Raw genomic sequence first — 57,671 nt, forward strand, 5'->3', positions numbered from 1 at the left:
CGAGGAGGCATAGGTTCATCCTTCCAGGCCAGCAGAAACTAGCCATGTTGAATGTCACCTAAACGTGCATCAGACCCCACAGACCTGCTCCGCCAGGTGCGCGGCACCGATGCCCAGCTCGGGGCCGACCTTGAGAAGGAGTTCAGTGCGCTCACGAAACGACGCAGCTTCGGCCTCGTCTTCGAACGCCACCAACCCGAGGCCGTTGAGCTGCCCGGCCAGCCGATACGACGCGGCGTAAAGGTACGCGTTCTGCAGCCACGCGGCGAGACCACAAAAGGTGACTCTCGTATGTGGCGAGTCGATTCGATAGAGTCCAACTTCGCTGGAAAGCAAATCGCGCAACTCATCGAGCTTGTGCAGGAAGCTCCCGAGCGCATGACCGCTCCGACCGAAGACCTTGTGGTGGTTGCCGAATTCGACGACAAGATCTACCCAGGTCTAGTCGAGACGGGACGCGTCGAACGTGGCGGCGATAAGCCCTTCCACACCGTCATCAACGCCGAGAACTTCCACGCGCTGGAAATGCTCACCTACACACACCGCGGCAAGGTCGACGCGATCTACATCGACCCTCCCTATAACACTGGGTCGCGCGACTGGAAGTACAACAACGACTATGTCGAGGGCGACGACGACTACCGTCACTCCAAGTGGCTCGCATTCATGGAACGCCGTTTACTTGTCGCGCGCAAACTACTCAACCCGGATGACTCGGTACTCATCGTCACCATCGACGAGAAGGAGTATCTGCGGCTCGGAATGCTTCTGGAGCAGATATTTCCTGAAGGGCGGCAGCAGATGGTCTCAAGCGTCATCAATCCGGCTGGTAGTTCACGCCCCGGTTCATTCTCCAGAACTGACGAGTATGTCTTTGTCGTGCAGTTTGGGGATTCCTCGACAAGCCGGGTCCAGCTCTCAGATGATTGGAGAGTCAATCCAAACGACAAACGCACCACTAAAATGCTTTGGTCGATGCTTAAGCGTACTGGCACTGGCAAGAATCGAACTGACTCACCAAATCTCTTTTATCCGATATTTGTGAACGTCGCTGATGGCACATTCCACTCCGTAGGGGAAGTGATTCCTCTTGGAACCAGCAGGCGCTCGATAGAAGCACCTGAAGGAACTGTCGCCGCGTATCCGATCCATGACGATGGAGGCGAAGGCAGGTGGCAGGTTTCACGCGACTCGCTCTTTGAGCTTATTGAGAACGGTTACGTTCGTGTGGGCCGACCTTCTTCAACACAGGGCTACACAATCTCGTACTTAAAATCCGGTGAGCAAAAGAAAGTTCTTCAAGGCATCTATGAGATACATGGTAGGCGCGCTGATGGCTCGGTGATAAGTAATTCTGAGCTCCAGTCCTTCATCCCCGGGACAGCTTGGCGAGTGCCTTCGCATGATGCCAGCCGGCATGGGTCCAACATGATTAAGGCGCTCATGCCTGATCGCAAGTTCCCATTTCCTAAGTCATTGTTTGCGGTGGAGGATTCTCTTCGCTTTTTTGTCAAGGAGAAACCCAACGCGGTTATTCTCGACTTCTTCTCAGGTTCTGGAACTACAGCCCATGCCGTAATGCGACTCAACCGCCAGGACCAGGGCCGCCGCCAGTGCATCTCAATAACGAACAACGAAGTGAGCGCCGATGAGCAGGGCAAACTTCGTAAGCGAGGCCTGCGCCCTGGTGACGCAGAGTGGGAACGCTGGGGCATCTGTGATTACATCACGAAGCCACGCATCCGGGCAGCAATCACGGGAAAGACTTTTGATGGCGAGCCGATCAAGGGTGAGTACAAGTTCACCGATGAATTCCCGATGGCTGAGGGCTTCGAAGAGAACGCAGCGTTCTTTACACTGACTTACGAGGCGCCTCTCTCAGTGCGCCACAACCGAGCATTCGAGCGGATCGCCTCGATGCTGTGGCTGCGAGCCGGTGCTACCGGTCGCATTATTGACGACCTCGGCGATCGCGGCTGGGACATCTCGTCTGTGTACGCGGTCCTGGAAAACATCGATGACGCAGAAAGCTTCTTTGGCGCTATGCGCGGTGCCGAAGCTGTTCACACGGTTTTCGTAGTGACCGATGACGATGCGGCGTTCCAGATGGTGTGCCGAGAGTTGGTATCAAACCTCAACGTCGTTCGACTGTACGAGTCATACCTACAGAACTTCGAGATTAACCAGGGGCGAGGTTTCTGATGCGGTACACACTCAAGGACTACCAAGCTGAAGCCGTCGGGGACGTGCTAGGCAACCTTGTGCAAGCCAAAGATATGTACCATCGCTACGGATCATTGTCGCAGTTCTCGCTATCGGCCACGACCGGTGCGGGTAAGACAGTGATGGCAGCTGCGGTCATCGAGGCGCTTGTGATGGGCTCTGATGAGTTCGATTTCCCAGCGGACCCAGGTGCGGTGGTTCTGTGGTTCTCAGACGATCCTTCGTTGAATGAGCAGTCGCGTACGCGTATTCAGGCCGCGTCGAGCGAGCTGGATTGGCGGCTCAAGCTGATCACGAATGATTTCCGTGACACGTCGTTCCAGCCGGGTCACGTGTATTTCTTGAACACGCAGAAGCTGAGCAAGAGTTCAAACTTGGTGAAGGGGGCGGGTGCAAAACTTGATCCGACTGCCACGCTCGATGAGTTGACGCCTGCGCCGGATGAGATGCAGTCGAACATCTACGACACTCTCATCAACACGATCGAGAACAAAGACCTCACCCTGTACCTCGTGCTTGATGAAGCACACCGGGGCATGAAACCGCAGCGTGATCGGGCGACGATTGTGCAGCGGCTCATCAACGGGCAAGGTGTTGTTCCACCGATTCCGATCGTGTTCGGCATCTCGGCCACGGTCGACCGGTTCGAGCAGGCGATGAAAGCCGTCACTGGGCGTTCTGCATTGCCGAGCGTGCAGGTTGATTCCGCGCTCGTGCAGGCATCGGGCCTACTCAAAGATGACATCGTTCTTACCATTCCCGCTGAAACGGGTGCCTTTGAGGGCGTACTACTTCGTCGCGCCGTCGAGAAGATTCGTGAAGCTGGACGCGCGTGGGACGAGTACACACGCGAGCAGGAGGAAGCCGATTCGGTCGTCCCGTTGTTAGTCGTGCAGATGGCCGACAAACCCAGTGACGAGAAACTCGTCAGTACGATCGACACGATCCTCGAGGCGTGGCCTGGACTGGGCAACGAAGCGATTGCAAATGTGTTTGGTGAGCACCAAGATCTCAAGCTCGGTGGTTATACCGTGCCGTACATCGAACCGCAGCGCGTGCAGGATTCGAAGCACATTCGTGTGCTGATCGCGAAGTCCGCAATCTCAACGGGGTGGGATTGCCCGCGTGCCGAGGTGTTGGTGTCGTTCCGCCCCGCATCTGACCCAACGAACATCACCCAGCTGCTCGGCCGCATGATCCGCACACCCCTCGCGCGGCGCATCCCCGGCAACGAGGTGCTGAACTCGGTCGACTGCATGCTCCCATACTTCGATCGCGACACGGCGAAGCGCGTCGCAGAGATGCTGATGCACGGTGCCACATCGAAGGACGATGAAGGCGACAGCGGCGGCGGCGAAGGACGCCGCGTGCTGTTCGACCCGGTGCTGCTGCACCCCAACGAAGAGTTGCCAGTCGAAGTGTGGGAAAAGTTTGAGTCGCTGCCGACCGTGACTATTCCAAAGCATCGCAGCAAGCCGATCAAGCGGTTCACCGCGCTTGCCGCAGCCCTCACCAAAGACAAAGTCATTGACCAGGCCGTCCGCAAATCGAACGATGAGCTGGATCGCGTGGTCGAGTCGCGTGCAATGCAGTACAAAGCGCAGGTGGATCGGGCGCGCGACGACGTGCTGACCATGTCAGGTGAGGAGCTGCGGGCCCGACTGGGCGGTGGGCTCTGGGTGAACTCTTCCTTTGAGCTTGCGGCTGACCCGCGGGCGATCATGGAGGCTTACAAGGTGGCCGAGCGTCATCTCAGCCCAGCACTATGCTCGTCGTACGTCGACTACCTTGTACCCGAGGATGCAATCGAAGATGACCTGCTTGAGGCATACATCGAGGTAGCAGCTATCGGATTGGTGCCCGACATCGTCGCAAGTGTCGAAGCGGAAGCAGAACGACTTGCCCGCACGTGGCTGACCGACACACGAGTCGATCGGAAGAACCTCAGCGACGAGAAACAGGCAGAGTACGAACGGCTCGAAGGCATGTCGACCGAGCCTGAACGCATCAGTCTTGTGAGCCCGAAGACCGGGCAGACCGAGATGAAGATTCGACAGGCTGACGGTAGCGAAACGGACCTTCCGTCGTACCGGAATCACCTCATGGTCACCGACAGCGGTGAATTCCCGGTTGAACTCAACGGGTGGGAACAGCGTGTTCTCGCAGTCGAGTCTGGACGCAGCGGGTATGTCGGATGGTGGCGTAACCCTGACCGTGCCGTGAAGGAATCACTGGCGATCGCGTACAAGGACCCTTCACGAAATTGGAAGTCACTGCGTCCTGATTTCGTGTTCTTCGCGCAAGGACAAAACGGCATCGTCGTCGACCTCGTCGACCCGCACGGGCATCACCTCTCTGATGCGATGCCGAAGCTGCGCGGGCTCGCGGACTTCGTTGAAGAATGGGGTGACGAATTCCGACGGGTCGAGTCTGTCGCCGAAACGAATGGCGTCTACCGCGTGCTCGATTTGAAGCGGGACCAGGTACGGCAAGCCATCCGCGAGCATCATGACGCGAAGGCCTTGTACGAGTCTGACCTCGCAGGCGACTACCGGTAGGGCGGGGAAATGGCGACACCGCTGACCGCGCACCAAGCGAAGTTCTACGCGCACCAATTGGAACGTTCGTACGCGTCTGACCATGTGGGGCGTCTTGCCGGGTTGCTGTTTGATGCGCAAGTGGAGCCAAAACCGCACCAAATCGACGCGGCGCTGTTCGCTCTTCAAACATCGTCATCGCCCGGCGTCATCCTGGCCGATGAAGTCGGGTTGGGAAAGACCATTGAAGCCGGAATCGTGCTCTGCCAGTATTGGGCAGAGCGGAAGCGGCGGATCCTGATCGTTGCCCCATCCTCGTTGCGCCAGCAGTGGCAGCAGGAGCTTGATGAGAAGTTTGCGATCCCGGCGAAGCTGCTCGACGCGAAGAACAAGCGCGAACTGCTAAAACCAGGAACCGGCTTGGCGGGCAGCGTCTTGATCTGCTCGTATGAGTTCGTGCTGCGAAATGTCGACGACCTGGCACGCCATTGGGATCTGGTGATTGCCGACGAAGCACACCGACTGCGCTCGTTCTGGAAAGGCGACGCAAAGATCGCACAAGCTGTGTCGGAAGTGATCGGCTCTGCAAGCAAATCGCTGTTACTCACAGCCACGCCCTTGCAGAACCGACTGGAGGAACTCTTCGGCCTGGTGTCAGTGTTTGACCCTGAGTTTTTCCACTCGATCGAGGGGTTCAAGGAACGCTACGTCGATCACCCCGAGGAATACGGCAATGACGACCTTGCGATGAGAATCTCACACATCGCGAAACGTACCCTACGACGCGACGCGCAGAAGTACATCCGATTCACCGAGCGGATGCCACTCACCCTCGGCTTTATGCCATCGAAGGCGGAGCAAGATCTTTACAACAAAGTCAACGAGTACTTGCAGCGGCCGTTCCTCTACGCATTCGCCAAGTCGCAACGGCACCTATCCGCCCTCATCCTCCGTAAACGGCTGGGGTCATCGACCTATGCAGTTGCCTCGACGCTAGAAGGCATCGCGAACCGCCTCGAAGCTGAGATGCTGTCCGGTCGGCGGCGCGACAACCGTGGGGGGCTCGTCGACGAAGATATGACCGATGAGGAGATTGAAGACACTGAGTCGACACTCTTCAGCCTGACGCCGTCACCTGTTGCCGAGGACGCCCGCAAGGAGATGGCGGAGGAAGTCGATGAGCTTCGCGCGTACGCACAGCTTGCCCGGTCGATCACGGTCAACCAGAAGGCCGTAAAGCTGCTGGATGCGCTCGACCAGGGCTTCTCGAAGCTCGCAGAGATCGGTGCACCACAGAAAGCAATCATTTTCACCGACTCCACAAAGACCCAGGAGTATCTTGCCGCTTCGTTGCGAGAGTCGGGGCATGGTGACGGTCTGGTGCTCTTCAACGGTTCCAACAATTCCCCTGAAGCAACGGAGACCTACCGCGAATGGTTGAAGGCCAACGAGGGATCTGATCTCATTACGGGCATCCCCTCAGCGGATCGCCGCAAGGCACTCGTCGATGAATTCCGAGAGCGCGGCACGATCATGATCGCGACCGAAGCCGCCGCGGAGGGCATCAACCTGCAGTTCTGTTCGATGTTGGTCAACTACGACCTGCCGTGGAACCCGCAGCGCGTCGAACAGCGTATCGGCCGTGTGCACCGATACGGGCAGCAGCACAATGTCATCGTCGTGAATTTCTCGAATCAGGGAAACCTCGCCGAAGAACGCATCCTCGAACTGCTGGACGAGAAGTTCAATCTCTTCAAGTCAGTCTTCGGCGCTTCAGACGAAGTACTCGGGACGATCGAGGACGGTCTCGACTTTGAGAAGAGAATCGCTGAGATCCTCGAACGATGCAAAACGGCGGACGAGATCAACACGGCGTTCGACGCGCTGGAACGCGAATACCAGAGCGAGATCAGCCACGAGATGCAGTCGGCCCGCGCCCGCGTCTTCGACAATCTCGACCCGAACGTGCAGGACAAGCTCAAGAGTTACGACGCCCAGCAAGGTGCAGTGCTCAACACCTTTGAACGGTTGCTACTGCAGGTCACGCGGCATGAGCTGGATCCCTTCGCCACGTTCGATGCCGATGGCTACAACTTCACACTTGCTGAAGCACCAGCCAACGGGATCCCCGTTGGCCGCTACTTCTTCAAGTCGAAACCACAGCCTGGCGCGCACCAGTACCGTTACGGTAGCGATCTTGGTCAGTATGTGGTGCAGTCCGCTCTCACTGAGGAGACTCCGGAGCGGTCACTCGTCTTTTCGATCGATCAGTCTGAGCGCGTCGCATCCGCCGTGCGTGACCTCGTTGGGGAACACGGAACGCTAACTACCGAACTGCTCACGTTCACTACGCGAGCTGGCGACGACACCGTCACCGAGTCATACATTCTCGCCGCAGGCCGATCGGACAGCGGCCTGATGCTTGATGCCGAACAAATTGAGCAGATCCTCGATCTCTCCTGCATTCGAATCGAACGTACCGAAGACATCGAAGTCAGTGACCTTCAGCCCGCGCTCGTCCAGCAGGCGGAGGCGTTCACCGGCGAGGTACAGAACAGATCGGCACAATTTAGCATTGAGCAAGGCGACCTGATCGAATCACGGCTGAAAGACCATAAAGCGAAGTACGACGCCGATACGCGCAAGCTTGAGAAGGACCGGGCTGAGGCCCTCGCGCAAGAGCGCCGGACCGAGGATCTCACCGCGCGACTGAAATGTCGTAAAGAAGCACAGCGTCTCGCTCGTCGAGCGGACGACCTGTACGACGAATTCAAGATGGAGCGCGACCGACTCAGGAGCAAGGCCGACGAATATCTCGACATGATCGAACAGGCACTGAAAGGCACCGACGACCGGCAGCACATTTTTACCCTGAAGTGGGCAGTGGAAGCATGATGAACGTCCCTCTCCGTTCACGGATTTGTGAACGAGAGATTTGCTTGTGACGACTGGCAATCCACGGCTCCTAGCGGTGCTTCACAGCGAGCCCGCGGGAAGCGGGGCGCTCACATTGGGTCGCGTCGAACTCGCCTGCAATGCACTCAACTTTGCTTCGTTCACCGTGGCGAATCTCTATCCCGCACAACTTCCAAATACCAACACCTTTCCGAAGATCAAGGACGACCCAGTTTGGGCAAACGGCAGGGGCCAGATTCTGGATATCCTCGACGCAGAGGCGACAGGAGCAGTCCTCCTGGGCTACGGTGTTAGCCCGCCCAGCGGAGTTCAGAGAAGAAACTACCTCGATCAGGTGTCGTGGCTGTCCGACGAGTTACGTCGTCGGACCATAGATGTTTGGACGTTCGGCAACCGAACGTCGCACCCCTCACGATGGCATCGTCATGTACACAAACAGGCTCCAGGCAAATCAATCGAAGAAACTGCCCGGCAGTTTCTCACACGATACGAACCCTAATGAGCAGCGGTTGAGTATGGTTTGCGAGTCCCCCACGGAGCTTCAGGTGAGTGTCAGGCTGACACGTGATTCGAAAGCCAGCAGCTAACGGCAGTGCGCCACCGGTTCGGATCCGAATTCCACGACAGAGTGTGGCCTGCCCCGAAGCTTCTCAACTCCACGAGATCGGGACGTCGATCGTGAAGCGTTTCGGAGAGGGCTGCTGGAACCGAATCGTCGCGGTTGCCATGAAGAATCAGCGTTGGCACGGTGAGTTCATTTGCGCGCTGCGCCCAATCAAACTCCCGAAGCGGGATCCCGTTCGGAAGCCCGACCATCCGAGCAAGCGGGCCAAGCGTCAACCACGGAATCGCAAGATGGCCTGTTGCTGGGGGCAAACCGCTTCGCGCACAATTCGCTTTGATCACCTCGACCCAGTCGAGCACCGGCGAGTCAAGCACGAGACCGGCGACTAGCTGCGCGTAGTCCGACCTATGCGCGAGCTCTAATGCAATCGCGGCGCCCATCGACCAGCCAAACAACACGAACCGCTCAGCTCCACGACGAACCGCATAACTGATCGCTGCTTCGACATCGTCTACCTCGGTTGCTCCGAGTGTTGAGCCACCGCCCCCGCTAGTCGGGCCGTCACCGTCGTTACGGTAGCTCACGACGAGAGACGTGTACCCCAGATTCGTCGCAACTTGCACGCCGCGAAGCGTGCCTGCGCGGGAGCTGCCAAGACCGTGAATATGAATTGCCCACGTCGACGAGCTGCCATCGAATCGCCATGCGGGTGCGTACCCCGACGGGGTGTAGATCATGATGTCATGAGCTTCGAGCCCCGCATCCGCTGGAGTAGCAAAGTAGATGCCGCTCCACGAGACGTTGTCACCCACTTGAACGTTGAGGTAGTTAGAAGCCCCAGTGACCGCACGGGCGATTCGGTTTGGACCGCGAGCCTGCATCTCGCTACCGAGCTGCACCCAACCGCCTCGTTCAAACCAAAGATTGTAGACACCTTGTGCAGCGGTGTTTGGCGTGCGGTCGAGCACAATCCAGCGCACGCCACCGTCGTCTTCAATGCCGCGAACAACGAGGTTGAAGGTTCGCACGCCGTCGGGCGCGGTGAGCTTGCGGGCGATAGCCCAGCCAAGAGCGGCTGCACCTGCGCCCAGCAGCGCGACGCCAGCGCCGAGGGTAAGCCCCACTCTCACGACGACTCCGCTTTGACCTCAACGTCAGAGGCCTTGCGCCGGTTCGTCTTCGGCACCTTCACTCCCAACAAGTGGGCCTCAGCACGTTCGAGCAATGTGCGGTCGGCATCGTCGATGGCGAAGGTCACCCGTGGGTCGATCATGGCGTCACGTATCTCGACAATGTTGCGATGCAGTCGCGCTTCGGATTCTTCGAGAATTCCCGGAGTGAGGTGGCTCCCGCTGAGACCAGGCCTGAGGCTGGTTGCATCACGCCAGATCGGGTCGACCTGGGCGACGAGCACGTCGGTCTGCACATCACGCAGACGCTGCCGGAGCGAGCGCATCGCAGGCTGCGCAATGAAGCCAGCACAAAGAAACAGGAACGTCGCGATCATGAGCGGCCCGTATGCGAGATCAACCGCAAACATGACACTCAGTGCGCCGGTGCCGTGTGCGACGTCCATGATAATCACGGTGGCGCACAGTGCAATACCGCACCCAGCTCCGACCGCCAGCAGCATCGCGGGCACTCGAAGCACGCCTGAAGCAAGCCGAAACTGCCGCACGGCCAGCGCGAGCATGGCGGCGACAACAATGCCGCAGTACGCGAAGACGGTAATCGAGTAGATCGCAGCAGCGGGATGAGCGCCAAGATCACGCATGAACTCTGTGGTCGTCTCGCCGCGGTCGATGAAGAAGAACAGTACGGCGACGCAGGTAAGTGCAACGACGAGCGCCGGGAGCCCGACGGCGATCTTGACCAGTTGGGGCCGGTAGTCTCCTGCCTTCATCACGCCCCGGCCCAGAAAGAAGAGACCCGTCATGAGCAAAGCATCGCTCGCAACGGTGACGAGGTTCGTTCCACTCAGTGCGGGATCGATCGCGAGGTAGATGTCGTCGATATTGAGCGTCATCGCAAGCGCGATGGCAACCGCAGCGTAAGTAATACTGCGGTCGGCACGCCCTCGCCGCAGAATGAGCAGGCTTGCGACCAGCGTCCACATGACGCCTGCGACAAGCATTTGGATCAACCGAATATCTCCGTGTAGCTCGTCTCCGCAAACGCCGACCCGCGGATGCCCGCGGCCAGGCGATCAGCCAAGCTTTCAGCGGCGATCTCGTCTTCTGATTCCACGTCCTTCCGCGCCAGTACACGGGAGCGTAGAGAAGCAGGAATGTCGGGGAACAGTGTGTTGTGTACGACATCTTTGAGCGAGCAGCCCTCGCCATCACAGTGACCAAGAATGATGTGCGCGAATTCGTGCAGCACGAACTGCTGGCTATGAAGGGCCGAGTCTGTACGGGCGTGGAGGATCAAGTCTTGATCCTCGCCGTAGAACAGCAACGCGCAAAGCCCGTCGTTTTCGCCTAGCTCCGCGAGTTCAGTAACCCGGATCTCTCGCCCTCGTTGCCGCTGCACAGCATCGGTGAGCGCGGCGAACGTGAAGTTTTCGCCCAGCTGCAAGCTCGCGACTGCGGTCGTTACGGTCCGTTCGATATTCACTGCGTGCTCACTATCTGCTTCGGAAGCATCCTCGGCGCCAGCCTTGTGAGCGACACCGGTGGCGCTCGCCTACTGTGTCATCTCTTGATCCAAGAATTGGGTGATCGCCCGAAGCGTTTCCGGCGAAAGATCACCAAGCGTACGCGTCGCATACGATTTCACTTTTCCTGCCCGCATCGAGCGCACAAGATCAATCTGGGCCTTCACCTTCTCGGGCGTTGAGGCATCGCTATCACCGGTGATGAAGTCGACGTCAACGTCGAAGAACTCGGCGAGCCCCGCAAACACCTCAGCGTCATCGACCTTTCGGTGCCCGTTGATCATGTAGGTCCAGCGGGATCGCGACAGGTTCGTACCGCGCTCTCTCAAGAATGCGGCGATCTCCGAAAACGACGGTTCAGCGCCGGTCTCGGCAGCTTTGACGTCGAGCAGCAGACGCAGACGTTTCTCAAGAAGCTCGGCCGCGGCCTTGTTCTGATCTTCGGTCTGTTGCATAGTTCCCTTCCCTTCGGGATGGGTTTGTCGATTGTCAAACATCACCTCTTGAGGTGATTATGCATGATCAATGTACCTCTTGGTCATGCTCAAATCAAGGGTTGCGCATGCTCAAATGTGATGTTAGACAGTAGATCACATGATTTTGGGCATGCTCAACGACGGGTGTTGAGTGTGCACCCGTCTCTGCGCCGAGGAGGTGCACCATGCGCTTCAACCATGCCAAAAGCCGGTTACTCTGTCGCCGATCCGGACACCCACGCGCACCTCTCAGATGTACTGCCGCACGAGTTCGCCGCGCGGCACGTCAGAGAGGAGATCCAGTTATGGCCACGATCGAGGATCGCCAAGCCGCCAGAGACGCAAAGCTCGATGAGCTGCACGAAAAGCTCGCGGGGTCCGTCGAAGAACTCGTATCTGGTGACGATTGGAAGCGGGCCTTGGCGTTCGCGGCCAACTTTCGAAGCCGTTCTTTCAACAACACACTGCTGATCTGGGTGCAGCATCAGGCGGCCCACGAGCAGGGCCTTGTGCCTGATCCGATGCCGACCTACGTCGCCGGATACAAGCAATGGCAAGATCTCGGCCGCCAAGTGCAGAAGGGGCAACCCGGGTATCAGATCCTCGCGCCCGTCACCGGCCGCTTCGCTTCTGCCACGCCAGCAAATGCAGATTCGTGGAGGCGACTAAAGAAGTTCGAGAAACCTCGGCCAGGTGAGGCGGTGCGATCAAAGATGATCGGCGTTCGCCCGGCCTACGTGTGGGATGCCTCTCAGACCGCGGGCGGTCCACTTCCTGAGCTACCCGCCCCGACTCTGCTTGAGGGCGAAGCACCCGCCGGGCTTTGGGAAGGGCTCGCGAAACAGGTTGAAGCCGCGGGATTCTCGTTGGGCGATGTGCCCGATACACCGTCAATTCACGGGGCGAATGGCGTCACGAACTACACCGAGAAGAGCGTGCTCGTGCGCGCAGACATGGATGCTGCAGCAAGAGTGAAGACGCTCGCGCACGAGTTGGGACACGTGCTTATGCACGACCCTGAGAATGCCGATACTCGACTGCACCGCGGCATCGGCGAGGTCGAAGCAGAATCTGTCGCACTGATGATCGGCGCAGCGCATGGCATGGACACCTCGGAGTACACAATCCCCTACGTCGCCTCTTGGTCGGCACACGTCGATGGGAAGGAACCCGTCGACGTGATCAAATCCACCGGTGAGAGAGTACGTGCCACCGCCATCAAGATTCTCGATCAACTCGACACCCCCATGACCGGCAACGGTACCCCTCCGGGTATCGAGCGGGAATCGACGCATCGCAGCGTCGCGGCAGCTCAGCGTGCGAGCGCTTCACATACGCCTTCGGCTACAGCTGCCCCAAAACAGGTGGCGCTGGCAGACGTCCGGGGAATGCGATGAGTTCATCGAAAGCGTTCACCACGACGCTCGATCATGTTGGTCGCGGGATGCCGCTCGAACAGGGCGCACTCGCATTTGCCGACTCCGGCTTCCCCGTGTTCCCCTGTGCCGCAGGTGCGAAACGCCCCGTCGTTGCGGGCGGATTTAATTCGGCCCGCAGCGATCCCGAGCTGATTCGTCGCTGGTGGAGTGCGATTCCCTCCGCAAATATCGGGATGCCGACCGGTACAACCTCTGGACTCGTTGTCGTCGATGTAGACGTGCACGGTTCTGTCAACGGCTACGACGCTCTCGATGGTGCCTGGCGCGCGGGATTGCTGAGCGGCTGGGAGGCTGCGGTCAGGACTCCATCCGGTGGGCTACATCTCTATTTCCCCGCAGACCCGAACATCGAACAACGCTCGTGGCAATCTGCGCGGGCGGGGATCGATTTCCGTGGTGATGGCGGATACGTCATCGTCCCTCCCTCGCTACGCATGCTCGACGGGCAATCACGGCAATACGAGACACTCCGGTTGGCTCGTGAACCTGGTCGTGCGCTCGATTCGCAGCAACTCCGCGACTATCTTGATCCACCGCAACGTAACGAGGCGCATCAAAGTGGGCGATCAGCACAGCAGCCGGTCGATGTGCAGCGCCTCGCAGATTGGGTTGCGCGGCGCCACGAAGGCGAACGCAACCATGGACTCTTCTGGGCCGCTTGCAAAATGGCTGAACAGCGAGTGCCGACAGTCGAAGCGCTCGAAGCGCTGAGTCCCGCCGCTGAGCGGGCAGGCCTTAGCCACCGCGAAACTACGACGACAGTGCAGTCAGCTTACCGAGCGGTGCAGGGCGCCCTGCCGCAGCAGTCGACACGAGTCAGCGCACCAACTTCACACGACCGACCGCCGCCTTCATCGACCTTTCGGGCGCTGTCATGAGTGACTTCAACGGACGACGGTGGGCAGTTTCGACAGCTGTGGCAGGCACCGTCTTCATTGCCGCCGGAGCCTTCTGGCTGTCGTTCACCTCGCTCGCAGACCTTGCCGCACGGTCTGGAATTGGTGATGGCCAAGCATGGGCATGGCCACTGATTGTTGACGGAGCCATCGTCGTCTCGACCGTCGCCGTCGTCGCGCTGGCAGGAGCCCGCGCCGCCTGGTACCCCTGGACATTACTCGCTGGTGCGGCAGCCGTGTCGGTCACGGCGAATTCAATCCATGCCGTAGTCGCCGCGGATGCCGATGTGCCGCGCCTTCTTGCCGCTGCGGTCGCCGCAGTTCCACCCGTGGTCTTGCTGGCGATCACGCATCTCACCGTGCTCCTGATCCGGACTCCCGCGACTACTGAAAATTCCGAACGCACTGAGGCATCAACCGTTCATGCCTCACCCCAAGACTCTGCGATGACGTTGCGCGATGCCGGTTGGTCGAACAAGGCCATCGCACGCGAACTGAATGTGCACCCTTCCACCGTGGGGCGCTGGTTCGCCAGCATCCCGCTCACCGTTGAGGGCCTTAAGCCCTCCCCCGCAACAACATCCGAGGAGGAGCCGAAATGAACGAGATAGAGAAGGAAGCTTTGACTGTCAGTGCCGATCGTCATGTGGCAGACGATTATCTCTTGCCAGACGCTGTCGAGGCTGCGAGCGTTCAGCGTCGACGCACGCGTGCGGGGATTGATCCCACGGTCTACCGAGGCCGAGGAGTCGAATGGGTTCGACCAACAGACCTGATTGCACGCGGGAGTTCGCGCCTCGCTGGGGCGGGGATCAACTTCCAAACCGAACTCCGGCGCCGCACGTTTGAAGTGACTGCGGCGAGCGCCCGCGGCATCGCAGACCGGGCCCGGCACCTCCCACCGTTATCCGCGTTCGGCCATGGCAATTACCGTCATGGTGCTGAACGAGGCGCGATCGGGACGCACTGATCGTTGGTCTTGACCTCTCATGGGCACTTCACGGACACCTAAGAACCCGCTGGGGAGCGGGCGCGCACCTGCTTGTCAGGAGGTTCCCACACCATGACCAATTCAAGCCACTCTGCATCACAACCTCGCGAGGACTACACGACCAGCGAAGGGCTCCGCGCCCTCCTGCATCGGCTGCACCGCTCGGGTTCACATGCCTGGAAGCACGACCGCGTCGCCGCTGACCTCGCCGCATTTGCCGCAGAAAAGTACGCGGCGTTGGCTCGCAAGCATGGCCTCGATCCTTGGGAGGCAGCGTCGGCAGCCTTCGACGTTATGAGGACGCGATCCGCTCGTGAGGCGATTGATCCTTGGGCCGTGGTAACTCGCGGTGTTCAAGTCACCTGCATCGCTGAAGAGCGGGGACAGGGATTGCTCTGCGCGACCCATCAAGCACGTCGACCCCATATTTCAGCGTTTCATGACCCGGAGCGTTTTGCCGACCGAGAGAACCCACTGGCCGATTATCACCCGGCATTTCACGTGGTGGATCGGTACTCGGTCGCTGAAGACGATGACCCCGACGTTACCCGCGATGTTGACACTGCTCGCCGCGCAATCGACGCGTCGATCACCCTGTTTACAACGTTGGGCTGGCCCGAAAGCACTGCCCGTACCGCGATCGAACACGTTTGCAGCGCGGTGGCACGTGCCGGGTCTCGACAGAGTGCGTACGAACTGCTGCGTCGAGACAAGCACGCCCGGGCACTGCTCGATTTGCCCGCCGACTCTTGGTCGGCGCTATTGCAAGTGTTGCTCGGGCACCCCCATCCCGCGTATCGCGCGACGAGCACCGGACGGGGCATCCTTCTTCGAATACTCGTCGGTGAAGCGCTCGCAACACTCCTCAGCGACGATGACCTGGTCACGGCTATCGCGATGTCGGTCCCTACCCACGGGAGCAACCAATGAGTCGGGACGGCGGACACATCGAGTTGGACCGTGCCGTCGAATCGATCCGCGTTGGGCGCCGTCACCGCACTGGGCTCGGCGACCTCGACTCGCTCGCTGCCTCGATTGAGCGTGATGGTTTGCTCCAGCCGATCACGGTCACGCCCGACGGGATCCTGGTATGCGGTGCGCGACGATTGGCCGCGATCAAGCAGCTCGGCTGGCAGCACGTCAAGGTTTGGGTGCGTTCAGGTATCTCGGGAGATCTCGCGCACCTGCTTGCTGAACAAGATGACAACATGCTGCACAAGCCGCTCACCCAACTGGAGGGTGCAGCGCTCTATCGGGAGATCAAGGCGCTGATGACTGAAGATGCTGCTCGTCGGCAGGAAGCGTCGCGTTTCAGCAGCGAAAATCAGCCGGGAAGTGACGGTGCAGCAAATTTTGCGCCACCGTCAGAATCACCGGGACAATCTCGCGCCCAGGCCGCTGCGATGATCCCCGATGGTGCTTCACACACCACGCTCGAGAAGATCAACTACCTGCAGCAGATCGCTGAGGACCAAGACCAATCAGAGACAGTTCGTGTGGGAGTTGCCGCCGAGCTCGAACTCATCGGTTCAGGCGGACCGGTACACCCGAGTTATCTGCGGGCCCGCCAGCTTGTCGCGGAGGCGGACGACGATGCACCTGAGGAAGATGTCGCGAAGCTGGCGGAAGAAGCTCTGGCGCGTCTCAAGAGCACGCCGCGCACCAAGCGCCGCTCTTCGCCGAGTCCGCAGACGAATCGTGCGGACGACGACGAGCCGTGGCCAGTTCGCGCGTTCGTTGTTACCTGGACTGAGCTCGATGGGTGGTGGCGTCACTTTGATGTCGACGACCTCGCTCTCAAACTGAGTGCTGCTGAAGTCGAGTTGTTCTTGCGGGCAGTGGATGCAACCTCAGACTTCGCGGAGCGACTCCGAACAGCACTCGATACCAACGTTGATACCGCTGAGCAGCCAAAGGAGATAAGGAACCTCCGAGCGATCTAATGCGCGGCCGACGCTGCGCACCTTCCAGGCATGAAGCTTCTGACCGCGCCCCGTTCACGCCGCACCCTTGTGGCCCTCTTCGCCACCTCCGTGGTGGTGCTCCTCGTCTCGGGCATTGGTGTCTATGGGCTCATCGCAGGATCCCGCGTGCCCAGCGAGTCACCCGATCCAACTTTGTCGAGCGCTGAGCAAACCACAGAGCCCTGGCATGCACCAGAGACCACAGCTCGTCAGATCCCTGCCATCCCATCCAGCACCGATCCGGAAACCTTCGCGCGCAAGGTCGCGACGGCGCTCTTTACGTGGGACACCGGCAGCGGATTCCTGCCGCTGGACTACACCGACGTCGTCCTCGATGTCGGTGACCCCACCGGCACCGAACAGCCCGGGCTCGCAGCCGACATCGCGACGTACCTACCCACCCACGATGCGTGGGTGCAATTGCGACTGTACGCAACAAGGCAGAGCTTAGAAGTTTCGTCCGTATACGTGCCGGATGCTTGGGCCGATGCGCTCGCGCAAGCTCAACGAGGCCAGCTCCCCGAAGGTGCCACCGCGTTCACGATCGAGGGAACCCGCCATCGCTCCGGCGACTGGAATGGTGACCCGGTCAGTGCCGACCAACAGGTCGCTTTCACTATTTTCATCGCCTGCCCGCCCAAAGACACCTGCCATGTCTTGCGGCTTTCACAGCTGAATAATCCGCTGCGGTAGGAAGCCCGGCTCATGATGAAGAAACTCGCGATCGCAGTCGTCGCGCTCATGTTCCTCGCACCAACACTGGGGCTCGTCACCATCGGTCTCGTGATGAATCCCGCCGCTATTGCGTGCCTCTCATCGTCAAGTCTCACACTCGGTAACGTGCCGGACTCTCTCGTGGTGACAACTGCAAATGGGGAGACGTTCACGCTCAACAAGCAACAGCTGACGCATGCCGCAACGATCATCACCGTGGGCTCAGGCATCGAAGGTGTCACACGCGATGGCGTGCAGATCGCGCTCATGGCCGCCCTCACCGAGTCAACGCTGCGGCAACTCGCGAACACGGGAACCTACCCAGAATCCGGGGACTACCCAAACGATGGAAATGGATCCGATCACGACTCGCTCGGCCTCTTTCAGATGCGCCCGCAATCGGGGTGGGGATCTGTCGCTGGCCTGATGGACCCCGAATATCAGGCTGCCGCTTTCTTCGGAGGGCCGTCGGGGCCTAACTATCCGTCGCCTCGCGGCCTGCTCGATATCCCCGGCTGGCAGAGCATGGGCAAGGGCGAAGTAGCACAAGCTGTCGAGGTGTCTGCGTACCCGGATCGGTACAACAATTACGAACCCGTTGCCGAGAAGATTCTCGCAACGCTCACGATCGGCGCCTCAACGTCGACGACGACCGCACCCTCAACGACGACTCCGCCAACGACATCACCGTCATCACCTGACGCAGTAGCGAGATCCTCCCGTGTCGTATTTCCACTGCCGGAAGGGTCCTGGGTTCATACCGGCGACTTCGGGCCGCGTATTGACCCCATAACCGGCGAAAGCGCCTTCCATACCGGCACCGATCTTGCCGCGGCCGACGGGACACCCATTCTCGCCGCAGCGGATGGAGTGGTGACCGTCGCAGAGTTCTCCGGTGGTTGGGGCGGGCTGATCGTCATCGAACACCACATCGACAGCACTACCGTCGCCACCGCGTACGCGCACATGTGGCAAACCGGCATCCACGTCACCGTCGGAGACCGTGTCATCGCCGGTCAGCACATCGGTGATGTCGGTTCATCGGGGCGTTCAACCGGACCACATTTGCATTTTGAAGTCCGTCCAGGCGGCACCTATGCGGAGGCGATCGATGCGGCGAAATGGCTCAACGATCACGACGCCGCTGATCTCCCAGAGGCGACTGCTGGTGCTGGATGTTCTGCGATGACAGGAGGCACGTCATGAATGTATTTCCAGACTTCGGCAGCATGAGCGGCATCGGTGATCTCAAGGTTGTCATCGGAGCGATGCTCACGATCATCCTCATCGTTGCCGTCCTCATGATCATCGTCAGCGCAATCATCTGGGCAATCTCGACCTCCAACGGCAACCCCGCGGTCGCTACTAAGGCACGCGCGGGGGTCTTCGTAGCTCTGGGCGCCGCGATCCTCGCAGGTGGCGGCGTGACCTGGCTGAACTGGCTCATTCATTTGGGCGAGCAGTTGTAGCGCTCTGCCGCATTCCGGCGAACGGGAACGGGCTGTGCACCTGGCTCTCGACAATGTTTCGTCTGCCGCCGTCGGCGGTGTTCACGCAAAAGGAGCCATCGTGTTTGAACTCATCACGACCATCGCCGCAGTCCTGCCGATGGACATCGACATCACACCGAATGACTCCGGCCTGCCGGGGATCGCGCAGTTGCGGACCATCGTCGGAGCCGTCATGACCGTCGGGCTCATCCTTTCCGTACTCGCGCTGATCATCTCCGCGATCGTGTGGGGATTCGGATCGAACTCGTCGAACCCGCACCTCGCGGGTCGCGGCAAGCTCGGTGTACTCATCTCGTGTGGTGCGGCAGTCATCTGCGGCGCATCCGTGACCCTGATCAATTTCTTCTGGAACGTCGGACAGCAGGTCTGAGGCTCACCCATCCACTACTTCAGGGAAGCCTGCGATGAGTGTCTGCGATATCCCCGTCATATCCAACGTCTGCGATGCCGTCGGTGAAGGCGCCGCGACTCTGGTGTCGGCGCCTTTCGACTGGCTCGCCTCCACGATGGGTCAAGCCGCGGGCTGGCTCATCGAAGCCATGTGGACTGTCTTCGACAGCACGACTCTCGTGGACGTCCAATCAGAGGGTTACCTCGATGTCTACAACCTGCTCTTTGGCATCGGTGTCTTCATCGTCTTGTTGTTCTTCTGCTTCCAACTCGTCCTCGGCCTCATCAGACGCGAGCCCGCCGCGCTCTCCCGCGCAGCACTCGGCGCAGCCAAAGCCGTTCTCGGCTCCTTCGTCGTCATCACGTTGACGGCAACTGCTCTGGAGATTGTGGATCAGTTGTGCATCGGGGTCGTTCAGGCCGCAGGCGAGACCACTGAAACCATGGGTGACAAGATCGCCCTCCTCACCGCCGGGCTCACCACAATCAACATCGCGGCTCCAGGCGTCGGCGCGATCGTTACGATCTTCCTCGCCGGGCTGATGATCTGTGCGGTCGCGATTGTCTGGTTCTCGCTCCTGATCCGTAAAGCGTTGTTGCTCGTTGCGATCGTGCTCGCACCCATCGCATTCGCTGGAGCGGCCTGGGATGTCACCCGCGGATGGATCGGTAAATGGGCCGCGTTCGTTGTCGCGCTCATCATCTCCAAGCTCGTCCTCGTCGTCGTGTTCCTCATCGCGATCACTCAGGTCTCAACGCCGATTGAGGCCGATTTGTCTTCCGTGACTGAACCGATCTCAGGCATCGTGCTGCTATTCATTGCAGCCTTCGCGCCATACATGGTCTACCGGTTCATCTCGTTCCTCGGCTTCGATCTTTACCACGCGATGGGAAGCGAGCAAGAAGCAAAGAGCGCCGTGAACCGGCCCGTGCCGGTGCCGTCGAAACCGCAGAGCGACGGAGTCAAGAAGGTGCTCGATGGTGGCTCCGGCGGCGGTGCGACGCCGAACGCCAGTCCCGCAGCAACCGGTGCGCCCCGCACCTCTGCTTCAGCTGCCGGTGCGGGCACAGGATCTGGCGCGGGGGCCAGCGGTGCTGCCGCGGCGGCTGGCCCCGCGGCAGCGGTCGTCATCGGCGCGGAGGTCGTCAAAGGTGCCGCTACTGCCGGACCTCAGCTCGGAGGCGCTGTTGGCGGGACGGCCGAATCGGCGGCCGCTGGTGCGGATGGATCGGACGCAGCTCCAGCTGCACACCCTTCAACGCCTCAGCCTCCCACGCCTCGATCGGACCCTGCACCGCCCAGGCACCAGCCTCCGCAGCCGCACTCGACCGGGAAGGAATAACCCACCATGTCGAAGACATATAACGATCAGCGAGCCGGTGATCTCGTCCCGGTGAAGTTCTCTCGGCTGACGCGACGGGGCGTTCTGCTTGGCCTGTCGCTCTCGCAGCTGATCGCCCTCGGACTTGGCGTCGGATCACTGGTGTGGGCGTTCTACGCCGGAGGCGGCATGTTCATCGCGTTCTCGGCACCCGTGTGGCTCTCCGCCGCAGCGACGGCCTGGATCCGGATCTCTGGACGGGCGATCGTCGAATGGATTCCCGTCATTTTCTGGTGGCTCTGGAAGACCTCCGGTGGCCAGTTACTCTATCGGCGACGCGTTGTGAGGCCACGGCCTGAGGGTTCGCTCGCGCTGCCCGGCGACATGGCGCGGCTGCGTGAGTATGAGGATCCGATCACGGGCGCCGGGATGGTTCATGACCCGACCGCGAGCACTCTCACCGCCATCGTTGCGGTTTCACACCCAGCATTCGTGCTCCTCGATCCTGGCGAGCAGGAGCGGCGCGTCAGTTCTTGGGGGCGTGTGCTTGCGACCGTGTGCCGATCCGGTCGACTCTCGATGCTGCAAGTGCTTGAGCGCACACTGCCAGACTCCGGCACCGGACTCGCAGAATGGTGGGCGTCACACGGCAGTGCCGACGGTTCGTGGGCGTCAACAACGTATGCCGAACTGATTGAACGCGCCGGGCCCGCCGGAGAGCGCCACGCCACGACACTTTCCCTCTCGCTCGACATGCAAGGAGCGGCACGGCAGATCCGCACTGCCGGTGGCGGAATCCGCGGCGCTGCGGCTGTTCTCCGCCAAGAGATGTCCACGCTGGTTGCGGCGCTGCGATCAGCAGACCTCGCTCCGTCGGATTGGCTGTCGTGCGGCGAGATCGCTGTGATCCTACGTTCCGCGTATGACCCTGCGATCGCAGCGACACTCGAACGCCACGGTGAACTCGGCCAGTCGCTTGCCACCGCGGGGCCCGTCGCCGTGAACGAGTCGTGGTCAAGGCTGCGCACAGACTCGGCCTTCCACGCAGTGTTGTGGATCTCGGAATGGCCCCGCTCGGTGGTCTACCCCGGGTTCTTAGCACCGGTGCTCTTGTCGAGCGGGATCCAGCGGTCCTTCTCGCTGCTTTGCACCCCGATGCGCTCGGACCAGGCGGCGCGCGATATCCGCAAGAAGAAGACAGAGTACATCTCAGACGCGGCCCAGCGCCAGCGCATCGGTCAGATCGAGGATGCCTCGCAGACCGCCGAGTTTCAGGATGTGCTCCAGCAGGAAGCCGACCTCACCGCGGGACACGGAATCTTGCGTTACACAGGACTCATCTCGGTCTCAGCACGAACCGCTGACGAACTCGACGCGGCTGTCGCCGCGATCGAGCAGGCCGCGATTCAAGCTTCATGCGAGACGAGACTCCTCGTCGGCCAGCAGGCTCAGGCGTTCACTGCCGCGGCGCTACCGTTATGTCGAGTGGTGTGATGGCACCGCACGCGAAGGCATTTTCACCGGGGTTCGCTGGCTGTGTAGTCAGGCGTTTTCGGTCTGTTCATCATTGTGCTCAGGGGACTCGTCTTGCGCTACAACAAGCTCGTCCTGGGGTGAATCGTCAACGACTTCTAAATCGATCACCGTAGTGTCTTCGTTACGGTGGCCGGGCTTCGTCAATTCCAAACTTGCCAGATGCTTCTGAAGTCGCTTCGACATTGGAAGGAACGTGGCGAGGGTGAGGCCGCCCGAGAGAACGGCACCCACGATCGGGATGGCCTTAGCAACGCCACTCGCAAACAGCTTCTTTGTCATGCTGACGCCGATGTATCCCGCGACTTTCTTGACCACGGGATAGATGAGGCCCTTGGTGAGCGCCTGTTGAGGCAGCTTTTTAGCTACATTCGCGGCAATCATTCCGGCGACTTTTGCCACTCCTCCCTGAGCAATCTGGACACCGAACATGACACCAACGAAAAGGGTCAGAACACTCTCTGTCGCCTCATCGATTTCCTCACCCTCGGCAAAGAGATCAGGCCAGCTGTACAGGTACGCAAGCTTTTGTGCAATACGCAGCATATGGCCCATGTACTGAACAAGATCGGCTGGCACAGTGCCAATCATTGCGAGACCACCAGGTATCCCTGCAACTGTGGATAGCCCGGTCACCTTTGAAGTCTCGTACTTGATTGACGTGTTCGCGGCCTGTGTGACAATCGAAAGCGGTATCCCTGCGGCAGCTGGACTCTCGTTAACGGCAAGCTCGATTTGTTCGGCAGTGCAGTACCGCTTCAGTGAGGCACGCAGATACGCCGCTCGATTGATCCGAACACCGGGCAACTTTGCAGCCGCGTCCAGCACCTGGGTGAATTTGGTCCCCGGATTCTCAATTACTTTGGTGTCCGTCATGGGACCAATCGTACTGATGAGCACCGACATCGAGAGGAATAAGGCGTGCACTTCACCTGGCAACTGCATGCCCAGGTTGTGCAGCACCGCTTACGGCGGCAATCGGTTAGAGTCCGGCCGCAACCAGGTCCTGAAGCAGGGCGGAACATTTACGTACACGATCCTCGCTGTCGATAGCCTCTCCGGTGTGGCTATTCTGCTCAACACGCAAGAATGATTCGACTGCGCCGTGTCGCTCACACACCTGTTGCCAGAGTGCAGCAGCACGTTCGTCAAGAGGAGCGCTCAGCTCGAATCCTTCATTGATGCATCGAATCCCACCCTCGCTTTTGGTAAGTCGGAGCCACCTTGGTTCTGTTTCGTAGCCTCGGAACCACGGGTCGCGGACAGCGTCGCCGACGCCACTCTGGTTCCAGACTGCCAGTAGGAAGGGGTCGCGGTAGTACGCCGACCCGGTGAGACTGTCGGTCCTGAGCATGCACATCGAGTAGTTCCAAGTGCCGTTCGCCCGGAGGTGTTCACCGAAGTAGATGCCCGTCCTTCCCTCGCGCATCTCGTCATATGCGGCAAGGTAGTAGCGCCAGTCGAACCGTTGCGCTTCGCGGCATTGTGTCAAGAACTCGGTGATGATCGATAAGAGAGTTTCAGACGTACTCGCGGCGCCGCCCGCCACCGCATCAAGCACCCGGTTCAGCGCTAAACGGAGCGCGGCGCTTTTCTCACGTCCTCTTCGTGTGAACACGTCACGCCAACGGCTCTCTTGCTCGCTGGAACCGAATTGGTAGCCACGCTGTCCGAGCGGGAGCCCGTAGTTCGTTTCATTGGCGAGGAGCACAGCGGTCAGTTGCGGCCAAAGCTCCTTCGGAGTGATCCTCTCGAACGCCTCGACGCGTGACGCGAGTCTGTCGGGTTCCAGGTCGAAAGCAAAAACTCTGCCTCGTAATAGCGGATGATCTTCAAGTCGATGAAGCACGGCGACTTGGTCCGGATGTGCGACAAGATACTTTCGCTTTTCAATCTCGTCCATTACGCGGTCTTGATTGAAACCACGAAGGTCCTCGAGTTCACCAGTGCGGATAAGACGTTCAGTGCTCTGGAGCAGATCGGGCATGCGCTCCTCTCGGACCTCATCGTCTGCCCGGTCGGTCAGATTGCGCAGGACTCTGAGCCGCGCCTGGATTTCTGTGGTGTCGAATTGCCGATGGATCAGGGTCGCGAATAAGAAAAGGGTCTCGGATAGCGTGAACAGACGCGCGCGACCACGTTTCTGCCCGTAGCGGCGGCAGCAATCCTGGAAGAGGTTCGGATTCGCTGAATCGAAAAGCAGAACCTGGTCCCCAACCGATGCTCCAGTATCCGACGCGCTCGCCAGATGAACTCCGAAAACTTCACCAATATCGACCGGACGCCTCGACGTGGGTTCGACCCATGTGTCGAAGGCATGGAAAAGAAATGCCACGTTGGTCTCGTCGCCTGCGGCGAAGGCGCGTTCCGCGCGGTCAAGCAGTCGACCCTGTGACGGCACTCCTTGCCGCCACTCGCAGACCTCGATAATGAACTCGAGGTATCTGAGGAACTCATCGTCAACGATGTAGTCACCGTCGTGGTAAGGCCAAAGCACATCAGCCCAAGCGCCATCGATCTTATGGACAAGCTCCCTGAACCGATCCGGCGCCAGAGCATTCGCGAGGATCTTCTCGAACCGGGCCTTGAAGTTCTCGAACTCGGTCAGGGGCTTCCCGCGTGAGTTCATCTTGATGTAGAGCTCTTCACCAGACGGCATGTCATCAATCGGAAGAAAATGGAAGGAAATCGGCGGGCTAACGGTGTCGACAAGTCGATCCCAAACGAAGGAGAGGACGACATGCTCTCCACTCAGTCGTTCGTGAATGGCATCAAGCATCACAAGCATTGACTGAACCGTTGGATCGTGGCGCCAACTAAACAGGTACCATGGCTGGTCGGTGATCCAGCTTGACGGCCTGACGAAGCTATCGGTGAGCGGGTGCTTAGGGCTGACCAGCTGTCGGCAGAAATGCTCCGCTGTTTGACGGGTCGCGTAGGAGAATCTCAGCCAGGTACTCGCCTCTTCAAGTCGCCCAAGCCGCGCAGCGACATACCAGTGGATCAGGAAGAGCGTTGTGAGTCGTTGTTGCCCGTCGAGGGGACGGAGAACGTGCGTTTCGCGGCTGATTTCACCGTAGACGAAGTCGAGGTCGACCGGGTCTCCTCCAGTGACTGCTCCGACCAGCACGTCAAGGAAGTCCCGCCGAATCACTTCGACATCGGCGCCCTGGCGTCCTTGCGCATAGTCGCGCTGGATGAGCGGGATCTCGACAAGGTTCACCGTGGGCATGCCGTCATGTCGAGGTTGAAACATTCCGACAAAAGAAGTCTTGTAGCCCTTCATACGAGCTCCTCATCGGGTAGGAGATAGGGCGTGAGCGCCGTTTGGATCGCGGCCAAGTAGGACACTCGGTCCGCAACACTCCAGTAGTGAACCTGTTGCGCGTCGGCAACTGTGTAGTACTTCAAAAACACGTTCCGCGTGCAAGCTGGGATGTATGAACCGGCGCGATCCCGTCGCAGAATTTCTTGACGCTTGACTTCGAAAACCGAGTTGCTCAAAGCGCTGTTGTCTCCGCTGGCAAGCAACGCAAGATTTGAGATCGAGTGGATACTCTCATCGGCATCCGATGACGTGAGTGCCGACTCCACTTTCGCCTTCACAGAGTCGAAACGGGGACCAATCCCGTGCGAACGTTCGTCCTCGATTGCTTCTAACACTTCATCGATCTCAGCAATCAGTCTGGACTGCGTATTCGTGCCGAGATCAGGAACGCTGAGGAGTGCATGACGATGCAGCCGCAACCATTCAGCCCAGATCTTCTCGTCCCGTTTGAGCGGTTGAGTGTTCTGGGCGTGAATATGCTCCAGAGACCATGCTCCCCGCGCATGTGCTCGGAACGAGTACCGTTCGGATGATTCCGCACGGGTCCGCACGGTCTCGACATTCATGAGTAGAAGCGCTTCCTCGCACTTCCTACCTTTCGATTCATAGTCGAGCTCGGTCAGTTGCTCTGCCGTGAGGCTGAGCCGATCCCGAATCCTGCTGTCGAGTGCATAGTGGAGTGCGCTCTGTGTCAGCCCAGCTGTGGAGTCGAGGAGTGCCGCAAATGATTCACCGACCGCGACGAGGTAGCCAATCTTGTGGAAGATGTCGCGATCTTCATACCAACCCACGATAAGCGAGTGGAGCCTGACAACGTCATCCCAGAATGCTTGCGGGTCGCTCTCTATCTTCGGCCGAAGAGTCTCGAAGGTGTGGTACCTGGGCCGATGCCGCCCCTCGGTGTTACCTCCGATCCGGTCAGCGAGGGTGTCAAGAATGAGCCCGATGTGCGTGGCTTCGTCTTCATGCCTAGCTGTAATGAAGGACCAGACCTCAGGCGTACGCAATTCTCGTTCGAAGCCATCCCACTGGGCGGCAATCTGCTCACTCTTATCGGCGACACCAGGCATGCGCCGACTGCTGGAAAGGACGAGCGCCTTCACTAGCTCTGAATCTGTGAGTGGGATGCGTCCGACGTTGAGTCGAGTAAATAGCGAGACCGAATCGAATTCAGGCTCATCAGGAGCCTCATACCAAATGACTTTTACGCTCTCGAAGAGGTAGCCGTAGAGCTTGTTCGCAGCCCACTGTTGTCTGTGATCGTGTGCTTCAAACCACGCACGGATGTGTTCATAGGCGACATAGATGTGATGAAAGTCGATGTTGTGCTCACGCTCATCAGCATTTGGAGCCTGAAGGAACGCCTGACTCCCCTCACGCGTCTCGTACTCCATCGTGTATCCAGCACCCGCACTTTGCAGTCCGTGTGTCTGCATGAAATTGAAAATTAGATACAAGGTCGTAAGGCGTTGCTGGCCGTCGATGAGCTCTAAGCGGCCATCCGGCATCGCCTTCACGACAATGGGCTGAAGATAGTATGGTTTCCCTTCGCTGGCCCAAATATCTGAGAGAAGTCGATCTACTTCATCCGCACCCCAGCGATAGCCACGCTGGTATGCAGGGACGTAGAACGCACCAGTGATGTCACCCACGGTCTTGGGTTCCAGGAGCGCATCCATCGATCCCCTTTCGCTGTCCAGTTCGTCGTAACTGGTTGTTCTCTCGATCGGCCCCAGTCTACTGAGCCGGTGCGCTCTCACGCCGAGACTGTAGCCGTGCCGGGCAGGATAGAGGCGATGTGTCGCCCGATACGAATCTGCGATGTCGCCGATGCTGTGGCTGCGTGTAGCGAGTCTCCAGCGAGATGCGAATCGAGGTCCACGTCCTTCTGTGAAGTATCGGGCGCGTAGTGCATGAGCAGTACGTCACGCTTCGCTCTAGAGCGAAGCTGCTCGATCTCTTCAGGCGCGAGATGCGAGGCAGAGCCGCCGAGAACGAGAACAGTGTCGTACCTGCTTCCACACAGAACGCGTCGCCGCTCAGCCTCCGCGTAGGTCATAGGATGAACGCCCGCGAGGACGGGATGCTTCATAACGAGGGCGTTAAGCATCGCGTTGGACGGGTCGATGCCGACGTAGCGCACCGGCTCCACGAGCCCCAAGTCGAGCGGGAGTCCGGTTCCGCACCCTACATCGAGCGTGCGCCACAACTTCTCGCCGAACGTTGCGTGGACGAGACTCGCGGTTGCCTGTTTTTCACTCTCGGTCATCCCGTGAGCTCGATCCCATCTGGTGGCCAAGCCATCGTAACCGGACGTTATTTCAGAGGTAGTTCGAGGCATGTTCTGGATGCCGTAGACGTGCTCCACGCGGCCACGGTTGATGAGTGTCACGGTGTCGTCGTCGATGGTGCTGCCCTGCATGTCCCAGTGCTTCCACCCCATGGGTGTCACCAAGTAGATGCGAGTGTCCTTGTAGAACTTCATCGGCTCGCCATATGTCCGGATGACATGGGCTGCCCGAGCAACGTCATCATCGCTCAGCCCAGGGGTCTTGCCTGCTACGACGTACTCATGCGGCGCCCCAGCCGCATACGTCGTGGCAAACTGCCAATCGAGTTCGGCTTCAAGGTTTAGCCACCAGCTCAGGTCGGTTTTCGTGATCACGGTCATCTCCTCGTCTCACACGGCCCTCGAAGTCCGTGCTCACCAAGTATCGACGCGACCACTGACATTTCGTATCGGACTGCGGTCAGAGTGATTGGGGTTCAGCCGAGATCCGTCCGACCTCCACTTGAGAATCTCCGAGCGCACCTTTCCAATGTTCAAGTTCTTACTTCGATTGTTGGGAGGTCACCATGCCCACGTTCTATGATCCCGGCGCTGATGCCGGTGAAGCATCCGAGGCATTGCGCGGGCTCGCGCACGCCACACGCTCGTTCGAGAATCCGCAGGATCTGTATAGCGTGCTCGGTTACCTGCTGTCCGGTGTGCGATCTCTCAAACAGGTACTCGATCAGCTCGCTACCGCGCATGCCGAGAATCGTCCTCGCGCGCTTGATGACCACGGCGACCAAGCCATCGGTTCGAAGGACGCTCTTGTGGCCGCCGACGAACTCCACCAGGCCGCAACTCTGATCGACCAGGCAGAAGAGCGACTCGACGCAGCGGCAGCGGCTACGAGCCGCGTTGCTTGGCGCGACGATCCAGCCGCAAACGTACCCCAGGCTGCTCGATGGATCAGCGTCGTCTTCTTGCAAGGCCAAGAGGCAGGCGACGTGCTGGACATGATCGATGCCGACGGCGCTCTCGCCGGGCTCGACCATCTAAAGTCCTGGGACTTTGGTGACGAGACCACCAGCGCAGCGATGGAAAACGGCTACGTTTACAACGTTCCGCCGAGCGGCCCACTTGAGCGTGAGGTACGAGATGGCGATTACCATCTCGCTTACAGCCACAGCTTCGAGCACGTCGCCCTGTATCGACTCCATGGTGTTGCATCAGCTGACCAACTACCCGACGACAACAGAACACCTTGCATTCCATCGGCATCGAACCGGACCCGTGAGCAACAGCGAACGTCGTGGTTCGAGCCCGCCAGCATCACCGCGATCAAGCAGCAGCGGGGACTGGGACTATGAGCCACGATGATTCCGAGCGCCTGCACACCTCGGTCCTCGTCGCTCCAGCATCCGAGAAGCGACGCGTGCGTAAGCAGCGTAGTCAGGCGGCCGCGAAGTTACAGGCTGAGCAGCAGAGAGCTGAACATCAGGCGGCGCGCGCAAAGTACGCCGCCGAATTGGCAGAGCACCGGGCGACCACGTACCTCCCGGCAGCTGGAGAGCCAGGACCTGCCCAGCTGCGTTCGCCCGGAAAACTTCGCCTGCCGCGGCATCAAGATACTTCGGCGACCCTCGCTGGTGCCTACCCATTCCTGGCCGAAGGCGGCCTCGGGCCTGACGGGGTTTTCGTTGGGCAGGATCTGTACTCCGGTGGGTCTTTCGTATACGACCCATGGGTGCTCTATGCGCGCGGCTTGATCACTGCCCCAAATCTCGTGCTCGCGGGCATTGTCGGCTCTGGAAAGTCCAGCTTGGCAAAGAGCCTCTATACCCGGTCCCTTCCGTTCGGGCGCCGTGTCTACGTTCCTGGCGATCCGAAGGGCGAGCACACCGCGGTAGCCGAAGCCGTCGGCGGCAAAGCAATCGTTCTCGGTCATGGACTCTCTACCCGACTGAATCCTCTCGACGACGGCTATCGACCTGCAGGAATGAGTGAGGAAAGCTGGGCATCCACCGTCTCAGCACGACGGCGCGATCTCATCGGTGCACTCGCGGAAACAGTTCTGACGCGCCCGCTCACTCCACTGGAACACACGTCGATCGACACAGCACTGACCGAGGTCGTGCGCAGAAACGATGTACCGATCCTTCCGATGGTCGTCGATCACATCCTTGCCCCGACTCCTGAGGCGGATCTCGACGGACGTCTCGCCGAGGACGGACGTCTCGTAGGGCATGCGCTGCGGCGGTTGGTCTCCGGCGACCTCGCCGGGCTCTTCGATGGCCCGTCGACAGTCACATTCGATCCGACATTGCCGATGATCTCGCTTGACCTGTCACGGGTGACAGAGAACTCGACGCTAATGTCGGTGCTCATGACTTGCTCGTCGGCATGGATGGAGTCCGCACTCCTCGACCCGAACGGTGGCCAGCGCTGGTGTATCTACGACGAGGCATGGCGTCTCATGTCTCATCCGGCGTTGCTGCGACGCATGGATGCTCACTGGCGGCTGGCGCGCCACTACGGGATCGCAAACATGCTGATCTTTCACAAGCTAACTGATCTGGAGAACGTCGGGGATCAGGGATCCGCAATGCGAGCCCTCGCCAACAGCCTGCTCGCGAATGCCGAAACGCGGATCATCTACCGGCAGGAGTCCGATCAGCTTGGAGCAACTGCGAGAGCACTCGGACTGACCGGTACCGAGCAGAAGTTGCTGCCGGGGCTCGGCGTTGGCCAGGGGCTTTGGCGGATCAAAGATCGCTCATTCGTTTGCCAACACCAGCTGCACCCCGCCGAGCTGGAACTCTTCGACACGACGGGGCGGATGACGCCAAGTCAGCTCAACTAGGTCAAGATCCAAATCCGTAAGTAGGATCAATCCGCCTTGAGCCTGTCGGAAATTTTCAGGAGATAGATCACTAGCGTGGCAAGTCTCGAGAATAGATAGTCCTGCCCTTCCGGACGAGGCACCGGATGTTTGTCGGTCTCGTGATGCCTTATTCGAAACTCGTTTCCAATCTTGGTGAGGGCGACCATCTCATCATCAATCTTTTCGCGAAGTGGCTCCGAATCGACTCTCCGGAGCAATGCTGCAACCTGTGCCTTCTTGTCCTTTCCTGGCTCAATTGTCTTGAGCCGTTCGAAAGCATCCCATAACTTTTCGAGGCCGCTCTGGCGATCTTGTGATTTTGGAGAACGAAATAGTTCGCGAGCTTCAACGATGAGCGCATCAAGTTCTTCGTCGCCTGTATCCGGCTGAAGATCCACGAGCGCAGCTCGCACCTCCGGCGTACCTATGCGTTCGATTTTGCCCTGGTCTGTGATCTCAAATAGCGTCGCTCCAGCTCGAAGCATCTCGTTTATCTCGTCTCTGAATGCACTTCTGCCTTTTCGCTCATCAAATTCGAGCTCATAGTGGCGCATGAAATCATGCCAGCGCTGGTTCTTTGGAGTCGCGACACGGGACGCGAAGAACTCGATTAGGTCGAAGAGCACTCCATCGCTGACATCCTCGCCAGGGGGCCATTCGAGGTCTGAAACTAAGGCTTCCATCGTTCTTTTCGCATGACGGAGGTCGGTTCCGCAGATAGTGTTGCCGTCTGAGCAATACTCCGGAAACTGATGAGCAAGCATATTTCGATTGAGCGAACCCGTAAGAACCGCGACAATTCCTCGTTTGGTTGGCAAAGGGAGGATCTCGAATACGCGTGGTCGAGACCCTTCAGTTCGTTCACGGTAAAGTTCCACGCTAATCGTCCCCTCCTGCAGTCGAGACTCCATTCTGTCGCAAGCACCACTTGTGGCGCTCATAAACGACCTCTACCAGCAGCGAGATTGCCATTCCTCGTCTCAACGTTGTTCACAGCTGCATAAAGATCACGGCCACTCTTAAAAGTTGAATCTAGCTGTGCACCTACACGGCATGAACAGTCAGAACGCGTCCTTCGACAATCCCACGCAAATTACTCTGCCGCTAGCCGTGGTCACCGTTGGAGAGATGGGCGCGGTGAGCGTCACAGTCGATGGTGATGAGTTCCGTCCACCAAACCAGGCCGAGCATTGGACTCGGACGCGGTTCGGCGAGCTGCTCGATGCGCTCACACTTGGCCGTAAACGCACGGTAAGGATTGAGGTGCACGAGATCGATGGCTCCATTTTCACCGACATCATCCACGCAGTGCGAAAAGAACGCGTCGCAGTCAATGTCGAGCAGCCTAATGCGATGCGGCGAGCGCGGCACCGCCCAGCGCATCAGCTGTTCGAGATTACCGGGTCCGGGTTCATTCCTGGCGAAGACGTCACCGTTGCGCTGGGAGTGTCCAGCGCCGAGGGATCCGCTGATGGAAAGGCTCGTGGGCTCGTCGACCTGAGCCAGTTGGCGGATCACCGTTCAGAGATCATGCTCATCGGACGCGTTTCGGGCGTTATCGTCTCGGAACGCTTACCGTCATGAGTGCTCCACACGCGCAGGGGCGTGGTCTCGGCGATGAGTTGACCAACGCCTTGATGATTGTCCTTGTCGCAGTCTTTGGTGTTGCCGTAGTCCTGCGAGCAGCAGGTTCGATTTCTGCCTTCCTCACTGGGACAACGCAACCAGATGTCGGAATTGCCGGTGGTGTCAACGTTCTCTTTGATCCGTTGGACCCGGCGGCGGCACTCCAGGCGCCCGCGCTCAATGCGATCATCTACTGGGCGGTGGCTATGACGTTGCTTCTCGGACTCGGTGGCGCGATCGGCTGGACCGGGATGAGGTGGCGTCGCCATTCTCGAGCCGCGGATGCCGATCCGCACAAGCTCGCGGGCACTGCCACGAGCCACGAGGTCGTAGCCAATGCGTCCGCGAAGTCGCTCTTGCACCGGGCTGCCACGCTTCGTCCTTCGCTGGAAAAGCCAATGCCTGAGGACGTGGGCTACTTGTTGGGCCGGTCACGTGGCAATCAGATTTGGGCCAGCGTCGAAGACTCGATCTTGCTGATCGGGCCACCGCGCTCAGGCAAAGGTCTGCACATCGTCATCCCGGCGATCCTTGATGCACCGGGCGCGGTCGTCACGACGTCGACGAGGCCCGACAACCTCACCGCAACGCTCAGAGCACGAGCGCGGCTCGGGCCGGTCGCCGTCTTCGATCCACAACGCCTCGCTGAAGGTATCCCTGCCGGGCTGCGGTGGTCTCCGATCCGCGGATGTGAGGATCCACTCACCGCAATGATCCGGGCAACCGGGCTGGCCGCGGCCACCGAGTTGTCTTCGGGCGGCGTCGAAGGCGGCGGGTTCTGGGAGGGAAAGACGCGCATTGCGTTGCAGGCACTCTTGCACGCTGCAGCTCTCGACCACCGCAGCCCGACTGAACTCTTCCGGTGGACGCTCGATCCTTCGGCGGCGGCCGAAGCAGTTGCAATCTTGATCGGGTCGCCACACGCCGCAACGGGTTGGGCCGAGTCGCTGGAGGCGATGCTCGATGCCGACCCGCGCACGCGTGACAGCATCTGGCAGGGTGTTTCCCTCGCGCTCTCGGCACTGGCAGATCCGCGGGTGCTCGATGCCGTCAGTCCGTCGGACGGTGAGCACTTCGACCCCGAGACGTTCATTCGCAGTCGCGGCACGCTCTATCTACTGGCAACCGGTGCGGGTGCTGGGAACAGTTCTGCTCTCGTCGCGGCATTCGTCGAAGACCTCGTCGAGACGGCCCGCCGCATGGCCGCACGATCACCGGGCGCCCGGCTTGATCCGCCGCTACTACTCGCACTCGATGAGATCGGAAACCTCGCACCGCTCCCCTCGCTCCCGACACTCATGGCAGAAGGTGGCGGCACGGGGATCACCACGATGCCCGTGCTCCAGTCACTCGCCCAAGCGCGAGACAAATGGTCCGAGAATCAAGCGGCGGCCATCTGGGATGCCAGCATCGCAAAGATCATCCTCGGCGGCGCATCCAACTCACGCGACCTCCAAGACCTCTCCACGCTGATCGGAGAACGAGACGAGTTCACTAACTCGATCACGTTGGGTGACTACGGTTCGCGCTCGAACCAGCGCTCCATTCGCCGCGTTCCGATCCTGCCACCCGACCGCATTCGAACCCTGCCATTTGGCACTGGGGTCATCTTGCTGCGATCGGCACCGCCGATCATCACCGACCTGCATCCGTGGCCGAAGCGGACCGACAGCCCACAGCTCAAAGCCGATCGCACGGTGGTTGAGGCATTGCTGGAACGCCCCGCAACGTAGCGATTCGCGCGGGAATCCAAGCGCACCTTCCTGTTGCAGTGACCGAACAAAGCCGGTCACCCGAGCAGACAGGAAGAGAACATGTCGATTCACACGCAAGAATCCGTCTCAGGCTTTGTCGCCACCGACCCCAAGCTGACGACCTCGACAAACGGAAACCAGCGTCTCTATTTCCGCTTTGGGCAGGAGCATTTTCGTCGCGAAGAGGACGGCAGCTTCACGCAGCTCGAGACGAGCTTCCATCATCTCGTCATGTTTGGGCGCTCAGCGGAACTGGCAAATGAACGGTTCACGAAAGGCGACAACTTCATCGCCGTGGGCTATCACCGCCCCGTGAGTTATGAACGTGAGGGCCAAGCTGTCGAAAGCGATGAATTCGTGGCGAAGCGCATCGGCCATGATGCTGTTCGCACCCGGTACGACGTGGATCGCTCACCTCGCAAAGTTGCAGGCCAAGACGCTCCCGCGCGGGATCAGAGTCGAGCGTTTGAATCCCCCGCACAGCGATCAGTATTCAGCCCACCGGCGCTCGGCCTCTAACGCACGAATGGAGATCGAAGCATGAACGCTCAGGAGGATCCTGATGAAAGCGATGACCGCACTCACGCACCGTGGGGCGATGGCAATCTGGCGGCTGAACCGCCACACCCAGTCAACTGGAACCTGCTCACCTCGCACGACCTTGAACAAGAGCTGCTTGAACTCAATCGCTGGGTGGACTGGCTCCGACTGGAGTACGGGCTCCCAGCGTCAGTGATCCCACCGCTCTGGCACCGACACCCCGAGCTGCTCTGGGAGCTGTCTGCGCTCAATCTGCACTGGCTCTGCGCCTATGACGCGAACCAAGACGGCTCTGCCCCACTGGGCTGGCATCGAGACTTCGCTGACGCGCGGCAGCGGCTCCGTGACTGGGTGGCTGCGAGTGGCACCCGTCTCGATCGAGACCGGCCCACACGGCTGACAATCTGGCCCGGTGAGGATCACACGGTCGAAAACGTCGAGCAGGTCATCACTGACCGCGATGCCGACTTCGTACAATTCGTCGTCGACCAGGTTCAAGTACGCGAAGCCGCCGAAGATGCCTTTTACGCGAGTATCGACGAGCACACGGGAGAAGTGCCCAACTAATCGCCGTCACCGGCTGAGCAAAGTGTTGGGCTCAGCCGGTGACTCGTGCATGGCTACCTCTCTGCGGGCGACTGCCTCAAAATGCTTCCACCGCAACAACAGCATCACGCTGACCGGGCCCATGACGATGAACTTTATTGCGTTCCAGATACAGATCATGATCACGAGGTGTAGCCACCCCGGCTGACCGTGATCGATCAGGTCTAAACACCACACGGCAGCCAGCGCGTAGGGCACGGCAAGCAACATCGCTGGCACACCCCACTTCAGCCCACGACGCCGCCGAATGAAAGCGATGAGGATGTTGGTCGGCATGCAGTGCTGCATGAACGAGCGAACGTAGATACTCAAGATCCAGATTGAGCGAATCATGGCGGGCCTCCCGATATACATACTTCCCCGAAGAGGAGGCGACATATGATCGAGTTCCCGTGAGGGCCACCCCGAAGGGCCTATTACTTGTGGACGTGCCTCACCTTCCAATGAACGCCCGCTTTTGCAGATGCGAAAGGGTCAGATGAGGCGCACCTTCTAGAAGAAGTCACTCTCGAAGGAGGCCACCATGCCCGCGCTCACCGCTCTTGCTAGGGATGATCGATCCGCCCGCGTATTGCTGTCGATGATCGACGCCCCCGGCAACGTCACCACGGGAAACCTGCTCGCCGAGGTAGGCGCAGCAGAGCTGATCTCAATCGCCGAGGGGGACGGCACGGTCCCGGGCATGGATCGCGTTGAGGCTGCGGTGTGGCGCGATCGGCTCCTTTCAGCTGCCACCCCGGATCTCCTTGCCGAGCGAATAGTTGAGGCCAGCAAGTTCCGTGTAATCATTCCCAGCGACCCCGACTGGCCAACGTCACTCAACGATCTCGGCGCTCGTGCCCCATACGCGCTCTGGGCAAAGGGACGCACGGAGTTGCTCGCTGAGCCGCTCCCGCAGCGCATCACCGTCACGGGCGCCCGCGCCGCCACCTCATACGGCGCACACGTCACCGACGAACTGTGCGGGGACCTCGCTCAAGACGGTAGAACGCTGGTAGCCGGGGCCGCGTACGGGATCGAGGCCTCCGCACACCGTGCCGCCCTCATTCGAGATGCGAACACGATCGCGGTGCTCGCTTCTGGCGTCGATCGCCCATACCCCGCGGGCCACGCTGACCTCATCGATCGCATTGCCCGAGAGGGCCTGGTGCTGTCCGAGGTGCCACCGTCGGTCGCGCCGACTCGCCAGCGGTTTATCGACCGATCGCGCATCCTCGCCGCTCTGTCGAGCGCGATAATCATCGTTGAAGCAGGATCCCGGTCAGGTTCGTTGCACACGGCCACCGAGGCGGCGCAGCTTGGACGCCTCGTCGGCGCAGTCCCCGGGCCGGTAACGAGTGCCGCCAGCACGGGCACCAACCTGCTGCTGCAAAGCGGTCACGCCCGTGTCATTACCGATGGAGCCGACATCGCACGAATACTAGAGGGCGAAGCAAACGCCCCCGCGCGGAGTGTGATCCGAGCGGGGGCGCCGCATACCTCACCCAAAAGTCGGGTGCTGTAGCTGCTACCTTGCCGTTGGCATCTCTACGACCAGACTCTGTCGAAGCTCGTCGAGGTCAACGCGAATGAGGCGCCCGACCCGATACCCGCGGATGGTGCCGTCAGCGATTCGACGTCTGATGGTCTTGACCGAAACTCCCAGGTTCTCGGCCGCGACCGCCAATGGAACCAGCGCGGATTCGTGTGCATCAGATGGAGTGCGAGCAGTCATGGTGTTACCTCCCTGTAAGCGAATGAGTGTCACTCCACAGGTGTCCGCGGCTGTCCTGTTAGGTCTCCTCTCCCCCAGCACCTTCTTTCTTCGCTCGGGCAATACTCGAGCTGACACGGTCACTCATACGGTCGGCCAGCTCCCGGTCTCGGTTCATCGTGGCGTGCTGGTAGCGCAGCACGATGTGGATGTCAGCGTGCCCGCCCCGCCGCATCAGCTCCGCGAGCGTCGCCCCCTCTTGTGCGAAGATCGTCAGCCCCGTGTGCCTCAGGTCATGAAACCTGAAGCGATGAGGCAGCCCCGCGACTCCATCTCGCACGTCGGCCCAGATGTATCCCCACCGGGTGTTCGACAGCGGGATGCTCCCCCGACGGTCGGCGGGGAGCACAGGCGCCTTCGCGTCGGACGAAACGTAGTCCTCCAAGTGCTGCTGCAGGCGACCGATCATGAGCTTCGGAATACTGAGGGATCGCCTGCCAGCCTCACTCTTCAGGTCGGTGTAGCCACCGGTGTTGGCGTTGAGCTGGCGCCGCACATGCAGCGTGGCACTTCCGTCGTCATGCCACTCGATATCACGACGCTGCAAGCCGAGGCACTCACCTCGGCGCAGCTGACACCATGCCGCGAGCAGCACCGCGATAGCCCACTGATCTGGAACCGCCTCGTACAGTGCTTCAACCTGTATGGGATTCGCAACGTCTTCACCCGCGTCGTGGTCTGCGTCGTGCCTCACCGACTCTTGCCGCGGTACCGAGACATTCGGTGCCGCCGGGATGATGCCGTCTCGTGCGGCCTGCCGAAGGATCATCATGAGCACGATGAGCACCGGTCTCGTAATGCCGTTGAACTTCGAGTTCGGGTTGAGCGGCGCGGGGATCTGATCAAGCCGGTCCGTCATCACCTTGATGCGGGCGGCGTCGATCTCGCGCACCGGAGTGCTTCCGAACTCTGGAACGAGGTAGCCGGTAACCTTCCCCTGGTACGAGCGCACCGTACCAACCGCCCGTTTCTTACCGCTGCGATTGGGTTCGGTACGGATCATTTCAAGCCAACGCTTGGAATACTCCTCGAAGCCCAACGACTGCGCCTGTTCGATCTCCAGCTCGGCTTGCAGCCGCGCTGCGATCTCCTCCGGTGGCTCCCAAAGGCCCCGTGCCATCTTCGATTGCACCCCGGCAAGCCAGGTTCGTGCATCCGTTTTGGTGAGAAAGGTGAGCGGCCGGTCTTGATCGGTTCTGGCCGTGTAGGTCGTTCCGTCGAGTCCTGGGTATCGAGCTTGCCAGCGGCCCGATGGGAGCTTGCGCAGGCTCCCCCAATTCTCGCGTTTGCTGTTGCTCATGATGCCCTCCCATGGACTCGAACGGACGCTGGCGGACCGTCGTGCCACTTCGTGCCACTCGACCTCACACCCCTCCTAGATCCGCATGATTCCGCGGATCTCCGGGGGTTGATTCGATCGTTCGTGGCACGAAGTGGCACGGCTTGGGCGGTGCAGCAACCGCAAATTCCGGTCGCTACCTCGCCCTCCTTCCGCATGGAAGGTGCGCGCGTGCCATCCCCGTGCCACTTCGGGTGGGTATTCCTGTTCATTTCTGTTCTCCTCTGTCTTTCGACTGGGAGACACGAAAACGCCCCTGATCTGCGAAAACTCGCGGATCAGGGGCGTGAACAGGTATTTACCTGGAGCCTCTAGAAAGAAATCTTAGAAGTCCCAGTCCTCGTCCTCGGTGGCCTCAGCCTTACCAATGACGTACGACGAGCCCGAGCCCGAGAAGAAGTCGTGGTTCTCGTCGGCGTTCGGCGAGAGCGCCGACAGGATCGCCGGGTTCACGTCGGTCATTTCCTTGGGGAACATCGGGTCGTAGCCGAGGTTCATGAGCGCCTTGTTCGCGTTGTAGTGCAGGAACTTCTTGACGTCCTCGGTGAGGCCCACCGGGTCGTAGAGATCCTGCGTGTACAGCACCTCGTTCTCGTAGAGATCGTAGAGCAGCGCGAGGGTGTACTCCTTAAGCTCTTCCTGACGTTCCGGAGTCTCCTTCTCGACCGCCTTCTGGTACTTGTACCCGATGTAGTAGCCGTGCACGGCCTCGTCGCGAATGATCAGGCGGATGAGGTCTGCCGTGTTCGTCAGCTTCGCCTTCGACGACCAGTAGATCGGCAGGTAGAAGCCCGAGTAGAACAGGAACGACTCGAGCAGCGTCGAGGCGATCTTGCGCTTCAGCGGGTCTTCACCCTCGTAGTAGTCGACGATGATCTGCGCCTTCTTCTGCAGCGCCACGTTCTCGTTCGACCAGCGGAACGCGTCATCGATCTCCTGCGTCGACGCGAGCGTCGAGAAGATCGACGAGTAGCTCTTCGCGTGCACCGACTCCATGAACGCGATGTTCGTGAGTACGGCTTCCTCGTGCGGGGTCGACGCGTCGGGAATCAGCGAGACGGCGCCGACGGTGCCCTGGATCGTGTCGAGCAGGGTGAGGCCGGTGAACACGCGCATGGTGAGCAGCTGCTCGTCAGGCGTGAGCGTCGCCCACGACTGTACGTCGTTCGAGAGCGGCACCTTCTCGGGGAGCCAGAAGTTGTTCACGAGGCGGTTCCACACCTCGAGATCCTTCTCGTCCTCGATCCGGTTCCAGTTAATCGCCTGCACCGGGTGTCCCAGTTTGAACGGCTTCGGGTTCATGCTGTTTACAGTCCTTCGTATGTCTGATCGTCGCGGCTGTGCTCGTTAGAGCATGCAGCTGACGCACTCTTCCATGTCGGTGCCCTCGAGCGCGAGCTGGCGCAGGCGGATGTAGTAGATCGTCTTGATCCCCTTGCGCCACGCGTAGATCTGCGCCTTGTTGATGTCGCGCGTCGTCGCAGTGTCCTTGAAGAACAGCGTGAGCGACAGGCCCTGATCGACGTGCTGCGTTGCCGCGGCGTAGGTGTCGATGATCTTCTCGGGGCCGATCTCGTAGGCATCCTCGTAGAACTCGAGGTTGTCGTTCGTCATGAACGGAGCCGGGTAGTAGACGCGGCCGAGCTTGCCTTCCTTGCGGATCTCCACCTTCGACGCGATCGGGTGGATCGAGCTCGTCGAGTTGTTGATGTAGGAGATCGAGCCGGTCGGCGGCACAGCCTGGAGGTTCTGGTTGTAGATACCGTGCTCCATGATGCTCGCCTTCAGCGCGCGCCAATCGTCCTGCGTCGGGATCTCGACGCCGGCCTGCGCGAAGAGCTCGGCACCCCGAACGGTCGCGGGCTCCCAGACCTCGTCGGTGTACTTGTCGAAGAACTCGCCCGACGCGTACTTCGAATCCTCGAAGCCGCCGAAGACCTGCTTCCGCTCCATCGCGATCTTGTTCGACGCGGTGAGCGCGTGGAACAGCACGGTGTAGAAGTAGATGTTCGTGAAGTCGATGCCCTCTTCGGAGCCGTAGTGCACGTGCTCACGAGCGAGGTAACCGTGGAGGTTCATCTGGCCGAGGCCGATGGCGTGCGACTGCGCGTTGCCGTCTTCGATCGACCGCACCGAACGGATGGCGCTCATGTCGCTGACCGCGGTGAGCGAGCGGATCGCGAGATCAACGGTGCCACCGAAGTCGCCGCCGTCCATCGCCATCGCGATGTTCATCGAGCCAAGGTTGCAGGAGATGTCCTTGCCGATCTCCTTGTAGCTGAGGTCCTCGTTGTACGTGGTCGGGGTGTTGACCTGGAGGATCTCGGAGCAGAGGTTCGACATGTTGATGCGGCCCTTGATCGGGTTCGCCTTGTTCACGGTGTCTTCGAACACGATGTACGGGTATCCCGACTCGAACTGCAGCTCTGCCACCGTCTGGAAGAAGTGGCGTGCGCTGATCTTCGTCTTCGAGATGCGCGAATCGTCGACCATCTCGTAATACTTCTCGGAGACCGAGATATCGCCGAACGGGATCCCGTAGACGCGCTCGACGTCGTACGGCGAGAACAGGTACATGTCCTCGTTCTTCTTCGCGAGTTCGAACGTGATGTCGGGCACGACAACGCCGAGCGAGAGCGTCTTGATGCGGATCTTCTCGTCCGCGTTCTCGCGCTTCGTGTCGAGGAACTTCATGATGTCGGGGTGGTGCGCCGAGAGGTACACCGCGCCGGCACCCTGGCGTGCGCCGAGCTGGTTCGCGTAGCTGAAGCTGTCTTCGAGAAGCTTCATCACGGGGATGATGCCCGAGGACTGGTTCTCGATCTTCTTGATCGGGGCACCGGCCTCGCGCACGTTCGAGAGTGACAGTGCGACGCCGCCGCCGCGCTTCGACAACTGCAGCGAGGAGTTGATGCCGCGCGAGATCGACTCCATGTTGTCCTCAACACGAAGCAGGAAGCAGGAGACGAGCTCGCCGCGCTGCGCCTTACCGAGGTTCAGGAAGGTCGGAGTTGCCGGCTGGAAGCGGCCCGAAATCATCTCGCGCATGAAGCCGCGCGCGAGCTCCTCGTTGCCCTGGGCGAGCCCGAGCGAGACCATGACCACGCGATCCTCGAAGCGCTCAAGGTAGCGCTTGCCGTCGAACGTCTTCAGCGCGTACGAGGTGAAGAACTTGAATGCGCCGAGGAAGGCTGGGAAGCGGAACTTCAGGGCGTATGCCTCGTCGGTGAGCTGCTCGACGAACTTCGTCGAGTACTGGTCGAGCAGCGCCTTCTCGTAGTAGTCGTTGTCGATGAGGTAGCGCAGGCGCTCCTCGAAGTTGTGGAAGAACACCATGTTCTGGTTGACGTGCTGCAGGAAGTACTGCCTGGCAGCCTCGCGATCCTTGTCGAACTGGATCTTGCCATTTGCATCGTACAGATTCAGCATCGCGTTCAGCGAGTGGTAGTCCATCTCGCTAATCTTCGATGACTCAAGCCCCGGCTCCATTACTGCTGTTTCCAAAACTTATCCAATCCTTTTTGGACGGCTGTGACGTCGTCCGGTGTTCCAAACACTTCAAATCGATACAGAAAGGGCACCTGGCATTTGCGGGAAATAATGTCGCCCGCAATACAGAAGCCCTCTCCAAAGTTGAGGTTGCCCGCGGCAATTACGCCCCGAATGAGTGATCTGTTCTGCTCGTCGTTGAGGAACTTGATCACCTGTTTCGGAACCGCTCGTAGCGCGGGCCCCCCGCCGTAGGTTGGCACAAGAAGCACGTAGGGTTCGGTGACCTCTAGCGGCTCTTCTCGCGCGTACAACGGAATGCGTTTTGCTGGCATACCGAGCTTCTCAACGAAGCGGTGCGTGTTCCCCGAAACGCTGGAAAAATACACCAAATTACTCACGGTAACCACACATCACAGAGCTAGAGCATCCGACCGGCGAGCTCCGCGATCTTGTCGGGACGGAAACCCGACCAGTGCTCATCATCGGTGACCACAACTGGCGCCTGCAGGTAGCCCAATTCCTTGACCGCCTGCAGTGCAGTTTCGTCCTCGGAAAGGTCGAGAACTTCGTACTCGATGCCCTTGCTGTCGAGAGCTCGGTAGGTTGCCGTGCACTGCACGCACGACGGCTTGGTGTAGACCGTAACTGCCATTTTTATGCCCTTCCCTCAAAAGTCTTTGCTCGTGTGAGCCACAACATCTAGTGAACCACACCGGGGGCGACCACAAGATGATGTAGTTACAGCGATGTAGTTTTCTCGAAGCTTTCCACCGATGATTGGTTGAACTTGGGGAGAACTTTTGGCGCAGTTCCGCCCCAAATCGGAGGTTATCCACAAGCTGGGGAGACAAAAAGAATTTTCATCCACTGCCCAGCCTCGGCGTGTCGCGAGAAGCTCCACACCCCTACATATTGCAACGCCTGAGAGGCGCCTTTTATGCCCGTATGAGCGCCTGCCTCAGCCCCAAGATTTCGCGTGTTTCGTGTCCCTGGCATCACCGCTCGCGGCCGCTACAGCGACCCGAGTGGGACACATCGCACACAACCCAAGAGAGCTCGCCTGTGTGGGCCGCCGCGGGGCTCACTCGACAGCAATCGGCCAGAGGAGTTCCGTTCCGTCGGGTTGGAACCAGCGGAGCACGAGCATCGCGTCGTGCGCCGCAGCGGCGGCATCCGCCCCACTGCCACGCACGACGACGCGCACCCGCTCGCCCGGCTCCACTGTCCTCGGAAGCGAGAGCCCGAGCATTCCGGCGCCGGACAGCGCGAACCGCACCGAGAGCGCGGTCTCGGTGCCGCGGTGCTCGATCTCGATCACCCCGAGCCCGCGGCGCACCACGCGCCAGGGCACCGGCACCGGCGCCGGGCCCGCGCGCACAGGCCGCACTGCTCCTGACGAGCGCGACGGAAGCGTTCGGGTGCTGAGTCGAAACGGGGCCATGCGGAGAGAGTAGCCGCAACCTCTGACACCGCTGCCACGCAGCTCCAACCGCTTACACGTGGTGGTACGGGCGCCCGCCCGCGATCTCCTGCGCACGGTACAGCTGTTCGGCAAGGATGAGTCGCACGAGCTGGTGGGGGAACACGAGCTTCGAGAGACTCCACTGAAAGTCTGCGCGCCCCCGCACCCGATCGTCGACGCCGTAGGCGCCGCCGATCACGATCACCATGGGCTTTCCGGCGTCGAAGGCGGACTGGAGTCTCGCGGCGAGCGCGGGCGAGTCAACGTTCGTGCCGCGCTCGTCGAGCAGCACGAGGAACGCATCGCGATCCACTTTCTGCAGGATTCGCTCCGACTCCTCCGCTCGCGCGCTGTCGCCCTCGCGTGCGGAGTGCGACAGCAGCTGCCAGGACACGTCGAAGGGTTTACGCAGCCGCTTTTCGTAGCGATCGATGCCATCGGTCACCCAGTTCTCGTGCTTCTTCCCGACCGCGAGAATCTTGATGCTCACCGTGTTTGCCCCGTTCTGGCCGCGCGGTGCGCGCCCACGACTACGCTACCCGCACGGTATCGAGGTGCTCGGCGATACGACCGATCGCCTCTGCAAGCACGGTGACCTCCGGGAGTGTGACGAAGCGCAGGTGGTCTGGCGTCGGGAGGTTGAACCCACGGCCGTTGGTCACGAGCACGCGGGTCGCACGGAGAAGATCGATAACGAAGGCCTGATCGTCAGCGATGGGGTACATGGTGGGGTCGAGCCGCGGGAACAGGTACATCGCGCCACCCGGCAGCTCGCAGCTCACGCCTGGGATCGCGGTGAGTAGCCGGTGCGCGGTGTTGCGTTGTTCGAGGAGCCTGCCGCCGGGGGCGCAGAGCGCATCGATCGACGACTCGATGCCGAGCGCCACCGGAATCGCGTACTGCGCTGGCGCGTTCGAGCACATCCGCATGTTCGCAAGCAGTGTGAGCCCTTCGAGGAAGTCCGCGGCGCGCGCCAGGTTCCCCGAGGCAACCAACCAGCCAGCCCGGTATCCGGCAACGCGCTGCGCCTTCGAGAGCCCGCTGAACGTCAGGCAGAGCGTTTCGGTGACGTGCAGTGCGGCGTGCTCGTGATTCACCCCGTCGTAGAGGATCCGATCGTAGATCTCGTCGGCCATGAGCACGAGCCCGTGCCGTTCGGCGATCGCCGCGAAGCCGCGCACGAGCTCTGGCGAGTACACCGCGCCCGTCGGGTTGTTCGGGTTGATGAGCACGATGCCACGGGTCTCCGGAGTGATGAGCGACTCGATCTCGGCGAGGTCTGGCATCCAGCCGTTCGATTCGTCGCACGGGTAGTGCACGGCTTTCCCACCCTGCAGCGTGACCTGCGCAGTCCACAGCGGGTAGTCGGGGGCCGGCACGAGGATCTCGTCGCCCCGGCTCACGAGCGCCTGCAGCACGAGCGAGATGAGCTCGCTCACCCCGTTACCGAGGAAGACGTTGTCCGGGGTGACACCCGCAACACCGATCCCGGTGTAGTGCTCGGCGACCGCCTCGCGGGCCGGGAGGATCCCGCGGGAGTCGGTGTAGCCCTGTGCGTGCGGGAGCGCGTCCCGCATCGCGTCGACGATCTCGGGTGGCGCTTCGAAGCCGAACGGCGCCGGATTGCCGATGTTGAGCTTCAGGATCTGCTCGCCCGCGCGTTCGAGCCGCTCCGCTTCCTGGAGGATCGGCCCGCGCACGTCGTAGCGCACGCCGGCGAGCTTATTGGACTGGGTTATCTGTCGCGTCGTCGAGCTCACGGGGCGAGTTTACTCCCGTGTGTCTGTGCGATGCTGCGCACGCAGCGCCGAAACGGGTGGGTGATGGCGCGAGGCAGGACGGCAGGCAGACCTTCTTCCCCACTGCCCCGAGTTATCTAGTCTGAGCCTTGTGCAGCCCAAACAAAGCTCATACAGGAAAAATCGGGGCAGTGGGGATGGAGCAGGGGCAGGGGCACAGGGGCAGGCCGGGGCCCACGGGGTGGCTTAGCGTGTCTCGGAGAGCGTGATGTCGCCGAGGTCCACCTTCGCGGAAATCCGGTTGGGGGCACCGGGAGCCGTGTTGAGCTCGTTGTCGAGGCTTCCCGATGCGCGCGCGGGGGTCACGTCATAGATGCCAGCCGGCACTGCGAGATCGATCGATCCAGCACTCACCTTGAGGGTCACATCGCGCGGCGGATCCCCCTTGAGGACGAGCGCGAGGTCTCCGAGCGAGACCTCGGCATTTACGGTGGCTGCGCCAGTAATCTCGCCCTCGAACGTGCCCATTCCGATGACGAGGTCAAGGTCCGTTGCCGTGCCGCTGATGAAGGCATCGCCCGCGTCAACCTGCACATCGAGCTCACCGAAGGTGCCGTCTGTCCTGACGCTGCCGACGCCGATCGTGATGTCTGCGTCGAGGGCTTGCGTCGCGAATGCGCGCGGCAGCGTGAGGGTTGCCGTCACCTGCTGCCCGCGCGTCGACGGGCAGACGCCGAAGAAGCAGAATCCTGAGTTGGCGTTTGGGGCGCGCACCACGAGTTCATCCCCGTCTCGGCCGAACTGCCACCGCTCGGCGGAGCCACCGGTCGCCGTCAGCGTCGCTTCAGTGACGCTGCCGTATTCGAGCCGGAGGTCGGCGACGCCAACGTTCAGGTCCAGGCCGGTGATTCCGGTGGCGTCAACGGGCGCCAGTGCGCTTGCCTGCGTGGTGAGGGCATCGGCCCGCTGCGAGGACGCTGCCATCGCAAACGCGGCAGAGGCGCCGAGCCCGAGCAGAACAACACCGCCAACGACGGCGGTCGCAATCGCGATGCCCCGCCGTCCGGAGGTGGGTGGGTTCGTAGTCATCGTGCGGTTCCTGTCTCTGGAAAGTTCGGTGTCTGGGGCGGCCGCGGCACGCCCCCGGTGCTCTGCAGGTGCGCGATCGCGGCGAGCACCCGGCGGTTACCGGACTCGGCCTGTTCAAGCTCAAGTTTTTGAAAGATTGCGGTGATGTGTTTCTCGATGCTGGCCTCCGAGAGGAAAAGCAGTGCGGCGATCGCCTGGTTCGACCGCCCCTCAGCAAGCGCCGCGAGCACCGTACGTTCGCGGGCAGTGAGCCGCTCCATCCGGGTGTCGCTACTGCGCCGGGTGAGCAGCTGCGCGACGACCTCCGGATCGAGGACAGTCGCCCCGCCCGCGACGCGCTCGAGGGTCTCCACGAAGTCGGTGACGTCGGCGACACGATCCTTCAGCAGGTACCCGAAGGCACCGCCCTGCCCGACGATGAGTTCGTTCGCGTACTGCTCCTCAACGTACTGCGACAGTACGAGCACCGGCAGCTGCGGGTGCGCCGCCCGGAGCTCGAGTGCGAGCTTGATACCCTCGTCGGTGAACGTCGGCGGCATCCGCACGTCGAGGATGCACAGATCGGGCGTCTCGCGCGCAACCGCTTCGCTGACGCCAACGGTATCGGCGAAGGCCCCCGCAATCTCGTGGCCCGAGTGTTCGAGCAGTCGCACGAGGCCCTCGCGCAGCAGCACAGAGTCCTCGCAGATCAGGATGCGCATGGGATGCCCACCTCCAGGGATGTCGGGCCGCCAAGCGGACTGTCGAGCCGGAATGTACCGCCGGCTGCGAGCACGCGGTTCGTGATGCCGTCGAGGCCGCCGCCTGGCAGCACACGTGCGCCACCGGCACCGTTGTCCTCGACCCGCGCCCACAGTGTCGTGCGGTCACGAAGCCGGACGGTGACGCGGAGTTCGCTCGCCCGTGAATGCTTCGCGGCGTTCGTGAGCGATTCGGCGATGACAAAGTACACGGCAGTCTCGGCCTCCCGGCTGCACCGTGCGGCGAGCTGCACATCGAGTGCGACCGGAATATGGGATCGGCCGGCGAGCGCCGAGAGCGCCGCGTCGAGGCCGCGATCCTCGAGCACTGACGGGTGGATGCCACGCGCGAGCTGTCGCAGCTCAGTAATGGCCGCCTTCGTCGAGGTGTGCGCCTCGGCGATGAGCGCCTTCGCGCCATCCGGATCGGACTCGATCTGCTGCTGGGCAAGCCCGAGCGTCATACCCACCGACACGAGCCGGGGTTGCACGCCGTCATGCAGGTCACGTTCGAGGCGGGTGCGCTCCACGTCCGCGGCTCGCACGGCGCCAGCGCGCTGCTGCTCGGCGATCCGCGCGGCGTCCTGCAACTGGGCGGCCTCGGCACCCGCGCCGGCGATCCAGATCGTGATGAGCCGATGGAGTAGCGCGATCCCCACCATGGCCGCCACGCTGAGCACCGCAATCCCGAGGTACACGAGCGGATGCAGCGCACTGTACTGCGCGATAAACAGTGGGCCCAGTGCGGGGTGGTACTCGACGGACCGCCCACCAGCGCTCAGCCCCGTAGCCGCCAACCCCCAGACCGCGTTCTGCGCACACGCAATGAGGACGAGGCCGAGGAGCCCCGCGACCGTGAAGCTCGCGATCCCCTGCCACATGCGCGCATCAATGACCTGCGCACCGAGCGTGCGGAGGAACCCGCCGAGCCCCGCACCGCGCTGGGGAGCCGTGCGCAGGCTTGGGCCGTCGAGGGCGTACAGCCCGTTCACCCGCTCGATCTCGAACCAGGCGATGCCGAATAAGACATAGACGAGTGCGACGAGGAAGAGCAAGCCGATCCCGAAGACGAGCGTGAGCCCGAGGCCCACACCGAGCAGCACCATGGTGAGCGCGAAAACGAGTGATCCGAAGAGCCCGAGGGTCACGAGATGCAGGATGGTCGTGCCGATGCGTAGAGGCGGGCGCGGGCGCGCGGGTGTGGCCGGTCCTGCGGTCACAGCTTGGGATCCCAGTGGGTTGCTCATGCTTCTACGTTAGAGCCCGCTGCGCACCCGCGGCACCAGGGTGACCCGAGACCCGTATTCGGGTTTTCCCTACCCGCGCGGGTGCGGCCGGGCCGGCAGCTCCGCGCGGGAGCGTCGCCCGCCCGCTCAGCTCTGCTGCGCGTACAACTCCGCGTAGGATCCGCCGAGCGCGAGCAGTTCTTGGTGCGTGCCCTGCTCGAGGATCTGCCCCGCGCCGAGCACGAAGATGCGGTCTGCGCCTTCGACGGTGGAGAGCCGGTGCGCGATCGCGATCGTCGTGCGCCCCGCACGGGCATCATCGAGAGCTCGCTGCACGATCCGCTCGTTCACGGTGTCGAGCGCGCTCGTCGCCTCATCGAGCACGAGCACGCGCGGGTTCTTCAGCAGGACGCGCGCGATCGCAATGCGCTGCTTCTCGCCGCCGGAGAGCCGGTAGCCGCGCTCGCCGACGATCGTGTCGTAGCCGCCAGCGAACGAGTCGATCGTGTCGTGGATGTTCGCGAGCTTCGCCGCAGTGACGAGCTCCTCGTCAGTCGCGTCGGGCTTTGCGTAGCGCAGGTTGTCGCCGATCGACGCGTGGAATAGGTACGGCTCCTGCGTGACGACGCCGATACGATCCATGAGCGCCTCTTGCTTGAGGTCGCGCACGTCGACGCCACCATAGCTCACCGAGCCGTCACGCACGTCGTACAACCGCGGGATGAGCGAACCGATGGTGGTCTTCCCCGAACCGGATGCACCGACGAACGCGACGAACTCGCCCGGCTCAATGGTGAACGAGACGTGGTCGATCGTCGGCCGGTCATCTGGCCCGGCGTCCGGGTACGCGAAGACGACGTCGTCGAAGACGATCCGGCCCGCTTCTCCCGCAGCTTCGGAAGGCTCGAGCGCGCCCGGTTTGTCGACGATCTGCGGCTTCAGGTCGATGTACTCGAAGATGCGCGCAAACAGCGCGCTCGAGGTCTGGAGGTCGAGCGCGACGCGCATGAGCGCCATGAGCGGGAACAGCAACCGCGATTGGATCGTGGTAAACGCCACGATGGTACCGGCGGTGATGCCCGCGTCGAGCCCCTGCCCTGTCGCCCGGACGATGAGCCAGCCGCTCACGAGGTAGACGATCGCTGGCACGGCGGAGAGGAAAACGTTCACGAGCGCGAAGAACACCTGCCCGCTCATCGCCTGCTTCACCTGCAGCGACACCTGCGTGGTGTTCTCGTTGGCGTAGCGTTCGGTCTCTGCGGTCTGCCGCGAGTAGGTTTTCGCGAGCAGCACGCCCGACACCGACAGCGCCTCCTGCGTGATCGCGCTCATCTCGGAGAGCGACTCCTGCGTCTTGCCCGCGATGCGGGCGCGCACCTGGCCGACCCGGCGCTGCGCGATGACGAGCACTGGCATGAGGATCACGGCGATGATGGTGAGCTTCCAGCTCAACAGGATCATCGCGACCGCCGCCGCAATCACGGTCACCGTGTTGCCGATCACGTTCGACACGGTGTTCGTGAGCACGTTCGCGACGCCGCCGACGTCGTTCTGCAGGCGAGACTGGATGATGCCGGTCTTCGTGCGAGTGAAGAAGCCAAGTTCCATCGACTGCAGGTGGGAGAAGAGCTTCACGCGCAGGTCACCCATGACGCGGTTACCGACACGGGCGGTGAAGTAGGTCTGCACGATCCCGAGCAGCGCGGAGATGATGAACACCGCGATCATCGCGCCGACGAGCCATGCAAGGACGGGCATGTTCGGCCCGCCGCCCGCGACGGGAAAGAGCCCCTCGTCAAAGACGCGCTGCGTGATGAGCGGCGGCATGATGCCGAGCGCGGCTGAGAACAGCACGAGCACGACGATAACGCCGAGTGGACCCTTGTAGGGCTTGAACAGCTCGGCGATGCGCGCGCCCAAGCGATCCACCTTTGGGGCGGCCTCGTTTAGTTTGCGCTGGGCGGCGAAGTCGCCGCCAGACACCCGTCCCCCGCGGCCACCGCCGCCTCCACCCATGCTCATGTCATGAGCGTACCGGGCGGCGGGGACAACCGGGCGGCTGTCCGCCACCCCCGCTCACCCGTGTCGGCCGTTAGGCGGCCTTGACCGGCGGTACCTCGACGCGCACGGGCCCCGTGCGGGGCGGCCGCGGAGCGAACGCGAGGGTCAGCGCCGCACCCACCGCGATCGCGGCGACCGGGAGGAGCAGCGACTGCCCCATCGCTGCGGCGAAGCCCTCCTGGACCGCTGCGGGAAGTTGCCCGCCGCCCATCCCCGCTGCGTCACCGTCGCCGAGTTCGGCGGCAAGGCGCGATGCCATCAGCGCCGTGATCGACGCGGAGCCGAGCACGGCACCCACCTGGCGGCTCGTGTTGTACACGCCAGAACCCGCGCCGGCGAGGTCCATTGGGAGGTTGAACGTCGTGATTGCTGACAGCGGACCCCACATGCAGGCGTTTGCGACGCCAAGCACCGCGCTCGGGATGAGCAGCAGCCAAATCGGAGTATCGGGCTGCAGCAGGACGAAGTAGAGGAGCATGCCAGCGGCGAGGAGCAGCAACCCAACGGTTGCGATCCGGCGGGGATCCCCGCGATCGATGAGGATCCCGATCGGGCGGGCCATCCCCGCCGAAATCACCGCCATCGGTACCAGCATGAGCGCGGACTGCGTCGGGGTGAGACCTCGCACCAACTGGAAGAAGAACATCAGCGGCATGCTCATGCTCGTGACCGCAAATCCGACGGTGACGATCGCTGAGGTTCCGACCGAGAAGTTGCGGTCACGGAAGATCCGCAGCGGCAGCAGTGGCTCGCCGCGCTGCACGTGCTGCCACCAGACAAACAGACCGAGCACGACGAGCCCGACGCCGATGAGCAGCCAGACCGAGATCGGGCCCCAGATCTGGCCCCAGTTGAAGTTCTCACCCTCCTGAATGCCGAAGACCACGAGGAACATTCCGACCGCGCTGAGCACTACCCCGAGCCAGTCGAGTCGGTGCGCGTGCGTCTCGAGTCGCGGAACGTACTTGAGTGCGAGCACGAAGCCGACAATCGCGACCGGCACGTTGATGAAGAAGATCCACTCCCAGCCCACTGCGTCGATGAGGAATCCACCGAGGATCGGGCCGACGAGCGTGGCAACACCGGCCGTGATCCCCCAGACTGCCATCGCCTGGCCGCGCTCCCGCGGCGCGAAAATGCGAGTGATGACGGCCATGGTCTGCGGGGTCATGAGCGCAGCACCAAAGCCCTGGAAGACGCGCGCGACGACGAGCATCTCGATCGTCGGCGACAGCCCGCACGCGAGCGAGGAGAGCGCGAACACGGTGAGCCCGATGAGGTACACGCGACGCGGGCCGAAGCGGTCGCCGAGCCTGCCCGTGATGAGCAGCGGCACCGCGTAGGCAAGCAGATAGGCGCTTGTGGCCCAGAGGGTCGCCGTCATATCAGTGTTGAGGCTCTTCATGATCGTCGGGTTCGCCACCGAGACGATGGTCGTGTCAACGAGGATCATGAAGAAACCGAGGACGAGTGTCCAGAGCGCTGCCCAGGGGCGGATCTCTGCGGGATCAGTAAATTTCTTGGGCACCGGACTAGCTTACGCTGCGCACGGAAACACGAAACCCCCGGGCAGCAACAGCCGCACGGGGGTTTCGAGAAATGAAAGCTACTTCACGGCAGCCTTGAGCTTCGAGCCAACCGAAACCTTGACGCGCTTGCCAGCGGGGATGTCAATGGTCTCACCGGTGCGCGGGTTGCGGCCGGTGCGAGCAGCGGTGGTCGCCGTCTCGAACGAGAGCCAGCCGGGGATCGAAACCTTCTCGCCTGCGGCGACGGTCTCGGAAACAGCTGCGAACAGGCCGTCAAGCACGTTCGAAACTGCAGCCTGGCTCTGGCCAGTCTCAGCGGCGATCTTTGCGACGAGCTCGGTCTTGTTGAGTGCCATGTTGTGTCCTTTCAGGGCGGTGACCGATAGATGGCCGGCCCCTGATCTATTCGGGGTGTCACCTCCGCTAAGAGGTTCCGATCAGTTTGATCGGTATGAATCTACCCTACGTTTGCCGAAAAGCGGCGCGATTACGCGGATTTCTTCGGACTGCGTGTCGGTTTCGCTGTCGGTGAACGACCGCGGGCGAACGCAGAGAGGGGCGGGGAGGATCATTTCTGATCCCACCCGCCCCTCTCAGTGAAGCGTTGCTACTGGCTCAGCAGCAGGTGCTTACCAGCTCGACTTGGTGATACCGGGCAGCTCGCCACGGTGTGCCATGTCGCGGAAGCGAACACGCGAAACGCCGTACTTCGTCAGCACGCCACGGGGGCGGCCGTCGATGACGTCGCGGCTCCGCACGCGTACGGGCGACGCGTTACGGGGCAGCTTCTGCAGGCCCACACGAGCAGCCTCGCGGCTCTCGTCGGTGCCGTTGGGGTCGATGAGCGCCTTCTTGAGCTCGAGACGCTTTTCAGCGTAACGCGCAACAATCGCCTGGCGCTGCTTGTTCTTCGCAATCATGCTCTTCTTAGCCATGCTTAGCGCTCCTCTCGGAAGTCAACGTGCTTACGGACAACCGGATCGTACTTCTTGAGCACGAGGCGGTCGGGGGTGTTGCGACGGTTCTTGCGGGTCACGTAGGTGAACCCGGTTCCTGCCGTCGACTTCAGCTTGATGATCGGACGTACGTCCTTGTCCTTAGCCATTAGAACTTCACCCCGCGCTTCTTGAGGTCAGAGACCACTGCCTCGATGCCACGTGCATCGATGACCTTGATGCCCTTCACCGAAAGGGTGAGGGTCACCTTGCGGCCGAGTGACGGCACAAAGTAAGTCTTCTTCTGGATATTCGGATCGAACCGACGCTTGGTGCGACGGTGCGAGTGTGAAATGTTGTGTCCGAAGCCGGGAACGGCGCCGGTCACCTGGCACACTGCTGCCATGATGTTTCCTCTCATACCGTGAGACCGGACGGCCTCACCCAAGATTTCTTGTCTGCGAGATCCTGCCGAGGCACTCCTCAACAAACGGTTCCCGCGGTACATGCACTGGGACGGCGCACGACCAAGGGTTAAGCTTACGGGTTTTGTGCCGTTCGCGCAACGCCCGAGCGTTGCGCTGCTGACTGGCTGGCTGGCTGGCGGCCGGGCTGACTGGCTGACTGGCTGCCGGGCTGAGGGCCGCCCTCACCGCTCCTCTCCCCCTCGTGTAATCTCTTCCGACCCTTGTACAGGCCGAATAGGGCTCAGTTCCAATAAAACGGGTGAGAGAGGAGCGCGGAAGGCGCAGCGCCCCGCCCAGCTCGAGGCCGTACCATGGGAAGCGTGAGCCACCCCAAGATTCTCCTGTACTACGCGTTTGCCCCCGTGAGTGATCCCGAGGCGGTGCGGCTGTGGCAGCGCGAGCTCTGCGAGTCGCTTGGCCTGCGCGGCCGCATCATCATCTCCGAGCACGGCATCAACGGCACCGTCGGTGGCGAGATCGACGCGTGCAAGCAGTACCTCAAGCGCACGCGCGAGTACGGGCCGTTCTCAGGCCTCGACGTGAAGTGGAGTGAGGGCACCGGCTTCGATGCGGTCGCACCGACCACCCTCAAGGGCGTCGATCGCAGCGTCCCTTGGCAGGCAATCTCAGATTTCCCGAAGCTCAGCGTGAAGGTGCGCGACGAGCTCGTTGCCTTCGGCATCCCCGAGGAGACGGTCGTCGACGAGACTGGTGTTGTCGGCGGCGGCACCCATCTCTCGCCCGAAAAGGTGAACGAGCTCGTTGCGGAACGCGGCGACGATGTCGTGTTCTTCGACGGCCGCAACGCGTGGGAGGCCGACATCGGCCGCTTCAAGGGCGCTGTCGTTCCCGACGTGAAGACCACACACGACTTCATCGCGCAGATCGAGTCCGGCGCCTTCGACGACATCAAGGGCAAGCCGATCGTCACCTACTGCACGGGCGGGATCCGCTGCGAGATCCTCTCCGCGGCGATGGTTGCGCGCGGATTCGAAGAGGTCTACCAGATCGACGGCGGTATCGTCCGTTACGGCGAAGCCTTCGGCAACGACGGCCTCTGGGAGGGCTCGCTCGCGGTGTTCGACGGTCGCGAGGCGATGGACTTCGCGCCGGGCGCTTCGGTCATCGGCCGCTGCACGGTGTGCAGTACCGCGACCTCACACCTCGTCGACTGCGCGGAAAACTCCTGCCGTACGCGCTTCGTCGCGTGCGCCAGCCACGACGCCCCGCGCTGCGACGCGCACGCGCTCACGACCGCATAACGATCGAACGGAAGAGACACAGACGAAGCGCCCGGAGGAGTTCCTCCGGGCGCTTCGTTGTTGGTGCTGCGTCAGCGGCTATCCCTTGATCGCCTCTGAGAACTTCACGCGGGCACCGGTCTTCATGATCGAGTTTTCGTAGATGCGCGATCCCAGCCATAGCGCGACCGCGATCGACACGATGAGCACGCCGAGCGACACGATCGGCTCCCACCACGCCGCATCTCCGAAGTACAGCCGCATCGGCATCGCGGTCGGCGCCGAGAACGGCACGTAGCTCATGATCGCGAGCACCTGCGGGTTGTCGAAGAAGAAGATAATGAGGAAGAACGGCGCCATCACGAGCAGCATCACCGGGCTCGACACCGAGCCGATGTCCTCCTGCCGTGACACGAGCGCCGCACTCGCCGCGTACATCCCCGCGACGAGCACGAAGCCGAAGGCAAAGAGAATGGCGAACCAGATGAGCGCGGTGCCAAGCTCCCCGAGCAGGATGTCTTGGCCGGTCGCGAGCATGCCGACGGCGGCGAGCGCGACGGTCGCGACCACCATGCCCAGCGCGAGGATGCTGTTGCCGAGGATCTTGCCGGCGAGCAGCGTGCGCGCCGAGATCGTCGCGAGCAGGATCTCGACAATGCGCGTCTGCTTCTCTTCGACGACGCTCTGCGCGATCGTCATACCGAAGGTCATTGCGGTCATGTAGAACACCATGCCGAAGCCCATCGCGATGAGGTAGCCGAGCAGGTAGCTCGTCTCGCTCGGGTCGAGCAGCTCGATCGCGGGGGCCGCCGACAGCGCCTGGAGCACGTCGGTCGGCGGGTTGTCGTTCGCGATGACGGTCAGCCCAACGGGGGTGTCCCCTCCCTCCACGATTGCGGCATCAACATCGCCGTCGCGAACGAGCTGTTCGGCAGCGGCGCGGTCGGCGACTGCGCTCACCTCAAAGCCGTCGCCCAGCTCAGCCTGCGCTCCCGCCACCACGGCGACCTTCGTGTCCGAGCTGCCGAAGCCGCCCTGCGATACGAGCCCGCCGATGACGACGCCGGCGAGCACGACGATGAGGAGGATCGCGTTCGAAATCACGAACGCCTTGCTCTTCAGCCGCGTCATGATCTCGCGCTCGGCGACGATCCACGCCCCCTGCGCTGGGCTGAGCTGGCGGTGCGTCGCGCTCGGGCGAAGCGAGTGGGTCTGTGGTGCGCTCACTGGATGACCTCCCTAAAGATCTGTGCGAGAGACGGGGTAACGGGGGCGAAACTCCGCACGACGGTGTCGCTGAGCTGCACGGCGTGCGCGAGCACGGCCTGCGCCGCCTCGTCGCTGTCGGCCTCGAACCGTGCGAAGCCGCCGTCGAGGTGCGTCACCGAGACGCCCGGTTGCTCGCGCACCCAGCCGGCGTCGGCTGCGGATCCGGCAAGGTCGAGCTCGAACACGCGGCCAGCATGCTCGGCACGCAGCCCCTCGCGGGAGCCCTGCGCGCGGATCTTGCCGCCGCCGATGACGACAACGTCGTCGCAGAGGCGCTCAACAATGTCGAGCTGGTGCGAGGAGAACAAGACCGGAGCGCCCTGGGCCGCGTAGTCCTGCAGCACGCCGAGGACAACCTCAACCGCCATCGGGTCGAGGCCTGAGAACGGCTCATCGAGCACGAGGGCAATCGGTTCGTGTACGAGTGCGGCGGCGATCTGCGCGCGCTGCTGGTTGCCGAGCGACAGGCTCTCAAGGTGATCACCCGCGCGCTCGCCGAGCCCGAGTCGGTCGAGCAGCCCGGTTGCCGAAGCTTTAGCGTCGGCCGTGGACATGCCGTGCAGGCGGCCGAGATAGATGAGCTGATCGAGCACCGCCATCTTCGGGTACAGGCCGCGCTCCTCCGGCATGTAGCCGAAGCGTGATCGATCCCCCGCGGTGAGCGGCTGACCGTTCAGGCTCACCGTGCCGCTGTCGGCCGCGAGCACTCCGAGAATAATGCGCATCGTCGTGGTCTTGCCGGCACCGTTCGCGCCCACGAAGCCCGTCATGCGCCCACTCTCGACGCGGAAGTTCACGTCGTCGAGCACCGTACGGTCGCCGAAGCTGCGGGAGATTCCTGCAATGTCGATCATGTTGCTCCTTTCGTTGCCTCAAGGCTAAGACGCCAACCGCCCCGCGCACCTCCCCCGCACGACGGAACCGCCTCCGCCGCTCGGCCGGTTTCGCTCCGCCCCGCGGTGGAAGCACCCAGGCCTGGCGAGCGCCTACGCTTACAGATATGAGAGTGCCCTTGCTGACTGCGGCCCCTGCCTGGGCGAGGCCCCGGCCCGACGCGGACGGCCGCCGCTTTGACGTGCTGCTCGCGGTCGTGCTCGCGGTCGGCGCGACGACCACCTCGCTGCTGTACGCGCGCACCGGCATGTACGGCAGCACGCCGGAACTGTGGGTGTGGATCCTCGGCCTCGCACTCGCCACGCTGCCGCTCGCGCTGCGCCGGGTGGCGCCGATCCCCGTCATGCTGGTGGTCGCAGTCGGGTTCTTCGTGTGCGGGCAGTTCGGCGTCCCCGAGGTGCTCATCGTGAACATTTGCCTGTTCATCGCGATTTACACGGTGACCGCGTGGGAGCCGCGCCGCGCGCTCGCCACGTGGATGGTGCTCGGCGTCACCTGCGCGATGCTTGTCTGGCTCGTCATCTCACTCACCCTCGCGTCGTCCGCAGACGAGATGGATGAGGTCTTTCCAGGGATGCGCTCCGGGATTTTTTCGGCGTATGCGACATTCGCCGTAATCCAGATCATCACGAACCTCTTGTACTTCGGCGGCGCGATCGCCTTCGGGCAGCGCGCCTGGCTCGCCGCGCGCACGCAGGCGAAGCTCGAGGCACAGGGCAAGGAACTCGAACTCGAGCGCCAAACGAGTGCGGCGCAGGCCGTCGCGCTCGACCGCATCGCCGTCGCCCGCGAGCTCCACGACGTCGTCGCCCACCACGTCTCCGTGATGGGGATCCAGGCGGCCGCAGCACGGCGCACCCTGGAACGCGATCCCGCCACCGCGGCGACTGCGCTGGAGATCGTCGAGGAGAGCGCACACACGACCGTCGCGGAACTGCGCGGGCTCGTGCACACCCTCCGCACCCCCGAGAATGAGGGAAGCTCGAGCACCATCGGCATCGCGCAGATCCCGCTGCTCGTCGCCGAGTCGCAGCGAGCGGGCACCCCGACGACCTTCATCGTTGCGGGCGAGGCACGGCCCGTGCCGCTACTCGTCGACGTCGCGCTGTACCGCATCGTCCAGGAGGCGCTCACGAACGTGCGCAAGCACGCGGGGCGCGGAGCGGAGGCCGTCGTGCGGCTGCGGTTCGCAAGTGACGCCATCGAGGTCGAGGTGAGCGACGACGGCATGGCCCGCCGCCTCACCGGCGCCGGCGAACTCGCCTCGGGCGTCCCGTCTGGCAGGGCCGGGCTGG

The 57,671-nt window shown here is 61.6% G+C and carries 52 protein-coding genes and 1 pseudogene (1 of these 53 running past the window's edge); 23 read left to right on the forward strand and 30 right to left on the reverse strand.

The features are described from left to right. Positions 1–51 precede the first annotated feature (51 nt). Genes AUL38_RS03790 through AUL38_RS03800 form a run of 3 tightly spaced genes read left to right on the forward strand, consistent with a single transcriptional unit; the run spans position 52 to position 7,655 of the window. Positions 52–2,202, forward strand: coding sequence for a site-specific DNA-methyltransferase (locus tag AUL38_RS03790; RefSeq protein WP_059059369.1), 2,151 nt, complete (start codon positions 52–54; stop codon positions 2,200–2,202). Further along, the gene (locus AUL38_RS03795) at positions 2,202–4,781 is read left to right on the forward strand and encodes a DEAD/DEAH box helicase (protein ID WP_059059370.1); all 2,580 of its coding nucleotides are present in this window, start codon (positions 2,202–2,204) and stop codon (positions 4,779–4,781) included. The genes AUL38_RS03790 and AUL38_RS03795 overlap by 1 nt, the downstream gene beginning before the upstream one ends. A 9-nt stretch (positions 4,782–4,790) precedes the next feature. After that, entirely contained in the window at positions 4,791–7,655 is a 2,865-nt protein-coding gene (locus AUL38_RS03800) for an SNF2-related protein (protein WP_059059371.1), read from the forward strand. A 573-nt stretch (positions 7,656–8,228) separates the two neighbouring features. Here AUL38_RS03800 and AUL38_RS03805 read toward each other — a convergent pair. The 4 genes from AUL38_RS03805 to AUL38_RS03820 form a co-directional block, all read right to left on the reverse strand. Next, entirely contained in the window at positions 8,229–9,371 is a 1,143-nt protein-coding gene (locus AUL38_RS03805) for an alpha/beta hydrolase (RefSeq protein ID WP_235590595.1), read from the reverse strand. Then, positions 9,368–10,375, reverse strand: coding sequence for a hypothetical protein (locus AUL38_RS03810; protein ID WP_235590603.1), 1,008 nt, complete (start codon positions 10,373–10,375; stop codon positions 9,368–9,370). Before AUL38_RS03810 ends, AUL38_RS03805 begins: the two co-directional genes overlap by 4 nt. A 5-nt stretch (positions 10,376–10,380) precedes the next feature. Continuing rightward, complete coding sequence (locus AUL38_RS03815; RefSeq protein WP_059059374.1) at positions 10,381–10,857, reverse strand: hypothetical protein; 477 nt, start codon at positions 10,855–10,857, stop codon at positions 10,381–10,383. A 69-nt stretch (positions 10,858–10,926) separates the two neighbouring features. Continuing rightward, complete coding sequence (locus AUL38_RS03820) at positions 10,927–11,352, reverse strand: hypothetical protein (protein WP_059059375.1); 426 nt, start codon at positions 11,350–11,352, stop codon at positions 10,927–10,929. Between the two features lie 326 nt (positions 11,353–11,678). Between AUL38_RS03820 and AUL38_RS03825 the strand changes: the two genes are divergently transcribed. The 11 genes and pseudogenes from AUL38_RS03825 to AUL38_RS03875 all read left to right on the forward strand — a co-directional run bounded on the left by AUL38_RS03825 (position 11,679) and on the right by AUL38_RS03875 (position 22,094). Then, positions 11,679–12,770 carry an ArdC-like ssDNA-binding domain-containing protein gene (locus AUL38_RS03825; protein ID WP_059059376.1) on the forward strand — a complete coding sequence of 364 codons (1,092 nt, stop codon included), beginning with the start codon at positions 11,679–11,681 and terminating at the stop codon, positions 12,768–12,770. Continuing rightward, positions 12,767–13,690 carry a bifunctional DNA primase/polymerase gene (locus AUL38_RS03830; protein ID WP_059059377.1) on the forward strand — a complete coding sequence of 308 codons (924 nt, stop codon included), beginning with the start codon at positions 12,767–12,769 and terminating at the stop codon, positions 13,688–13,690. The genes AUL38_RS03825 and AUL38_RS03830 overlap by 4 nt, the downstream gene beginning before the upstream one ends. Further along, positions 13,687–14,310, forward strand: coding sequence for a DUF2637 domain-containing protein (locus AUL38_RS03835; RefSeq protein ID WP_059059378.1), 624 nt, complete (start codon positions 13,687–13,689; stop codon positions 14,308–14,310). Before AUL38_RS03830 ends, AUL38_RS03835 begins: the two co-directional genes overlap by 4 nt. A gap of 461 nt (positions 14,311–14,771) precedes the next feature. Further along, on the forward strand, positions 14,772–15,629 hold the full coding sequence (locus AUL38_RS03840; protein WP_059059379.1) for a hypothetical protein: 858 nt from the start codon (positions 14,772–14,774) through the stop codon (positions 15,627–15,629). Further along, a complete protein-coding gene (locus AUL38_RS03845) occupies positions 15,626–16,642 on the forward strand; it encodes a ParB N-terminal domain-containing protein (RefSeq protein WP_059059380.1) in 1,017 nt (338 codons plus the stop codon). Before AUL38_RS03840 ends, AUL38_RS03845 begins: the two co-directional genes overlap by 4 nt. Positions 16,643–16,672: 30 nt before the next feature. Continuing rightward, positions 16,673–17,356: a hypothetical protein gene (locus tag AUL38_RS03850; RefSeq protein ID WP_059059381.1), complete on the forward strand. Its 684-nt coding sequence runs from the start codon at positions 16,673–16,675 to the stop codon at positions 17,354–17,356. Positions 17,357–17,368: 12 nt separating this feature from the next. Beyond that, positions 17,369–18,571, forward strand: a pseudogene (locus AUL38_RS03855) (M23 family metallopeptidase); the annotation flags it as partial. Positions 18,572–18,579: 8 nt separating this feature from the next. Beyond that, positions 18,580–18,846 carry a DUF6112 family protein gene (locus AUL38_RS03860; RefSeq protein ID WP_059059383.1) on the forward strand — a complete coding sequence of 89 codons (267 nt, stop codon included), beginning with the start codon at positions 18,580–18,582 and terminating at the stop codon, positions 18,844–18,846. A gap of 139 nt (positions 18,847–18,985) precedes the next feature. Then, the gene (locus tag AUL38_RS03865; RefSeq protein ID WP_245190222.1) at positions 18,986–19,258 is read left to right on the forward strand and encodes a DUF6112 family protein; all 273 of its coding nucleotides are present in this window, start codon (positions 18,986–18,988) and stop codon (positions 19,256–19,258) included. A 34-nt stretch (positions 19,259–19,292) separates the two neighbouring features. Further along, positions 19,293–20,621, forward strand: coding sequence for a hypothetical protein (locus AUL38_RS03870; RefSeq protein ID WP_059059384.1), 1,329 nt, complete (start codon positions 19,293–19,295; stop codon positions 20,619–20,621). Positions 20,622–20,627: 6 nt separating this feature from the next. Then, positions 20,628–22,094: an SCO6880 family protein gene (locus AUL38_RS03875; protein WP_059059385.1), complete on the forward strand. Its 1,467-nt coding sequence runs from the start codon at positions 20,628–20,630 to the stop codon at positions 22,092–22,094. 48 nt (positions 22,095–22,142) lie between these two features. Here AUL38_RS03875 and AUL38_RS03880 read toward each other — a convergent pair whose 3' ends face one another. The 4 genes from AUL38_RS03880 to AUL38_RS03895 form a co-directional block, all read right to left on the reverse strand. Then, positions 22,143–23,009: a hypothetical protein gene (locus AUL38_RS03880; RefSeq protein ID WP_059059491.1), complete on the reverse strand. Its 867-nt coding sequence runs from the start codon at positions 23,007–23,009 to the stop codon at positions 22,143–22,145. Positions 23,010–23,115: 106 nt separating this feature from the next. Beyond that, positions 23,116–25,419, reverse strand: coding sequence for a DUF262 domain-containing protein (locus tag AUL38_RS03885; RefSeq protein WP_059059386.1), 2,304 nt, complete (start codon positions 25,417–25,419; stop codon positions 23,116–23,118). Further along, positions 25,416–27,140 (reverse strand): DUF262 domain-containing protein, encoded by a 1,725-nt coding sequence (locus AUL38_RS03890; RefSeq protein WP_059059387.1) that lies wholly within the window; start codon positions 27,138–27,140, stop codon positions 25,416–25,418. Before AUL38_RS03890 ends, AUL38_RS03885 begins: the two co-directional genes overlap by 4 nt. Positions 27,141–27,217: 77 nt before the next feature. Next, positions 27,218–28,126, reverse strand: a complete 909-nt coding sequence (locus AUL38_RS03895) for a class I SAM-dependent methyltransferase (RefSeq protein WP_153006457.1) — start codon at positions 28,124–28,126, stop codon at positions 27,218–27,220. 191 nt (positions 28,127–28,317) lie between these two features. On the opposite strand from AUL38_RS03895, the gene AUL38_RS03900 reads away from it, so the two are divergent. Both AUL38_RS03900 and AUL38_RS03905 read left to right on the forward strand, forming a co-directional pair. Beyond that, positions 28,318–29,100, forward strand: coding sequence for a hypothetical protein (locus AUL38_RS03900; protein WP_059059389.1), 783 nt, complete (start codon positions 28,318–28,320; stop codon positions 29,098–29,100). Further along, entirely contained in the window at positions 29,097–30,593 is a 1,497-nt protein-coding gene (locus tag AUL38_RS03905; RefSeq protein ID WP_059059390.1) for a VirB4 family type IV secretion system protein, read from the forward strand. The genes AUL38_RS03900 and AUL38_RS03905 overlap by 4 nt, the downstream gene beginning before the upstream one ends. 26 nt (positions 30,594–30,619) lie before the next feature. Here the strand turns inward: AUL38_RS03905 and AUL38_RS03910 are convergent, their stop codons facing one another. Then, on the reverse strand, positions 30,620–31,492 hold the full coding sequence (locus AUL38_RS03910) for a hypothetical protein (RefSeq protein ID WP_153006458.1): 873 nt from the start codon (positions 31,490–31,492) through the stop codon (positions 30,620–30,622). Positions 31,493–31,667: 175 nt separating this feature from the next. Between AUL38_RS03910 and AUL38_RS03915 the strand changes: the two genes are divergently transcribed. From AUL38_RS03915 to AUL38_RS03930, 4 genes are all read left to right on the forward strand, one after another. Beyond that, entirely contained in the window at positions 31,668–32,198 is a 531-nt protein-coding gene (locus AUL38_RS03915) for a hypothetical protein (protein WP_083506582.1), read from the forward strand. Then, a complete protein-coding gene (locus tag AUL38_RS03920; RefSeq protein WP_059059393.1) occupies positions 32,195–33,973 on the forward strand; it encodes a type IV secretory system conjugative DNA transfer family protein in 1,779 nt (592 codons plus the stop codon). The genes AUL38_RS03915 and AUL38_RS03920 overlap by 4 nt, the downstream gene beginning before the upstream one ends. 81 nt (positions 33,974–34,054) lie before the next feature. Then, on the forward strand, positions 34,055–34,513 hold the full coding sequence (locus tag AUL38_RS03925) for a single-stranded DNA-binding protein (protein ID WP_059059394.1): 459 nt from the start codon (positions 34,055–34,057) through the stop codon (positions 34,511–34,513). A gap of 21 nt (positions 34,514–34,534) precedes the next feature. After that, entirely contained in the window at positions 34,535–35,101 is a 567-nt protein-coding gene (locus AUL38_RS03930; protein ID WP_059059395.1) for a hypothetical protein, read from the forward strand. Positions 35,102–35,107: 6 nt separating this feature from the next. On the opposite strand, the gene AUL38_RS03935 is transcribed toward AUL38_RS03930, so the two are convergent. Continuing rightward, on the reverse strand, positions 35,108–35,473 hold the full coding sequence (locus AUL38_RS03935; RefSeq protein WP_059059492.1) for a hypothetical protein: 366 nt from the start codon (positions 35,471–35,473) through the stop codon (positions 35,108–35,110). Positions 35,474–35,663: 190 nt separating this feature from the next. On the opposite strand from AUL38_RS03935, the gene dprA reads away from it, so the two are divergent. Then, the gene (dprA, locus tag AUL38_RS03940) at positions 35,664–36,644 is read left to right on the forward strand and encodes a DNA-processing protein DprA (protein WP_059059396.1); all 981 of its coding nucleotides are present in this window, start codon (positions 35,664–35,666) and stop codon (positions 36,642–36,644) included. 3 nt (positions 36,645–36,647) lie between these two features. On the opposite strand, the gene AUL38_RS16765 is transcribed toward dprA, so the two are convergent. From AUL38_RS16765 to rpmB, 18 genes are all read right to left on the reverse strand, one after another. Beyond that, a complete protein-coding gene (locus AUL38_RS16765) occupies positions 36,648–36,854 on the reverse strand; it encodes an excisionase family DNA-binding protein (RefSeq protein ID WP_083506564.1) in 207 nt (68 codons plus the stop codon). 58 nt (positions 36,855–36,912) lie between these two features. Further along, a complete protein-coding gene (locus tag AUL38_RS03945) occupies positions 36,913–38,193 on the reverse strand; it encodes a site-specific integrase (RefSeq protein WP_059059397.1) in 1,281 nt (426 codons plus the stop codon). Positions 38,194–38,556: 363 nt separating this feature from the next. Further along, the gene (gene nrdF, locus AUL38_RS03950; RefSeq protein ID WP_059059398.1) at positions 38,557–39,534 is read right to left on the reverse strand and encodes a class 1b ribonucleoside-diphosphate reductase subunit beta; all 978 of its coding nucleotides are present in this window, start codon (positions 39,532–39,534) and stop codon (positions 38,557–38,559) included. A 45-nt stretch (positions 39,535–39,579) separates the two neighbouring features. Beyond that, positions 39,580–41,721, reverse strand: a complete 2,142-nt coding sequence (gene nrdE, locus AUL38_RS03955; protein ID WP_059059399.1) for a class 1b ribonucleoside-diphosphate reductase subunit alpha — start codon at positions 41,719–41,721, stop codon at positions 39,580–39,582. Then, positions 41,721–42,122 carry a class Ib ribonucleoside-diphosphate reductase assembly flavoprotein NrdI gene (nrdI, locus tag AUL38_RS03960; RefSeq protein WP_059059493.1) on the reverse strand — a complete coding sequence of 134 codons (402 nt, stop codon included), beginning with the start codon at positions 42,120–42,122 and terminating at the stop codon, positions 41,721–41,723. The genes nrdE and nrdI overlap by 1 nt, the downstream gene beginning before the upstream one ends. Positions 42,123–42,142: 20 nt before the next feature. Further along, positions 42,143–42,376 carry a glutaredoxin-like protein NrdH gene (gene nrdH / locus AUL38_RS03965; protein ID WP_059059400.1) on the reverse strand — a complete coding sequence of 78 codons (234 nt, stop codon included), beginning with the start codon at positions 42,374–42,376 and terminating at the stop codon, positions 42,143–42,145. Between the two features lie 429 nt (positions 42,377–42,805). Beyond that, positions 42,806–43,165 carry a hypothetical protein gene (locus tag AUL38_RS03970; protein ID WP_153006459.1) on the reverse strand — a complete coding sequence of 120 codons (360 nt, stop codon included), beginning with the start codon at positions 43,163–43,165 and terminating at the stop codon, positions 42,806–42,808. Between the two features lie 52 nt (positions 43,166–43,217). Beyond that, entirely contained in the window at positions 43,218–43,676 is a 459-nt protein-coding gene (gene rlmH, locus AUL38_RS03975; protein ID WP_201023676.1) for a 23S rRNA (pseudouridine(1915)-N(3))-methyltransferase RlmH, read from the reverse strand. Positions 43,677–43,716: 40 nt separating this feature from the next. Further along, complete coding sequence (locus AUL38_RS03980) at positions 43,717–44,946, reverse strand: pyridoxal phosphate-dependent aminotransferase (protein ID WP_059059402.1); 1,230 nt, start codon at positions 44,944–44,946, stop codon at positions 43,717–43,719. A 225-nt stretch (positions 44,947–45,171) separates the two neighbouring features. Then, a complete protein-coding gene (locus tag AUL38_RS03985; RefSeq protein WP_059059403.1) occupies positions 45,172–46,014 on the reverse strand; it encodes a hypothetical protein in 843 nt (280 codons plus the stop codon). Further along, positions 46,011–46,715, reverse strand: a complete 705-nt coding sequence (locus AUL38_RS03990; RefSeq protein ID WP_059059404.1) for a response regulator transcription factor — start codon at positions 46,713–46,715, stop codon at positions 46,011–46,013. Before AUL38_RS03990 ends, AUL38_RS03985 begins: the two co-directional genes overlap by 4 nt. Continuing rightward, entirely contained in the window at positions 46,703–48,001 is a 1,299-nt protein-coding gene (locus AUL38_RS03995) for a sensor histidine kinase (protein ID WP_059059405.1), read from the reverse strand. Before AUL38_RS03995 ends, AUL38_RS03990 begins: the two co-directional genes overlap by 13 nt. A 126-nt stretch (positions 48,002–48,127) precedes the next feature. After that, entirely contained in the window at positions 48,128–49,996 is a 1,869-nt protein-coding gene (locus AUL38_RS04000; protein WP_059059406.1) for an ABC transporter ATP-binding protein, read from the reverse strand. Between the two features lie 76 nt (positions 49,997–50,072). Next, positions 50,073–51,494 carry a DHA2 family efflux MFS transporter permease subunit gene (locus tag AUL38_RS04005; protein ID WP_059059495.1) on the reverse strand — a complete coding sequence of 474 codons (1,422 nt, stop codon included), beginning with the start codon at positions 51,492–51,494 and terminating at the stop codon, positions 50,073–50,075. A 153-nt stretch (positions 51,495–51,647) separates the two neighbouring features. Further along, the gene (locus AUL38_RS04010) at positions 51,648–51,926 is read right to left on the reverse strand and encodes an HU family DNA-binding protein (RefSeq protein ID WP_042544305.1); all 279 of its coding nucleotides are present in this window, start codon (positions 51,924–51,926) and stop codon (positions 51,648–51,650) included. Positions 51,927–52,199: 273 nt separating this feature from the next. Continuing rightward, positions 52,200–52,505 carry a 30S ribosomal protein S14 gene (gene rpsN / locus AUL38_RS04015; protein ID WP_042544304.1) on the reverse strand — a complete coding sequence of 102 codons (306 nt, stop codon included), beginning with the start codon at positions 52,503–52,505 and terminating at the stop codon, positions 52,200–52,202. 2 nt (positions 52,506–52,507) lie between these two features. Further along, complete coding sequence (gene rpmG, locus AUL38_RS04020) at positions 52,508–52,675, reverse strand: 50S ribosomal protein L33 (protein WP_017792805.1); 168 nt, start codon at positions 52,673–52,675, stop codon at positions 52,508–52,510. Then, positions 52,675–52,911, reverse strand: a complete 237-nt coding sequence (rpmB, locus tag AUL38_RS04025; protein WP_059059407.1) for a 50S ribosomal protein L28 — start codon at positions 52,909–52,911, stop codon at positions 52,675–52,677. Before rpmB ends, rpmG begins: the two co-directional genes overlap by 1 nt. 372 nt (positions 52,912–53,283) lie before the next feature. Between rpmB and AUL38_RS04030 the strand changes: the two genes are divergently transcribed. Beyond that, a complete protein-coding gene (locus tag AUL38_RS04030) occupies positions 53,284–54,234 on the forward strand; it encodes a rhodanese-related sulfurtransferase (RefSeq protein ID WP_369795293.1) in 951 nt (316 codons plus the stop codon). A gap of 78 nt (positions 54,235–54,312) precedes the next feature. Here AUL38_RS04030 and AUL38_RS04035 read toward each other — a convergent pair whose 3' ends face one another. Both AUL38_RS04035 and AUL38_RS04040 read right to left on the reverse strand, forming a co-directional pair. After that, entirely contained in the window at positions 54,313–55,440 is a 1,128-nt protein-coding gene (locus tag AUL38_RS04035; RefSeq protein WP_083506566.1) for an ABC transporter permease, read from the reverse strand. Beyond that, complete coding sequence (locus AUL38_RS04040; RefSeq protein WP_059059408.1) at positions 55,437–56,336, reverse strand: ABC transporter ATP-binding protein; 900 nt, start codon at positions 56,334–56,336, stop codon at positions 55,437–55,439. Before AUL38_RS04040 ends, AUL38_RS04035 begins: the two co-directional genes overlap by 4 nt. Positions 56,337–56,482: 146 nt before the next feature. On the opposite strand from AUL38_RS04040, the gene AUL38_RS04045 reads away from it, so the two are divergent. Continuing rightward, a protein-coding gene (locus AUL38_RS04045; protein ID WP_083506567.1) for a sensor histidine kinase crosses the window boundary here: on the forward strand, positions 56,483–57,671 show its 5' portion. 155 nt of this gene lie beyond the right edge of the window; 1,189 of the gene's 1,344 nt are visible here — the first part of the coding sequence; the start codon lies at positions 56,483–56,485; the stop codon falls past the right edge of the window.

The organism is Leucobacter sp. G161 (genome assembly GCF_001482305.1).
Classification (GTDB): domain Bacteria; phylum Actinomycetota; class Actinomycetes; order Actinomycetales; family Microbacteriaceae; genus Leucobacter.

Excerpts from the sequence above, each read along its gene's own strand:
- AUL38_RS03790 (WP_059059369.1), top strand. The coding sequence starts at position 52 with ATGTCACCTAAACGTGCATCAGACCCCACAGACCTGCTCCGCCAGGTG.
- AUL38_RS03795 (WP_059059370.1), top strand. The coding sequence starts at position 2,202 with ATGCGGTACACACTCAAGGACTACCAAGCTGAAGCCGTCGGGGACGTG.
- AUL38_RS03800 (WP_059059371.1), top strand. The coding sequence starts at position 4,791 with ATGGCGACACCGCTGACCGCGCACCAAGCGAAGTTCTACGCGCACCAA.
- AUL38_RS03810 (WP_235590603.1), bottom strand. The coding sequence starts at position 10,375 with ATGCTTGTCGCAGGCGTCATGTGGACGCTGGTCGCAAGCCTGCTCATT.
- AUL38_RS03820 (WP_059059375.1), bottom strand. The coding sequence starts at position 11,352 with ATGCAACAGACCGAAGATCAGAACAAGGCCGCGGCCGAGCTTCTTGAG.
- AUL38_RS03825 (WP_059059376.1), top strand. The coding sequence starts at position 11,679 with ATGGCCACGATCGAGGATCGCCAAGCCGCCAGAGACGCAAAGCTCGAT.
- AUL38_RS03830 (WP_059059377.1), top strand. The coding sequence starts at position 12,767 with ATGAGTTCATCGAAAGCGTTCACCACGACGCTCGATCATGTTGGTCGC.
- AUL38_RS03835 (WP_059059378.1), top strand. The coding sequence starts at position 13,687 with ATGAGTGACTTCAACGGACGACGGTGGGCAGTTTCGACAGCTGTGGCA.
- AUL38_RS03840 (WP_059059379.1), top strand. The coding sequence starts at position 14,772 with ATGACCAATTCAAGCCACTCTGCATCACAACCTCGCGAGGACTACACG.
- AUL38_RS03845 (WP_059059380.1), top strand. The coding sequence starts at position 15,626 with ATGAGTCGGGACGGCGGACACATCGAGTTGGACCGTGCCGTCGAATCG.
- AUL38_RS03850 (WP_059059381.1), top strand. The coding sequence starts at position 16,673 with ATGAAGCTTCTGACCGCGCCCCGTTCACGCCGCACCCTTGTGGCCCTC.
- AUL38_RS03860 (WP_059059383.1), top strand. The coding sequence starts at position 18,580 with ATGAATGTATTTCCAGACTTCGGCAGCATGAGCGGCATCGGTGATCTC.
- AUL38_RS03865 (WP_245190222.1), top strand. The coding sequence starts at position 18,986 with ATGGACATCGACATCACACCGAATGACTCCGGCCTGCCGGGGATCGCG.
- AUL38_RS03870 (WP_059059384.1), top strand. The coding sequence starts at position 19,293 with ATGAGTGTCTGCGATATCCCCGTCATATCCAACGTCTGCGATGCCGTC.
- AUL38_RS03875 (WP_059059385.1), top strand. The coding sequence starts at position 20,628 with ATGTCGAAGACATATAACGATCAGCGAGCCGGTGATCTCGTCCCGGTG.
- AUL38_RS03880 (WP_059059491.1), bottom strand. The coding sequence starts at position 23,009 with ATGACGGACACCAAAGTAATTGAGAATCCGGGGACCAAATTCACCCAG.
- AUL38_RS03885 (WP_059059386.1), bottom strand. The coding sequence starts at position 25,419 with ATGAAGGGCTACAAGACTTCTTTTGTCGGAATGTTTCAACCTCGACAT.
- AUL38_RS03890 (WP_059059387.1), bottom strand. The coding sequence starts at position 27,140 with ATGGATGCGCTCCTGGAACCCAAGACCGTGGGTGACATCACTGGTGCG.
- AUL38_RS03900 (WP_059059389.1), top strand. The coding sequence starts at position 28,318 with ATGCCCACGTTCTATGATCCCGGCGCTGATGCCGGTGAAGCATCCGAG.
- AUL38_RS03905 (WP_059059390.1), top strand. The coding sequence starts at position 29,097 with ATGAGCCACGATGATTCCGAGCGCCTGCACACCTCGGTCCTCGTCGCT.
- AUL38_RS03915 (WP_083506582.1), top strand. The coding sequence starts at position 31,668 with ATGAACAGTCAGAACGCGTCCTTCGACAATCCCACGCAAATTACTCTG.
- AUL38_RS03920 (WP_059059393.1), top strand. The coding sequence starts at position 32,195 with ATGAGTGCTCCACACGCGCAGGGGCGTGGTCTCGGCGATGAGTTGACC.
- AUL38_RS03925 (WP_059059394.1), top strand. The coding sequence starts at position 34,055 with ATGTCGATTCACACGCAAGAATCCGTCTCAGGCTTTGTCGCCACCGAC.
- AUL38_RS03930 (WP_059059395.1), top strand. The coding sequence starts at position 34,535 with ATGAACGCTCAGGAGGATCCTGATGAAAGCGATGACCGCACTCACGCA.
- AUL38_RS03935 (WP_059059492.1), bottom strand. The coding sequence starts at position 35,473 with ATGATTCGCTCAATCTGGATCTTGAGTATCTACGTTCGCTCGTTCATG.
- dprA (WP_059059396.1), top strand. The coding sequence starts at position 35,664 with ATGCCCGCGCTCACCGCTCTTGCTAGGGATGATCGATCCGCCCGCGTA.
- AUL38_RS16765 (WP_083506564.1), bottom strand. The coding sequence starts at position 36,854 with ATGACTGCTCGCACTCCATCTGATGCACACGAATCCGCGCTGGTTCCA.
- AUL38_RS03945 (WP_059059397.1), bottom strand. The coding sequence starts at position 38,193 with ATGAGCAACAGCAAACGCGAGAATTGGGGGAGCCTGCGCAAGCTCCCA.
- nrdF (WP_059059398.1), bottom strand. The coding sequence starts at position 39,534 with ATGAACCCGAAGCCGTTCAAACTGGGACACCCGGTGCAGGCGATTAAC.
- nrdE (WP_059059399.1), bottom strand. The coding sequence starts at position 41,721 with ATGGAGCCGGGGCTTGAGTCATCGAAGATTAGCGAGATGGACTACCAC.
- nrdH (WP_059059400.1), bottom strand. The coding sequence starts at position 42,376 with ATGGCAGTTACGGTCTACACCAAGCCGTCGTGCGTGCAGTGCACGGCA.
- AUL38_RS03970 (WP_153006459.1), bottom strand. The coding sequence starts at position 43,165 with ATGGCCCCGTTTCGACTCAGCACCCGAACGCTTCCGTCGCGCTCGTCA.
- AUL38_RS03985 (WP_059059403.1), bottom strand. The coding sequence starts at position 46,014 with ATGACTACGAACCCACCCACCTCCGGACGGCGGGGCATCGCGATTGCG.
- AUL38_RS03990 (WP_059059404.1), bottom strand. The coding sequence starts at position 46,715 with ATGCGCATCCTGATCTGCGAGGACTCTGTGCTGCTGCGCGAGGGCCTC.
- AUL38_RS03995 (WP_059059405.1), bottom strand. The coding sequence starts at position 48,001 with ATGAGCAACCCACTGGGATCCCAAGCTGTGACCGCAGGACCGGCCACA.
- AUL38_RS04000 (WP_059059406.1), bottom strand. The coding sequence starts at position 49,996 with ATGGGTGGAGGCGGCGGTGGCCGCGGGGGACGGGTGTCTGGCGGCGAC.
- AUL38_RS04005 (WP_059059495.1), bottom strand. The coding sequence starts at position 51,494 with ATGATCCTCGTTGACACGACCATCGTCTCGGTGGCGAACCCGACGATC.
- AUL38_RS04010 (WP_042544305.1), bottom strand. The coding sequence starts at position 51,926 with ATGGCACTCAACAAGACCGAGCTCGTCGCAAAGATCGCCGCTGAGACT.
- rpsN (WP_042544304.1), bottom strand. The coding sequence starts at position 52,505 with ATGGCTAAGAAGAGCATGATTGCGAAGAACAAGCAGCGCCAGGCGATT.
- rpmG (WP_017792805.1), bottom strand. The coding sequence starts at position 52,675 with ATGGCTAAGGACAAGGACGTACGTCCGATCATCAAGCTGAAGTCGACG.
- rpmB (WP_059059407.1), bottom strand. The coding sequence starts at position 52,911 with ATGGCAGCAGTGTGCCAGGTGACCGGCGCCGTTCCCGGCTTCGGACAC.
- AUL38_RS04030 (WP_369795293.1), top strand. The coding sequence starts at position 53,284 with ATGGGAAGCGTGAGCCACCCCAAGATTCTCCTGTACTACGCGTTTGCC.
- AUL38_RS04040 (WP_059059408.1), bottom strand. The coding sequence starts at position 56,336 with ATGATCGACATTGCAGGAATCTCCCGCAGCTTCGGCGACCGTACGGTG.